The organism is Hyphomicrobium sp. 802 (assembly GCF_000526135.1).
GTDB lineage: Bacteria > Pseudomonadota > Alphaproteobacteria > Rhizobiales > Hyphomicrobiaceae > Hyphomicrobium_B.
Window position 1 is genome coordinate 2,844,251 of record NZ_JAFM01000001.1, and the last position, 55,455, is coordinate 2,899,705.

General features: G+C 60.3%; 57 protein-coding genes and 1 tRNA gene (1 of these 58 running past the window's edge). 25 read left to right on the forward strand and 33 right to left on the reverse strand.

The genetic code is table 11. The annotated features are described in order from the left end of the window. The 4 genes from HYP802_RS0114520 to HYP802_RS0114535 all read left to right on the forward strand — a co-directional run. Positions 1-90 carry the 3' end of a hypothetical protein gene (locus HYP802_RS0114520; RefSeq protein ID WP_013948099.1) on the forward strand. It extends 168 nt beyond the left edge of the window, so only the last 90 of its 258 coding nucleotides appear in the window; the start codon falls outside the window, past its left edge; it ends in the stop codon at positions 88-90. A 149-nt stretch (positions 91-239) separates the two neighbouring features. Next, positions 240-455, forward strand: coding sequence for a hypothetical protein (locus tag HYP802_RS0114525; protein ID WP_245261500.1), 216 nt, complete (start codon positions 240-242; stop codon positions 453-455). Between the two features lie 15 nt (positions 456-470). Continuing rightward, positions 471-950 carry a hypothetical protein gene (locus tag HYP802_RS0114530; protein ID WP_013948101.1) on the forward strand — a complete coding sequence of 160 codons (480 nt, stop codon included), beginning with the start codon at positions 471-473 and terminating at the stop codon, positions 948-950. 28 nt (positions 951-978) lie between these two features. Then, positions 979-1,311, forward strand: a complete 333-nt coding sequence (locus HYP802_RS0114535; protein ID WP_013948102.1) for a hypothetical protein — start codon at positions 979-981, stop codon at positions 1,309-1,311. Positions 1,312-1,325: 14 nt separating this feature from the next. On the opposite strand, the gene HYP802_RS22420 is transcribed toward HYP802_RS0114535, so the two are convergent. From HYP802_RS22420 to HYP802_RS0114560, 5 genes are all read right to left on the reverse strand, one after another. After that, entirely contained in the window at positions 1,326-2,105 is a 780-nt protein-coding gene (locus tag HYP802_RS22420) for an alpha-ketoglutarate-dependent dioxygenase AlkB (RefSeq protein WP_013948103.1), read from the reverse strand. Between the two features lie 299 nt (positions 2,106-2,404). Beyond that, on the reverse strand, positions 2,405-2,689 hold the full coding sequence (locus tag HYP802_RS0114545; protein ID WP_013948105.1) for a hypothetical protein: 285 nt from the start codon (positions 2,687-2,689) through the stop codon (positions 2,405-2,407). 72 nt (positions 2,690-2,761) lie between these two features. Next, complete coding sequence (locus HYP802_RS22425; protein ID WP_013948106.1) at positions 2,762-2,980, reverse strand: hypothetical protein; 219 nt, start codon at positions 2,978-2,980, stop codon at positions 2,762-2,764. 153 nt (positions 2,981-3,133) lie between these two features. After that, entirely contained in the window at positions 3,134-4,378 is a 1,245-nt protein-coding gene (locus HYP802_RS0114555) for a nucleoside transporter C-terminal domain-containing protein (RefSeq protein ID WP_013948107.1), read from the reverse strand. A gap of 164 nt (positions 4,379-4,542) precedes the next feature. Then, a complete protein-coding gene (locus HYP802_RS0114560; protein ID WP_024276040.1) occupies positions 4,543-5,316 on the reverse strand; it encodes a class I SAM-dependent methyltransferase in 774 nt (257 codons plus the stop codon). An 86-nt stretch (positions 5,317-5,402) separates the two neighbouring features. On the opposite strand from HYP802_RS0114560, the gene HYP802_RS0114565 reads away from it, so the two are divergent. The 3 genes from HYP802_RS0114565 (at position 5,403) to HYP802_RS0114575 (ending at position 7,041) form a co-directional block, all read left to right on the forward strand. Continuing rightward, the gene (locus tag HYP802_RS0114565) at positions 5,403-6,212 is read left to right on the forward strand and encodes a helix-turn-helix domain-containing protein (RefSeq protein ID WP_024276041.1); all 810 of its coding nucleotides are present in this window, start codon (positions 5,403-5,405) and stop codon (positions 6,210-6,212) included. 228 nt (positions 6,213-6,440) lie between these two features. Continuing rightward, a complete protein-coding gene (locus HYP802_RS0114570) occupies positions 6,441-6,746 on the forward strand; it encodes a hypothetical protein (RefSeq protein ID WP_013948111.1) in 306 nt (101 codons plus the stop codon). Positions 6,747-6,852: 106 nt separating this feature from the next. After that, positions 6,853-7,041: a hypothetical protein gene (locus HYP802_RS0114575; protein WP_024276042.1), complete on the forward strand. Its 189-nt coding sequence runs from the start codon at positions 6,853-6,855 to the stop codon at positions 7,039-7,041. A 40-nt stretch (positions 7,042-7,081) separates the two neighbouring features. Here the strand turns inward: HYP802_RS0114575 and HYP802_RS0114580 are convergent, their stop codons facing one another. The 6 genes from HYP802_RS0114580 to HYP802_RS0114605 form a co-directional block, all read right to left on the reverse strand. Continuing rightward, the gene (locus HYP802_RS0114580; RefSeq protein ID WP_024276043.1) at positions 7,082-8,275 is read right to left on the reverse strand and encodes an MFS transporter; all 1,194 of its coding nucleotides are present in this window, start codon (positions 8,273-8,275) and stop codon (positions 7,082-7,084) included. Between the two features lie 332 nt (positions 8,276-8,607). Next, a tRNA-Glu gene (locus HYP802_RS0114585) sits at positions 8,608-8,682 on the reverse strand. Between the two features lie 112 nt (positions 8,683-8,794). After that, positions 8,795-10,627: a single-stranded-DNA-specific exonuclease RecJ gene (gene recJ, locus HYP802_RS0114590; RefSeq protein ID WP_024276044.1), complete on the reverse strand. Its 1,833-nt coding sequence runs from the start codon at positions 10,625-10,627 to the stop codon at positions 8,795-8,797. A 132-nt stretch (positions 10,628-10,759) separates the two neighbouring features. Beyond that, complete coding sequence (gene glpX / locus HYP802_RS0114595; protein ID WP_013948115.1) at positions 10,760-11,761, reverse strand: class II fructose-bisphosphatase; 1,002 nt, start codon at positions 11,759-11,761, stop codon at positions 10,760-10,762. A gap of 34 nt (positions 11,762-11,795) precedes the next feature. After that, positions 11,796-13,121: a homoserine dehydrogenase gene (locus tag HYP802_RS0114600; protein WP_024276045.1), complete on the reverse strand. Its 1,326-nt coding sequence runs from the start codon at positions 13,119-13,121 to the stop codon at positions 11,796-11,798. An 8-nt stretch (positions 13,122-13,129) separates the two neighbouring features. Further along, positions 13,130-14,356, reverse strand: a complete 1,227-nt coding sequence (locus tag HYP802_RS0114605; RefSeq protein ID WP_024276046.1) for an LL-diaminopimelate aminotransferase — start codon at positions 14,354-14,356, stop codon at positions 13,130-13,132. Positions 14,357-14,747: 391 nt separating this feature from the next. Here HYP802_RS0114605 and phaC point away from each other — a divergent pair, with 391 nt between their 5' ends. After that, positions 14,748-16,556, forward strand: coding sequence for a class I poly(R)-hydroxyalkanoic acid synthase (gene phaC, locus HYP802_RS0114610; protein ID WP_013948118.1), 1,809 nt, complete (start codon positions 14,748-14,750; stop codon positions 16,554-16,556). A 37-nt stretch (positions 16,557-16,593) separates the two neighbouring features. On the opposite strand, the gene HYP802_RS0114615 is transcribed toward phaC, so the two are convergent. The 3 genes from HYP802_RS0114615 to HYP802_RS0114625 all read right to left on the reverse strand — a co-directional run bounded on the left by HYP802_RS0114615 (position 16,594) and on the right by HYP802_RS0114625 (position 18,516). Then, positions 16,594-16,914, reverse strand: coding sequence for a hypothetical protein (locus HYP802_RS0114615; RefSeq protein WP_013948119.1), 321 nt, complete (start codon positions 16,912-16,914; stop codon positions 16,594-16,596). 20 nt (positions 16,915-16,934) lie between these two features. Continuing rightward, positions 16,935-18,224 carry an O-acetylhomoserine aminocarboxypropyltransferase gene (locus HYP802_RS0114620; protein ID WP_013948120.1) on the reverse strand — a complete coding sequence of 430 codons (1,290 nt, stop codon included), beginning with the start codon at positions 18,222-18,224 and terminating at the stop codon, positions 16,935-16,937. Positions 18,225-18,309: 85 nt separating this feature from the next. Next, positions 18,310-18,516, reverse strand: a complete 207-nt coding sequence (locus HYP802_RS0114625; protein WP_013948122.1) for a hypothetical protein — start codon at positions 18,514-18,516, stop codon at positions 18,310-18,312. Positions 18,517-18,923: 407 nt separating this feature from the next. Between HYP802_RS0114625 and HYP802_RS22430 the strand changes: the two genes are divergently transcribed. Both HYP802_RS22430 and HYP802_RS0114640 read left to right on the forward strand, forming a co-directional pair. Beyond that, the gene (locus HYP802_RS22430) at positions 18,924-19,145 is read left to right on the forward strand and encodes a hypothetical protein (RefSeq protein ID WP_013948123.1); all 222 of its coding nucleotides are present in this window, start codon (positions 18,924-18,926) and stop codon (positions 19,143-19,145) included. Between the two features lie 396 nt (positions 19,146-19,541). After that, positions 19,542-20,309 (forward strand): arginyltransferase, encoded by a 768-nt coding sequence (locus HYP802_RS0114640; RefSeq protein ID WP_013948124.1) that lies wholly within the window; start codon positions 19,542-19,544, stop codon positions 20,307-20,309. A gap of 81 nt (positions 20,310-20,390) precedes the next feature. On the opposite strand, the gene HYP802_RS0114645 is transcribed toward HYP802_RS0114640, so the two are convergent. Next, positions 20,391-20,777, reverse strand: coding sequence for a hypothetical protein (locus HYP802_RS0114645; protein WP_244421022.1), 387 nt, complete (start codon positions 20,775-20,777; stop codon positions 20,391-20,393). A gap of 144 nt (positions 20,778-20,921) precedes the next feature. Beyond that, positions 20,922-23,171: a DNA topoisomerase IV subunit A gene (parC, locus tag HYP802_RS0114650; RefSeq protein ID WP_013948127.1), complete on the reverse strand. Its 2,250-nt coding sequence runs from the start codon at positions 23,169-23,171 to the stop codon at positions 20,922-20,924. 235 nt (positions 23,172-23,406) lie between these two features. Between parC and HYP802_RS0114655 the strand changes: the two genes are divergently transcribed. Then, a complete protein-coding gene (locus HYP802_RS0114655; protein ID WP_013948128.1) occupies positions 23,407-24,114 on the forward strand; it encodes a CAP domain-containing protein in 708 nt (235 codons plus the stop codon). A 91-nt stretch (positions 24,115-24,205) separates the two neighbouring features. After that, positions 24,206-24,466 (forward strand): hypothetical protein, encoded by a 261-nt coding sequence (locus HYP802_RS0114660; protein ID WP_013948129.1) that lies wholly within the window; start codon positions 24,206-24,208, stop codon positions 24,464-24,466. A gap of 110 nt (positions 24,467-24,576) precedes the next feature. Here the strand turns inward: HYP802_RS0114660 and HYP802_RS0114665 are convergent, their stop codons facing one another. Then, positions 24,577-25,371 (reverse strand): SDR family oxidoreductase, encoded by a 795-nt coding sequence (locus tag HYP802_RS0114665; protein WP_013948130.1) that lies wholly within the window; start codon positions 25,369-25,371, stop codon positions 24,577-24,579. A gap of 322 nt (positions 25,372-25,693) precedes the next feature. Here HYP802_RS0114665 and HYP802_RS0114670 point away from each other — a divergent pair, with 322 nt between their 5' ends. Further along, entirely contained in the window at positions 25,694-26,203 is a 510-nt protein-coding gene (locus HYP802_RS0114670; protein ID WP_013948131.1) for a CYTH domain-containing protein, read from the forward strand. Between the two features lie 39 nt (positions 26,204-26,242). Here HYP802_RS0114670 and HYP802_RS0114675 read toward each other — a convergent pair whose 3' ends face one another. Together HYP802_RS0114675 and HYP802_RS0114685 are read right to left on the reverse strand one after the other, a co-directional pair. Then, a complete protein-coding gene (locus HYP802_RS0114675) occupies positions 26,243-27,292 on the reverse strand; it encodes a L,D-transpeptidase (protein ID WP_013948132.1) in 1,050 nt (349 codons plus the stop codon). 212 nt (positions 27,293-27,504) lie between these two features. After that, the gene (locus HYP802_RS0114685; protein WP_013948133.1) at positions 27,505-27,780 is read right to left on the reverse strand and encodes a metal-sensitive transcriptional regulator; all 276 of its coding nucleotides are present in this window, start codon (positions 27,778-27,780) and stop codon (positions 27,505-27,507) included. An 82-nt stretch (positions 27,781-27,862) separates the two neighbouring features. Here HYP802_RS0114685 and HYP802_RS0114690 point away from each other — a divergent pair, with 82 nt between their 5' ends. Continuing rightward, positions 27,863-30,313 carry a heavy metal translocating P-type ATPase gene (locus HYP802_RS0114690; protein ID WP_029671016.1) on the forward strand — a complete coding sequence of 817 codons (2,451 nt, stop codon included), beginning with the start codon at positions 27,863-27,865 and terminating at the stop codon, positions 30,311-30,313. A gap of 114 nt (positions 30,314-30,427) precedes the next feature. Here the strand turns inward: HYP802_RS0114690 and HYP802_RS0114695 are convergent, their stop codons facing one another. Further along, positions 30,428-31,732: an MFS transporter gene (locus HYP802_RS0114695; protein ID WP_024276047.1), complete on the reverse strand. Its 1,305-nt coding sequence runs from the start codon at positions 31,730-31,732 to the stop codon at positions 30,428-30,430. Between the two features lie 263 nt (positions 31,733-31,995). Here HYP802_RS0114695 and HYP802_RS0114700 point away from each other — a divergent pair, with 263 nt between their 5' ends. The 4 genes from HYP802_RS0114700 (at position 31,996) to HYP802_RS0114715 (ending at position 37,393) form a co-directional block, all read left to right on the forward strand. Then, on the forward strand, positions 31,996-33,783 hold the full coding sequence (locus tag HYP802_RS0114700) for a hypothetical protein (RefSeq protein WP_013948139.1): 1,788 nt from the start codon (positions 31,996-31,998) through the stop codon (positions 33,781-33,783). Between the two features lie 153 nt (positions 33,784-33,936). Beyond that, positions 33,937-34,950: an aldo/keto reductase gene (locus HYP802_RS0114705; RefSeq protein ID WP_013948140.1), complete on the forward strand. Its 1,014-nt coding sequence runs from the start codon at positions 33,937-33,939 to the stop codon at positions 34,948-34,950. A 51-nt stretch (positions 34,951-35,001) separates the two neighbouring features. Further along, positions 35,002-35,880, forward strand: a complete 879-nt coding sequence (locus tag HYP802_RS0114710; RefSeq protein ID WP_013948141.1) for an NAD(P)-dependent oxidoreductase — start codon at positions 35,002-35,004, stop codon at positions 35,878-35,880. Positions 35,881-36,028: 148 nt separating this feature from the next. Further along, the gene (locus tag HYP802_RS0114715) at positions 36,029-37,393 is read left to right on the forward strand and encodes a cytochrome P450 (RefSeq protein WP_013948142.1); all 1,365 of its coding nucleotides are present in this window, start codon (positions 36,029-36,031) and stop codon (positions 37,391-37,393) included. A gap of 10 nt (positions 37,394-37,403) precedes the next feature. Here HYP802_RS0114715 and HYP802_RS0114720 read toward each other — a convergent pair whose 3' ends face one another. Next, on the reverse strand, positions 37,404-38,399 hold the full coding sequence (locus HYP802_RS0114720; protein WP_013948143.1) for a hypothetical protein: 996 nt from the start codon (positions 38,397-38,399) through the stop codon (positions 37,404-37,406). A 158-nt stretch (positions 38,400-38,557) separates the two neighbouring features. On the opposite strand from HYP802_RS0114720, the gene HYP802_RS0114725 reads away from it, so the two are divergent. Both HYP802_RS0114725 and HYP802_RS0114730 read left to right on the forward strand, forming a co-directional pair. Further along, entirely contained in the window at positions 38,558-39,319 is a 762-nt protein-coding gene (locus tag HYP802_RS0114725; RefSeq protein ID WP_013948144.1) for a glucose 1-dehydrogenase, read from the forward strand. Positions 39,320-39,391: 72 nt separating this feature from the next. Further along, a complete protein-coding gene (locus HYP802_RS0114730) occupies positions 39,392-40,252 on the forward strand; it encodes an SAM-dependent methyltransferase (protein ID WP_024276049.1) in 861 nt (286 codons plus the stop codon). Positions 40,253-40,309: 57 nt separating this feature from the next. Here the strand turns inward: HYP802_RS0114730 and HYP802_RS0114735 are convergent, their stop codons facing one another. Beyond that, positions 40,310-40,489, reverse strand: coding sequence for a DUF1328 domain-containing protein (locus HYP802_RS0114735; RefSeq protein ID WP_013948146.1), 180 nt, complete (start codon positions 40,487-40,489; stop codon positions 40,310-40,312). Between the two features lie 343 nt (positions 40,490-40,832). On the opposite strand from HYP802_RS0114735, the gene HYP802_RS0114745 reads away from it, so the two are divergent. The 3 genes from HYP802_RS0114745 (at position 40,833) to HYP802_RS0114755 (ending at position 42,671) form a co-directional block, all read left to right on the forward strand. Then, positions 40,833-41,528 (forward strand): ParA family protein, encoded by a 696-nt coding sequence (locus HYP802_RS0114745; protein ID WP_081740978.1) that lies wholly within the window; start codon positions 40,833-40,835, stop codon positions 41,526-41,528. A 26-nt stretch (positions 41,529-41,554) separates the two neighbouring features. Continuing rightward, on the forward strand, positions 41,555-42,271 hold the full coding sequence (locus HYP802_RS0114750; protein WP_024276052.1) for a glutathione S-transferase family protein: 717 nt from the start codon (positions 41,555-41,557) through the stop codon (positions 42,269-42,271). A 148-nt stretch (positions 42,272-42,419) separates the two neighbouring features. Further along, positions 42,420-42,671 carry a hypothetical protein gene (locus HYP802_RS0114755; RefSeq protein ID WP_013948149.1) on the forward strand — a complete coding sequence of 84 codons (252 nt, stop codon included), beginning with the start codon at positions 42,420-42,422 and terminating at the stop codon, positions 42,669-42,671. 176 nt (positions 42,672-42,847) lie between these two features. Here the strand turns inward: HYP802_RS0114755 and HYP802_RS0114765 are convergent, their stop codons facing one another. The 3 genes from HYP802_RS0114765 to HYP802_RS0114775 form a co-directional block, all read right to left on the reverse strand. Next, positions 42,848-44,380 (reverse strand): acyl-CoA carboxylase subunit beta, encoded by a 1,533-nt coding sequence (locus HYP802_RS0114765; protein ID WP_013948150.1) that lies wholly within the window; start codon positions 44,378-44,380, stop codon positions 42,848-42,850. A gap of 127 nt (positions 44,381-44,507) precedes the next feature. Further along, positions 44,508-45,215: a DUF2750 domain-containing protein gene (locus tag HYP802_RS0114770; protein ID WP_013948151.1), complete on the reverse strand. Its 708-nt coding sequence runs from the start codon at positions 45,213-45,215 to the stop codon at positions 44,508-44,510. A 133-nt stretch (positions 45,216-45,348) separates the two neighbouring features. Beyond that, positions 45,349-45,729, reverse strand: a complete 381-nt coding sequence (locus HYP802_RS0114775) for a MarR family transcriptional regulator (protein ID WP_244420883.1) — start codon at positions 45,727-45,729, stop codon at positions 45,349-45,351. 121 nt (positions 45,730-45,850) lie between these two features. On the opposite strand from HYP802_RS0114775, the gene HYP802_RS0114780 reads away from it, so the two are divergent. Together HYP802_RS0114780 and HYP802_RS0114785 are read left to right on the forward strand one after the other, a co-directional pair. Continuing rightward, positions 45,851-46,984, forward strand: coding sequence for an NAD(P)/FAD-dependent oxidoreductase (locus tag HYP802_RS0114780; RefSeq protein WP_013948153.1), 1,134 nt, complete (start codon positions 45,851-45,853; stop codon positions 46,982-46,984). Positions 46,985-47,128: 144 nt separating this feature from the next. Continuing rightward, positions 47,129-48,430: a hemolysin family protein gene (locus HYP802_RS0114785; RefSeq protein ID WP_024276053.1), complete on the forward strand. Its 1,302-nt coding sequence runs from the start codon at positions 47,129-47,131 to the stop codon at positions 48,428-48,430. On the opposite strand, the gene HYP802_RS0114790 is transcribed toward HYP802_RS0114785, so the two are convergent. The 8 genes from HYP802_RS0114790 to HYP802_RS0114825 form a co-directional block, all read right to left on the reverse strand. Further along, the gene (locus tag HYP802_RS0114790; protein ID WP_013948155.1) at positions 48,423-49,226 is read right to left on the reverse strand and encodes an ATP12 family protein; all 804 of its coding nucleotides are present in this window, start codon (positions 49,224-49,226) and stop codon (positions 48,423-48,425) included. The genes HYP802_RS0114785 and HYP802_RS0114790 overlap by 8 nt on opposite strands. Further along, entirely contained in the window at positions 49,223-49,903 is a 681-nt protein-coding gene (locus tag HYP802_RS0114795) for an HAD-IA family hydrolase (protein ID WP_024276054.1), read from the reverse strand. The genes HYP802_RS0114790 and HYP802_RS0114795 overlap by 4 nt, the downstream gene beginning before the upstream one ends. Positions 49,904-50,056: 153 nt before the next feature. Continuing rightward, complete coding sequence (locus HYP802_RS0114800) at positions 50,057-50,566, reverse strand: DUF6790 family protein (protein WP_013948157.1); 510 nt, start codon at positions 50,564-50,566, stop codon at positions 50,057-50,059. A gap of 15 nt (positions 50,567-50,581) precedes the next feature. After that, positions 50,582-51,577, reverse strand: coding sequence for an RluA family pseudouridine synthase (locus HYP802_RS0114805; protein WP_013948158.1), 996 nt, complete (start codon positions 51,575-51,577; stop codon positions 50,582-50,584). A 135-nt stretch (positions 51,578-51,712) separates the two neighbouring features. Further along, entirely contained in the window at positions 51,713-52,402 is a 690-nt protein-coding gene (locus HYP802_RS0114810) for a VIT family protein (protein ID WP_013948159.1), read from the reverse strand. A gap of 20 nt (positions 52,403-52,422) precedes the next feature. Then, on the reverse strand, positions 52,423-53,070 hold the full coding sequence (locus HYP802_RS0114815) for a ParB-like protein (RefSeq protein WP_013948160.1): 648 nt from the start codon (positions 53,068-53,070) through the stop codon (positions 52,423-52,425). Between the two features lie 111 nt (positions 53,071-53,181). After that, positions 53,182-54,498, reverse strand: coding sequence for a replication-associated recombination protein A (locus tag HYP802_RS0114820; protein ID WP_024276057.1), 1,317 nt, complete (start codon positions 54,496-54,498; stop codon positions 53,182-53,184). Between the two features lie 271 nt (positions 54,499-54,769). Beyond that, the gene (locus tag HYP802_RS0114825; protein WP_013948162.1) at positions 54,770-55,423 is read right to left on the reverse strand and encodes a polymer-forming cytoskeletal protein; all 654 of its coding nucleotides are present in this window, start codon (positions 55,421-55,423) and stop codon (positions 54,770-54,772) included. Between the last annotated feature and the right edge of the window lie 32 nt (positions 55,424-55,455).

Below are 55,455 nucleotides of genomic sequence, written 5' to 3' on the forward strand. Positions count from 1 at the left end.
TTGAACCGCCTTTATGAGATCGAGGAAGCGCGCCGCCGTCACGACGATCCCCACGATGATCGGCATGCGCCCTATCGCCTAGCGTCCTGAAGGTATTGCCCCGGAACAAACGATCGCCGGGAGGCGTTGGCGTTCCAAATCGTTTTGGTTTCGGGAGGAACGGCATGGCCAGTTCAGAGACTTCGGAAAACGTAAGATCAGCTTCCCACGATTTAACCGATAAAGCGGTGGACGCCGGTATGCGCGCCATGGATTCGCTCGAACGGACCGCGGCCAATCTACAGGATACGGGCGAACGGCTCGCGTCGAAGGGCGTCGAGCTTGGCGATGGTATGCAGAAAGTCGCGAAAAATTTTTCGAACGCAGTCGATAAATCCGTCGCGGAGCAACCATTGACGACGCTCGGCATGGCTGTCGCCGCAGGTTTCATTCTTGGCGCCATTTGGAAAGCCTAAGCTCGGAGCGCGTCTATGTTTGCAAGCCTGTTCGAGAGAGCTGAGGCCAGCGTTGACAATGCGATTGCCGATCTTGGCAATCGGATTTTGATTACCATTCCGTTCATCGTCGCGCTTGGCTTTGGCGCGGCGAGCTTGTCGATCTACGTCAACCGGACGTACGGCGCGGAGATTGGCAATCTCATCGTTGCCGCAGCTTTCGTTGTTCTCGGCGGCATCATTGCGATTGTCGTCAAACTCCGCAGCTCGTCGCCGCTTATGGACGAGGAGCCGGAGGCGGCAGCAAGCGAAGAACCGGTCGACGCCACCAAATCGTTTTTCGATAACGAACAGCTGATGGGCATTGTCTCTACGGCCGCACCTATCCTGCTGCCCGCGTTGCTCAGGACCGCAACAAAGAATTGGCCGCTGGTTCTGGCGGTCGCCGCTGGACTTTATGTTTTCAGCTTTTCCGACGGCGGTGACCGATCTCAGCAGCAGCCGCAATCCTCGTGATCTTTTAACCAGAGAGAGTGATTTCAAGATGACGTATGCACACGATACGCCGGATGAAAATGCAAACGACGAAACTGCAAACACGGAAGACGGCGGTCTGAACAAACCGGCTGTTGCGCTTATCGCGGCCGGCGCGATCGGCTTCGCTGTCGGCGCAGTAATCTGGCAATACCGGCGCACGCATCCCCAGAAGTTTGCGTCTTTCGATCGGGCCGTGGATATGGCTCGCTCGGGCGCTGTCGATACCGTCCAGAAATTACGCGCTCGTCTGCGTGAGGAAGGCTATTCGCCGGCGCAGATCGAGGGGCGCGCGAAGAGATATATTTCGGATCTCATCGATGCCGCGCAGCGGCGCTTCTAAACAATCATAAGGAGTTACTCAGGCCGGGAGCTTTTTGCCCGGCCTTTTTCCGATAGCGTCCGAAAGGTAATCGACCATCGCGCCTCAGGCAGCGCGTCGATGCTGTGCTCCCACTCGTACCGTGCTTCGCCGGACAGCAGATAGATCGAACGAGGCGCGAGCGGTACGGTATTTCGCCGAAAGCCTTTTTCGAGCCGCTGCCGAAAACGCATCGGCGCAGGCGATCCAAGCGAAATCCCGATGACCTCCTCGAAGACCGGGCGATCGCGGTGCCAACCGATCTCCGCGCCGGCGTCGTAACGGATCAGAAGCGCCTGTTCCAGACGGCTGGCGGCCAGCCCGGCGAACTGCGCGGCGCGTTCGCGTACCGGCGTGAGAAATTCTGGCAGTGGCCGCGTGGGGCCGAACCTGCCCGTTTCAAAATCGTAGCTCCAGCCGAAGGTCGCCGTGAGGCGCTTGCCGGTCCACTGCTGAAAGCGAAATGGCGCGAGGTCCTCGGCATCGATGTGGCGAATGAGATTGCTCTCTTCTTCCTCGGACAGAAAGTCGTCGCGATAGCGAAGTCCCGGCAAGGTGTGCGGGCCAAACAAATCAGGCTGAGAAATGCAATCGGAAGGCATGATGGGCAAATTGGGTGCTCGCGCGTAGAGATGCAATGCACCGCTGCTCATCCCGCTCGTTTGGGAGAAAATCGCGCCAGACGTAGAGAGGGAACACCCCGGCGCGGGGGAAGCCGGGGTGTTCGGGTCGGCCACGATTTGGGGGACGGCGCGGGGGAACGCCAACCGTGGCATGAGCAACGACGCTCTCAGGGCTCCCGGGTTCCGAGAGCCAAGCAAATTTTTTGGACTATTTCCCGGTGGTGACGCGCCAGCGGAGCGCGGCAATTCCAAAAAGGACACCCCGGACGAGCGAGGGCTGCTGCCGGGGTGTAGATCTCACCAAAATTTGCCAATGATGGGAGACGGTACGGAACGTCCGCTTGTGAGCGATTCGAGGCAAGCCGGAGGCGGAATTTATCAACAGCATACAGAATGTGCGCATCAAGACGATGGCTGGAAAACATCGTCCCCAGCTCCGACTTTGCTTGGCGTCAGGGGCGCCAACTCAGCTGCCGCTTCGATTCGATGATGTCCGTCAGCCGATCAACGACGTCCCGATGATAACTGGCGCAGGCGGTAATGTCGTCGATCGCCGCCTTTTTCGCGGTCTCGTTCTGGTCGCTCATTCTGACGATCATCGCCTCGATCGCGAGAAGATCGACGAGTTCGCTGTGATAACGAACCGCGCTTTCAACAGTGTATGCATCAATCGCACGCTGATAGGTTATGCGAATGGCCCGCTGCGTCAGCTCGTACCCCATTGGATGTAATGCCATGAATGACCCCCATCATCGAAACAGATACGCGCGAGCGGCGAATTTGTTTCGCAACGCGGAACAATTTTTTGATTATGCAGCGGACGCACAACTAACCGTTACCGCATCCCCAAATATGGCTGCAATGAGCCTATCGGCTTCGCGTTCGCCGTGGTCTGCGGCAAAGAACAGGCGCTGCACCATGGTGGGAATGGAGAGTTCGATTTCGCGCTCTGCGGCTTCGCGCACGGCGCGATCCAAGACGGCATAAAAACGCGACAACTCTTCGGCCGAATATCCGTGTGTCCTCATCGGGAACATCCCTCGAAGCAGGCAGCCCCCTGCCCACGCCGACAGAGAACGTAGTGACCGAAACGGCGGTTCCCAGTACCCGTGCTGCTATATTTTTCGAATACGCCGCATGAAATGCATGTTTTCTTAAGAAAATACGAGGCCAGCGGCGCGTCAGTTGATCATTCCGACGACGGCTGCGCTCATCATGGTCGCGAGCGTGCCGGAAAGGATGGAGCGCGCACCGAGCGAAATGATGTCGTTTTTCCGCTCGGGCGCCATCGTCGTCATGCCGCCAACAAGAATTCCAAGACTGCCAAAATTGGCGAAGCCGCAAAGCGCATAGGTCATCATCAGGCGCGTGCGCGGGCTCAGAGCGTCTGGCGGCAACTTCGAGAGGTTGAGATAGGCGACGAATTCGTTCAGCACGGTCTTCGTGCCCATCAGTAGAGATGCCGTCGAAAGGTCCGCGACGGGGATGCCGATCAGCCAGAGCAGCGGCCAGAACGCATAGGCAAACAACTGCTGCAACGTAAGTGGCGTGCCGGAATACGGCAGTAGGCCAAGCGCAAGGTTCACAAGGCTGACGAGAGCGACGAGCACGATCAGCATGGCGATGATCGTCGCGACGATGCCGATACCGTCGATCGTTCCGCGGACGATCGCTTCCATCGTGCTGTGCGGCGGATCCGACAGCGAAAGCTCGCTCGCTTCCTTTGGATCCGGAACGAAGGGAACCATCAATGCCGCGATGGCGAGAGCAGCCGGCGTGCTGATAATCGAGGCAATCAGAATCTGACCGAGCGAGTCCGGGATGACGGAGCCCAGCAACGCCGCGTAGATGACCATCATGGTCCCGGCAATGCCAGCCATGCCGCAACTCATCAGCGCGAAAAGCTCACCGCGCGACATCGTCTTGAGGTAGGGCCGCACGAGCAGCGGGGCTTCCACCATTCCGACGAAAATATGCACCGCGCCGCCAAGCGCGAGTGCGCCACCGATCCCAAGGGTTCGGCGCAACGCGAATGCGAGCGCGCCGACGATACGCTGCAGAATGCCCCAATACAGCAGCACCGAAGCGATGGCGCTGATCACCAGAACAAGCGGAAAGGCGCGAAACGCCAGTACAAAGCTCGCTTCCGGATGCGTTTCAACGAAAGGCGTGGCGCCGCCGCCGAGATAGCCGAAAACCAATGCCGTTCCCGTGTCGGTCGCTTGCTGAAGCGCCGTGACGCCGTCATTCAGCAGCAGGAATGCTTTCGTTGCCGGCGGGAATTTGGTGAAAAGAAACGCCAAAGCGATCTGCAAGGCGACCCCGGCGATGACGACACGCAGCGGCACCCGCCAACGGTTCTCGCTGAAAATCCATGCGATCAGCAACAGGCCCGCAAGCCCGCAAACGCCGTGCAGCACGTTCATTTCGGCACTTCCCCCTCATGCCCATCCTGCCAAGCAATTTAGCGGGGCGCGGGAGCGGCGTCCCGCGTTGCTTTGGCGCTGCGATGGTGTTGCCTGCCGGCTGACGGACTATGGAGAATTGCCCTAGATCGAGCGGGCGACGCGCCGACGGAACTGCCTACGGCTCATTCGCCCACGCTCCGCGGCTCCCATGCAATGATCGAAATGGGGAAGTGGAACCGTATGCCGGTCGGGCTGTGCCAGGCTGCAACGCCAATATGATCCTTGCCCGACGCGATGTCTGCATCGAACATCGTGGTAAGTGCAGGCATATCGGATGCTTCAGTCAGTGTGTCGAGCTGAGCTTCGAGACGATAGGCATCGATGACAACTTCGCCAAGCCCAGCCTCCCTGCCGATTTCACGGAGTTGATCCAAGGTCAATGCACTTGCGTGAGAGGGATCACGCAGCCGCTCCATTTCGTCGTAGGCAAACTGCGTTTCTGGTGAAGGTGTCGCGTCGATGACAATGATGCGTCCGTTGGGACGGCATACGCGCTTCATTTCCGCGAGCGCGGCAGCAGGTTCGGGCATGTGATGAAAGCTGTAACGCGTCGTCACTCGATCAAAGCTGCCTGTCTCGAAGGGCAGTGCAGCCGCATCACCGATATGCCATTCGAGATTTTGCAGCCCGGCCTTCATCTGCCGCGCCCGCGCCTGCTCGATCATGGCGGCCGTTATGTCGATGCCGGTTACGGTGCGCACATGGGGTGCCAAGGCGCAGGCAAGAATGCCCGGGCCGCAAGCGACGTCGAGAACGTCCAATTCCGACTTCAAGGCACAAGCCTCAAGCGTACGCGTCATCGCTCCGCTCTCGGCGTGAATGGGAAGCTCAGAAAACGGCTTCGCCCAGCGGGTGAACTGGTCGACGATACGTTGGTTATGGCTGGCGGTGCTCATATCATCCTCTCTGTTCGAACAGGATGATAGCCACGAGCGATCGGACCGGCTAACGATCACCGGCCAGATAAGAGCGAAAATCGGCCATGCAGACTCTCAATGCCCTTGAAACCCGAAACGCCCTTCACGCCTATGGTCTCGACAGGCCGTCCGGCGTCGGCTTTGCTTTCGTCGATGCGGCGCGCGACGTTCTCTACGATTGGCACGCACACGACTATCATCAATTAATCTACGCGGCGGGCGGTCCTGCGCAGATTGAGACGGGACGCGGGCGTCATATCCTTCCGCAAGGCCGCGCGGCATGGATTCCCGCAGAAACCCTGCATCGCTCCATGGTTACGGGTGGCGTTGCCTCCCTGTATTTTTCGCCGGATGCCATCGAAGACGAGACGCGGCATGTGCGAATTTTGATCGGGAGCCGCTTGATGCAGGGAATGATCTTGCATGCGGTTCGTTGGCCGCTCGGCGCCAGCGAGAGCGATCCGCTGGCTGACAGCTTCTTACGCACATTAGCGCTGCTGTGCGGTGAATGGCTGGAAAGCGAACTTCCGCTGTTCTTGCCCAGCGCTCAACATCCATCTATCCGCCGCGCTATGGACTATGCCTTGGCTGATCTCAGCACTGTTTCGCTATCGAAGGCCGTAGCAATCGCCGCGCAGTCGGAACGCACTTTTCGTCGATCGTTCGCGCGAGAAACCAGCATGACTTGGCAAGCTTGGCTTGCGCAGGCGCGAATTCAGATGGCCATGGGGCTTTTGATTCGCGGACGACGGGTGAGCGATGTCGCGATCGAAGTCGGTTATTCGTCGCTGAGCGCTTTTGCAAAGGCGTTTGGGCAAATTGCTGGCGAAGGGCCTGCTCAGTTTCGCCAACGTTACCTTGAGAAGGCCGATTAAGTTCCCGGATGCAGAAGAAGGAACCCCTGCAACGGCTCATATGAGACTTTATTCCGGATGATTACGGATTGTTCGCGCTGAGCACTCCAAGCCGCAGGATGGGTGGCAAATGCGGCACGCTTTCCAATTTTCTTTCCGTATAACCCGGCATGCGTCAGCCCGGTTCTGTCGCCGAGAGCAAAGCTCATCTAGTTTCGTGAACGGGATAAACTAATTTTGGAGGGGCAAATGCGTTCTTTGAAACTCGGCTTGGCCGCCGCGGTGGCCTTCAGCGCACTTTCGGCAACAGCCCAGGCTGGTAATTGCGTCAAGGTCGGAGCGGTCGGCGAAGCTATGACTCACGATATCGCCTACCTCTTCTCGACGCACGGGCTTGCAAATGTCATCTATGGGCAAGGCCGCGTGGGCAAGGGCCCGGTCCACACGAAATGCGATGATGGCTCTGGCATGACGACATGTCATTCCTCGCAGATCGCATGCAAAGTGACGACGCCCAAGGCCTGCTTAGGCGCTTGGCTGTGCTCCCCGCTGTGACGCCGCTGCTTAGCGCAAACGAAGAATAGCGTGGCATTGGAAGACGGAGTCGATCCGTTTTAGGGATGCTTCGTCGACTGGGTCGAAAGATGGTTGCAGGCCAGCGATGACATTCATCGCGTTGGGCCTCGCTGTTTTCGACCCAGAGCGACGCCAACAGATTTTGCCGGGCAGGATTGCTCATTCGTTATCGGACGTGCTGCTGGGCGATTTCGAGGAATTGACGATCAGCGAGATAGCCGGACAGCTGAGCGAGCCACCGGCAATCACCAAAAAGCTGCCTGTAACCGGTTGAATTGCTGTTTGGCAGGAGCTGAGACGCGGACGATGTGCGTTTAGCTTTTTGTCGCCCGAGCCGCAACCAAAAGCCCTGCAAGCGCCACGATCGCAAAGAATGCTCCCGCCAGGAACGTCGCTTGTGGCCCGACGCCCTCCCATAGCCCTCCGGCAAGCACGCTGGCAGCGAGAAGGGCGATGCCGGTCGTGAGGTTGAACATCCCGTAAGCCGTACCACGCAGTTCTGGTGGCGCGGTGTCGGCGACCAACGTCGCCAGCAATCCCTGAGTCACACCCATATGCAAGCCCCACAGCACAATCCCAAGCGCTGCCGTAGCGATCGTAGAGGAAAACGCCAGCACTCCGTCGGCCAGAATGAGCAGACCCAGCCCCGCGATGAGGATGGTCTCGCGATCAAACCGGTCTGACAGCACGCCAGCCGGATAGGCGGCAAGCGCGTAGACGACATTCATCAGCACAAGCACGCCAGGAACCAGCGCAATGGGCAGGCCCACGGCCTGGGCTTTGAGAATGAGAAACGCCTCGCTGAATCGGGCGAGAGTGAAAGCCGTCGCAATCGCTACAACTCGCCAAAAAGCAGGTCCGAGGCGTGCGATTTCCGCACGGCTTAAAGGGGATTTGACGACACGCACATCGGCCGGGCGCTTAGGCTCATGTACGGCGAAGAGAATGAGTCCCAGAGCGAGAAATGCCGGAAGGACAGCCACCCAGAACACGGTCGTGAATCTGTCGGCGGTGAGCCACATCAAGGCAATAGCAATAGCCGGACCGACAAATGCCCCGACCGTATCGAGCGATTGGCGCAAACCGAAGCTCGCGCCACGCAACTCCGGCGGCGCAAGATCGGCGACGAGCGCATCACGCGGCGCACCCCGGATGCCTTTGCCGACGCGGTCGATGAAGCGCGCGACAACGAGCCATCCGACGTCTGGCGCCAGAGGAAAGATCGGCTTGGTCAAGGCGGCCAGGCCGTAACCCAGTGCGGCCAATTCCTTGCGTCGGCCGAGCCAGTCGGACAGAGCGCCCGAGAAGATCTTGGTGATCGCAGCTGTCGCTTCAGCGATACCCTCGATTACGCCGACCGTCAGCGTGGAAGCGCCGAGCACGGTAACCAGATAGATCGGCAGCAATGCGTGGATCATCTCCGACGAGATGTCCATCAGCATGGAGACAAAGCCTAGAGCCCAAATGCTGGCTGGAATCTCTTTGAGGCGCGAGGCTATGGCTGCCATTTCAGATGTGTCGGCTTTCATTGTGCGCGAAGTCGCGCTGGCAATTTACCCTGAGGGTTGGCTACGAAACGAGCGCTGCATTCTCGAAGCTGTTCCATCGGCTCTAAGGCTTGTCGCCCCGCCGCTATCGCGCAATGCGGCGTAAGACCGACAGCTAAAGCTAAATGGGTGCAACGGCGGTATGAGGTCCGCAACTGTACGAAAGCGGTCGTCGGCGCGGGCTGAAATGCATCCGCTTCGTCGGATAAAGAAGGTTGAATGACATTCCCGCTTTTCTCGGCGGGACAAAAGCCGAATAAAATTCAGTGAATTCAATGCGCTTTTTTCCGCACTGGCGCTCCCTACGGGAGTCGAACCCGTCTTTTCAGATTGAAAATCTGACGTCCTAACCGATAGACGAAGGGAGCGTCCGTCGGCAACAAGGGGCACCGTATAAGCGGCTTTGGGCGCCTTTGGCAAGCCGCCGCCGCCCCTATTTCCTGCGACAGGATGGGCCACATCGAAAAGCGCCGCGATTTCCTACTGGCGGCGGGGATCGGCGGCGTCTTCGATCTGCATTTCAATGCGTTCGCGGCCGCCCCAGGTGTCCTTGCGCAGGTGGCCTGCGACATGGAGGGGCATACCGCCCGCCGACAGCAGAAGGTCGCCCAGCGGCTGGCCTACGGCGCGGAATGCGACGCCGTCGACGCGCGAGCCGTCGCCGCCTTCGAGTATGACGCGGACGTGGGCGTCGGCAATGATCTTGCCGAACTTCACGCGGTGGGCGGGAAGCGCGAAACGTGCTTCGGCATTGCCTTGGCCGAAGGGGCTGACACGCTCGATCAGGTCCATAAGGTCGGACGTGGCGCCGGAGGCAACGAGCGAGGCGTCGATATCGAGATGCGCGATGTCGCCCACACCTTGTGCTGCCGCGCCAAGGTGGCTTTGCAGAAAGGCTTCGAGCAACGCAAGGCTGTCGCGGCTGACCGTCAGACCGGCCGCCATGGCGTGTCCACCGCCCTTCGCCAGATGGCCTGCGGTCACAGCGGCACGCACGGCTGCACCAAGATCGATGCCGGGAACGGAGCGCAGCGAGCCGGTACCCATCGCCGTGGCATCCCAGGCTATGACGCAGGCCGGACGACGAAAGCGTTCGACCAGACGGCTCGCGACAAGTCCGACCACGCCCTTGTGCCAAGCATCAGAACCGACAACAAGGATCGCGCGATCGGGGTTATCCGTCACCTGCCGGTCGGCGATCGCCATCGCCTCTTCGAGCACGGCCGTCTCGATATCCTTGCGTTCCTTGTTGAGCCGATGAAGCGTTTCGGCGATGCGTTGCGCTTCCGTTGGATCGGACGACGAGAGCAGCGTCGCGCCAAGTGCGGCATTACCGATGCGTCCGCCGGCGTTGATGCGCGGTCCGAGGATGAATCCCAAGTGGTAGGGCGTCGGCGCGACGGAGAGACCGGCGGCGTCGGAAAGCGCGGTCAAGCCGACGTTCTCGCGCGCCCGCATGACCGCGAGGCCCTTTTTCACATACGCGCGATTGAGGCCGACGAGCGGCACCACGTCGGCGACGGTCGCCAGCGCGACCATATCGAGAAGCGCCAGCAGATCGGGCTCGCGTGCCCCGCTGTAATGGCCGCGGCGGCGGAGTTCGCGCGTTGTCGCGACGAGAACGAGAAAGACGACACCCGCGGCGCAGAGCATCCCCTGCCCTGAAATGTCGTCCTGACGGTTTGGATTGACCAGCGCCGTCACGTCCGGCAGGCGCTCGTCAGCCTGGTGGTGGTCGATGACGACGACATCGGCGCCGAGTTTGCGCGCGGCAGCCAGCGGCTCATAGCTGGTCGTGCCGCAGTCGACCGTGACGATGAGCTTGGCGCCCTCGTTGACGAGACCTTCGATGGCGGCGACGTTCGGACCGTAGCCTTCGAACAATCGGTCCGGGATATAAATGCGCGCAGGCGTGTCGTGGAATTCGAGAAAGCGTTTCACCAGCGCCGAAGAGCAAGCGCCATCGACGTCGTAGTCACCGAAGATCGCGACGTTCTGTTTGGCCTGCACGGCGTCGGCAAGGCGCGCGGCGGCCCTGTCCATATCCCGCAGCGTACTCGGATCGGGCATCAGAGCTTTCAGCGTCGGATCAAGGAATGTCGGCACTGCATCCAAGCCGACGCCGCGCGCGGCGAGCACGCGTCCGATCAGATCGGGCAAGCCGTGGCGCTGGCTGATCGCGGTCGCGATTTGCTTCTGATGCTCAGGAAGACGCTCACGCCACGCAAAACCGCGGGCGCTTTTGGTCACTCCGAGAAACGAACGCTCGGCCGTGCCGGCGTCCTGTTCAACTGTCGCGAGATTTGGGCGCAATCGTTTCCCCGCCGTTTCGTGTGATCGGCCTCAATCGCTTCAGGTTGTAGGTCGATTCGGGCCGTGAGGCGGCATCCGCTCGCGTTGTCTCCACAAGGAGATATGAGTCCGGCGAGCGGATGGCCTGCGAGATCAGACGAAACGCGAGCCGACGTTGCGCACCCGCGACTTGATGCGGCGGACGGTGCCCGTCTTCGAGCGCATGACGACGGTTTCCGTTTCCGCGAAGTCGCCGCGAATGTGCACGCCCTTCAGCAACGAACCGTCAGTGACGCCGGTTGCGGAAAAGACGACGTCGGCGGAAGCCATATCTTCGAGACAGAACTTCCGCTTGATGTCGGAAATGCCCATCTTCTCGGCACGGATGCGCTCTTCGTCTTTCATCGGCATCAGACGGCCCTGGATCTGGCCACCGATGCAGCGGAGCGCTGCCGCCGCGAGGACGCCTTCCGGCGCGCCACCCGACCCCATGTAAATGTCGATGCCGGTTTCCTTCGGGTCCGTCGTCCAGATGACGCCCGCGATGTCGCCGTCCGGAATGAGCTGCACGCCTGCACCGGCTTCGCGCACGGCGCGGATCAGGTCGGCGTGGCGCGGACGGTCGAGAATGCAAGCCATGATCTCGTGGATCGGCACGCCTTTCGCCTTGGCAAGGGCGTTGAGATTGTCAGCAGGCGTTGCATCGAGATCGACGACGCCATTCGGGTAACCCGGACCAACTGCAATCTTGTTCATGTACATGTCAGGGGCATGCAGCAGGCCGCCCTTCTCCGAGATCGCGAGAACAGCGAGCGCGTTCGGCATGGCCTTAGCGCAGATCGTCGTGCCTTCGAGCGGATCGACGGCGATATCGACTTCGGGCCCTTCACCGGTGCCGACTTTCTCGCCGATGTACAGCATCGGCGCTTCGTCCATCTCGCCTTCGCCGATGACGACCGTGCCGCGGATTTCGACGCGGCCGAGTTCACGGCGCATGGCGTCAACCGCAGCCTTGTCGGCAGCTTTCTCGTTGCCGCGTCCGACCAGATGAGCGGCGGCAATGGCGGCAGCTTCCGTCACGCGCGCCAGTTCGAGCACCAAAATTCGATCGAGACCCGGCCCGTGCGTGCCGTTTGCTTGTTCAGCCCTGCTCATGATCCATGTCCTTCCGCGGTGCCCAAGGTTTCGTTCAAAGCTCTTCGATGCGTATCATTTGCGGGCGCTCGGTGACGATGCCATCTTTCTCGATGGTTTCGAGCGCCTTACGCACGGCCTGTTCGGTGGTTTCGTGCGTGATGATGATAACCGGCTGATCCTTGTTCGTCGGCGCGCGACCGCCGATGCGGGGCGCATGCAGCGTCTGCGGCCGGTGCTGGACGATGCTTTCCAGCGAAATCTGCTGATCGCCCATGCTTTTCGCGACAGCGGCCATGGCGCCGGGCTTATCGTAAAGCGCCAGGCGCACGTAATAAGAGCCGTAATGCTGATCGAGCTTGGCGCGCTTGTGCGCTTTGAGCTTGGCGGTCGGCGTCACGAACGGCGGAACGATCAGGCCGCGCGCAATATCGAGAATATCGCCGGCGACGGCCGACGCGGTCGGCTTGGCACCGGCGCCCGGTCCGACGAGCAGAATGTTGCCGGAGAAATCGCCATCGATCGCGACGGCGTTCGTCACACCGGAAACTTCGGCGATGGCGGAATCCTTGTAGACCAGCGCGGGCGAAACACGTGCCTCGATGCCGGTCTCCGTTTCCGTCGCAACGCCCAGCAGCTTGATGCGATAGCCGAGGCTGTCGCTGGCCTCGATGTCAGCCTGGGTGATCGATTGAATGCCTTCGACGTGGATCTGCTCGAAGGCGACGCGGGTGCCGAAGGCGAGGCTCGTCAGCAGCGCAAGCTTATGCGCGGCATCGAAGCCACCAATGTCGAATGTCGGATCGGCTTCGGCGTAGCCCAGTTCCTGCGCTTCCTTCAGCACGTCGTCGAAGGCGCGGTTCTCCGACTGCATCTTGGAGAGGATGTAATTGCAGGTGCCGTTCAGAATGCCGTAAACGCGCTTGACGCGGTTGGCGCCCAAAGCTTCGCGCAGCGTCTTGATGACGGGAATGCCGCCCGCGACGGCAGCCTCGAAGTTCAGCGCGACGCCGTTCTTCTCGGCCAAGCGGGCCAATTCGACACCGTGCTTTGCGAGCAGCGCCTTGTTGGCAGTGACGACGTGCTTCTTGGCATTGAGCGCTGCCTCAACGGCAGCCTTGGCAATACCGTCCTCGCCGCCGATCAACTCGACGAACACGGCGTTCGACGGGTGCACAGCAAGCGCGACCGGATCATCGAACCATTCGACATTATCGACGGCGATGCCGCGTTCTTTCTTGCGGTTGCGGGCTGAAATGCCGGTGACGCGGATCTCGCGACCGACGATGTTTGCGAAATGCGGACCGTTCGCCTGCAGCAGGCCAAGCAAACCGCCGCCAACCGTGCCTAGTCCGGCAATACCAAGGGTGAGAGGTTCCATGCTGTCGATTATCGGATTGCGGACTGCTGTGGGCGGGAAATATCCGCCGGCGTTTCTGCCGGCTCGGAGAAAAGCTTCTTGATCGAACGGGCGGCCTGGCGAATGCGCTGCTCGTTTTCGACCAGTGCGATGCGAATGAAGCCTTCGCCGTATTCGCCGAAGCCGACACCGGGAGAGACGGCGACATCCGCCTTCTCGATCAGCATCTTGGCGAACTCGACGGAGCCCATGTGGCGATACCGCTCCGGTACAGGCGCCCAGGCAAACATCGTTGCGGGCGGCGGCGGCACGGGAAACCCTGCTTTTGCGAAGCTATCAACGAGTACGTCGCGGCGACTCTTATACATGGCGCGGATTTCGTCGACGCAATCCTGCGGGCCGTTGAGTGCTGCTGCGGCGGCGACCTGGATCGGCGTGAAGGCACCATAGTCGAGATAGGATTTCACGCGCGCAAGCGCACCAATCAACCTTTCGTTGCCGACAGCAAAGCCCATGCGCCAGCCCGGCATGTTGTAGGTCTTCGACAGCGACGTGAACTCAACAGTGATGTCCTTCGCGCCGGGAACCTGCAGCACGGAGGGCGGCGGGTTGTCATCGTAATAAAGCTCGGCATAGGCGATGTCGGACAGAATGATGATGTCGAGCTTCTTCGCCAGCGCCACGGCTTCCTTGTAGAAGTCGAGGCTGACCGTCATGGCCGTCGGGTTCGACGGATACGACATGACGACGGCGAGCGGCTTCGGAATCGAGTGCTTTACTGCGTGCTCCATCGCGCGCAGGAAATCCTCGCCGTTCGATGCCGGCAGATGGCGGATAGCGGCGCCCGCGATGATGAAACCGAACGAGTGGATCGGATAGGTCGGGTTCGGCACGAGCACGATGTCGCCCGGTGCAGCAATCGCCTGGGCAATGTTGGCGAAGCCTTCCTTCGAGCCGAGCGTTGCAACGATCTCGGTCTCGGGGTCGAGCTTCACGCCGAAGCGGCGCTCGTAATAAGCAGCTTGAGCCTTGCGCAGCCCCGGAATGCCCTTCGAGGCCGAATAGCGATGCGTCCGTGGCTTGTTGATCGTCTCAATGAGCTTATCGACGATATGCTTCGGCGTCGGCATATCGGGATTGCCCATGCCGAGGTCGATAATATCCGCGCCGCGCGCTCGGGCAGCCGCCTTCAAACGGTTGACTTCCGCGAAAACGTACGGTGGCAGGCGCTTGATGCGGTGAAACTCTTCGCTCAAAGATCTTTATCCCTCGGCACCGCAGCAAATCGCGGCGAAATTCTTATGGCGGCTGCGAAGCTGATCAACGGTCGTTTAACCAAAGCCCAGGCTCGCGATAATGCTTGGCCGCACGCCTCTTTACGCTCGCGGCCCATGGTCCGTCCAGTACCGCGGCGCGAGGTAGCACCGAACGGGGCGAAAGGGCACGGTTTCGCATTATTTTCGCACTGCGGGAGCAAACGTGACGCGGTCATGATGGCGCCATCACCACCTACCTACTGCGAAGGGCCAACATGACCGATTCGCACTTGCTTCGACTCCCCTCTTAACGGCACTGTCGTCGAGGGTTTTGGCGAACTCGCGTACCGTGCCAACGGATAAAAAACCTTAGAAAGCTTCTTAAGCCGCCATGCCGCAAGATAGCCACGAATTGCCGCCGCTTTTCTCGGCCTACCGCATCCCGGATCCCGAGGCGTTTGCTACAAACCTGTTGAAAGCGTTCGAGCAGGGCAGCACGGCGCTTGCTCAGCTTGCGGAGCGTCCCGACGCCAAGATGGGTCCCTATTCGCCCGCGAGCGAGTTTTCGGCCGCGACCGAGACATTGACCGCGTTGGTCCGGAAATGGCTGTCCGACCCAGTTAAGCTGTCCGAGGCACAGGCCGAGTTCTTCCGGCAGTTCGCGGCTCTCTGGAACAACGTCCTGACCCGTATGCTGAACAAGGACGTGCCGCCGCTCATTGCACCGGCTGCCGGGGATCACAGGTTCAAGGACCCGGAGTGGGATCACAACCCGTTCTTCGATTTCTGCAAACAGGCTTATCTTCTGGCGTGCAAATGGGCCGAGGATCAGTTGGCCTCGACGCCAGACCTCGACGCGGTCGAACGGCATCGCGCCGAGTTCTATCTGAAACAGCTCACCAGCGCCTATTCGCCGACGAACTTCCCAGTGACGAACCCGGAGGTCTTGCGCGAGACGCTGGCGTCAAACGCCGAGAACCTGCTGAAGGGCGCCAATCTGCTGGCGGAGGATATGAAGCGTTCCGGCGATCTGATGAAGATCAGTCAGACCGACGCGAACGCCTTCGAGCTTGGCCGCAATCTAGCGACGACGGGCGGCAAGGTCGTTTTCCAGAACGAATTGCTGCAGCTCATTCAATACAGTCCGACGACGGAGAAAGTCCGCGAGCGGCCGCTGATCATGATCCCGCCGTGGATCAACAAATACTACATCCTCGACCTGACGGCTTCGAAGAGCCTGATCAAGTATGTCGTCGACCAGGGTTTCACCGTTTTCATCGTCTCGTGGGTCAATCCGGACGAAAAGCTCGCCGACAAGACCTTCGAGGACTACGTGCTGGAAGGCATCCTCGAAGCGGTGCGGGCCGTACAGAAGGAAACGGGGCTCGATAAGATCAACGTGCTCGGCTACTGCGTCGGCGGAACGGCGCTCGCGACCGGCCTCGCCTATCTCGCCCAGCGCGGCGAAGAGCCGTTCCAATGCTGCACGTTGCTGACGACACAAGTCGACTTTTCGCTCGCCGGCGATCTGTTGCTGTTCACCGACAACATGCAGCTCGAAAGTCTCGACGCGCTGATGTCGGAGCGCGGCTTCCTCGACGGGTCGCGCATGGCGAACGTCTTCAATATGATGCGGCCGCGCGACCTCATCTGGCCGTATGTCGTCAACAATTACCTGCTCGGAAAGAAGCCGTTCCCGTTCGACCTGCTCTACTGGAACCAGGATTCGACGCGCATGGCGGCGGCCAATCACAAGTTCTATCTGCGCGAGTTCTATAACGAGAACCGGCTGGCACGAGGCGACATGACGCTCGGTGGCGTTCATCTCGACCTGAAGAAAATTACGCTGCCGATCTTCTCGGTGGCGACGCGTGAGGATCACATCGCGCCAGCGCCGTCGGTATTCCGCGGTATTCAGATGTTCGGCGGCCCGGTCGAGTTCGTGCTTGCCGGATCAGGACACATCGCGGGCGTGGTCAATCCGCCGAACAAGGTCAAGTATCAGTATTGGACCGACGGCACGGCAATGACGAACATCGCCGATTGGCAGGCGTCCGCCGTCGAGCATCCAGGCTCGTGGTGGCCGTACTGGATCGAATGGCTGTCGCAGCAGTCGGGCGGTTGGGTGCCGGCGCGCGTTCCCGGCAGCACGCTCGGCGTGATCGAGGACGCCCCCGGCGCTTACGTCAAAGCGCATTGAAGAACGTCTGCGCCGCGCTGAGACGCGGCGCATGACTTCATGCCAATTCGAATTCGCCCTCGTAATCGACCGGCCAGAGAACCGTGAAATCCTCGCCATCGAGCGAGCGGAACGCGACGGCGTTGATATCGAGCTCGTCAGAAGCGTCTTCCACGATCGGCTCGATCTTCTCCCAGACCTTCGTTGCGTTCTTTGCCAGCAACACGAGATTGATCACGCCGTCACCGGGCTCGTGCCCGTCTACTTCGGCCGACGTCGAGTTACCGAGGGCTTCGATCAGGCGATCTTCCAGCGCGATGACCTTGTCGAGCGTATCGTCGTCGTCGCCCTGAAATTGAAGAACAAGCTGGTGGTTCATGGTCCCTTTCCCGTTGACGTCTAGACAGCAGCGAGCGCCTGTTCGAGATCGCCGATGATGTCCTCTATGTCTTCGATGCCGATCGATAATCTGACGACATCCGGCCCCGCCCCCGCAGCCCGTCTCTCATCGTCCCGGAGCTGCCGGTGCGTCGTCGATGCGGGATGGATGACAAGGCTTCGCGTGTCGCCAATGTTGGCGAGAAGGCTGAAGAGCTTCAAGCCCGAAACGAGCTTCACGCCCGCTTCATATCCGCCTTTGAGCCCGAACGTGAAGACGGCACCTGCACCTTTTGGACAAATCTTTTTCTGCAGCGCGTGGCAGGGGCTCGACGGCAGCCCGGCATAGCTAACCCAGGCGATTTTCGGCTGCCTTTCGAGCCATTCGGCGACAGCAAGCGCGTTGTCGGTCTGCCGTTGCATGCGGAGCGGCAGGGTCTCGGCACCCGTCAACAGCAGGAAGGCGTTAAACGGCGAGATTGCGGGCCCGAGGTCGCGCAACCCCAGAACGCGCGCCGCGATGGCAAACGCCATCGGCCCAAAGGCCTCGGCAATCTTCAGGCCGTTGTAGGAGGGGTTCGGATTGACCAGAGATTTGTAATGGTGGCGGCTTCCGAGCCAGTCGAAGGTGCCGCAATCGACGATGGCGCCGCCGATCGAGTTGCCGTGGCCGCCAATAAATTTAGTCAGGCTGTGTACGACGATGTCGGCGCCGAAATCCTTCGGGCGGCAGAGGTAGGGCGTCGCCAGCGTATTATCGACGATAAACGGTACGCCTGCGTCTTTCGCGACGGCTGCAATGGCCGGGAGGTCCACGACAACGCCGCCGGGGTTGGCGATGCTTTCGCAGAATATCGCACGCGTCTTCGGCGTGACGGCGCGGGCAAACGATTGCGGGTCTGTTGCATCCGCCCAGACGACGTTCCAATCGAACTTCTTGAACGAATGGTTGAACTGGTTGACCGAACCGCCGTAGAGCTGCCGCCCGGCAATGAACTCATCGCCCGGCTCAAGCAGCGTATGGAACGCCAGAAACTGCGCGGCATGACCGGAGGCAAGCGCCAGCGCGGCTGAGCCATCCTCCAGCGCCGCGAGGCGCCCTTCTAGCACCGCCTGAGTCGGGTTCGTTATGCGCGTATAGATGTTGCCGAACGCCTCCAGCCCGAAAAGGGCGGCGGCATGGTCGACGTCATTAAAGACGTAAGACGTCGTCTGATAAATCGGCGTGGCACGCGCGCCGGTCGTGGGATCGGGCGCTGCTCCGGCGTGCACGGCTGCCGTCGCGAACTTGACGTTCGATGATGTCGACATTGTTGGCGTTCCCCTGAAGCTTTTTGAGCCACAGGGAGCCGACGCGGAACCGGCCTGTCAACTGGCCGGCTCGTTATAAGTTTTCCTAGAGGTCGGCGGAGCGTCCGGCCATACCGCAGTGCCACTTCTGGATAACCCAGTTGGGGTGGTCACCAATCCACTTCGCCATCTCGATCTGACCGTTGGTCATGCACTGGCTGGCGCTGACGCTCTGACCTTCGAAATTCAGCGTGACGTCTTTGCAACGGCTCGGCTGGTCGATCAGGCAGACGGCGACGACGAGTTCGATCATGGGGCCTCCAGGTTTGAAGCGTTAATCGCTCGCGGGAGCGATTGCGGTGTGCCCTGGACGGTTCCTCTGATCGTTTTTTATTCGTTTTTGGACTGATCGAGCCAAGTATGCGGGAAATTTTCCCGTGCACAAGAACAAGGCTGTCGCACTTTCTGCCTAATCTGTGGTCAGGAATATTTGCCGCGGCTCCTGTTGCGGATTGGCCCTCATGTCGCCTTCAAAGCGTATCGAATTTGCCACGGTTTGGCCTTGCCACTCTCTTCCTCGCGGCAGATAAGCAGCGCGGATGCCACATCCGATTCGATTTTCACCAAAAGCGCGCATGGTCGTCTTGTGCGGATGGGGGTGTCGGGGCGATGTGATCGGGCGAGTCGCAGAGGCAAGTTTCTAAGGCGGCAGATCAGCATATGACTACTCAAAGTGTCGAGCGGGCCGAAGGCGCGGCGTGGGATGATGCGCGCGCATCCGGAACTCTTACCGTCGGTTGGTTTGTGCGCCGTTCGGCGCTCTGGATGGGCATCATGTTCGTTGCCCTTGTCCTGGCGTGCACCCTTTACGGCGTGGCGAGCCAAGTCGGCGCGGACGGCGCCCGCATCCCGAGAGCGCCCTCGCCGGAATTCAAGGTTTAGATTTCCGGTCATTACGGATAATCCGGATTTGGACTATCGGTGCAGCGCATTCGCCCCGGCGCCGAGGGAGGCCTGTCTGGAGCCGGCTGGTTCCTCCGCAATGGACCTTTGCTGCGCGATTGCGATGCGCCGCGGTATGCGAATTCCCGGCATGCAGGCACAGGGGCGTCCCATCTCGGGGCACCCACTTCAGGTTAAGTTGCCTACAAAACGCAGCGCCTTGCGCGCATGACTGGCACCCGCATTGTCGAAAAAGGCGTATTTTGCTCAGCTATGCTTCTACAATTTTGCCTGACATTCACTATTGATGCTGCGTAGTGATCTCCAGCACCTTGAATTTGGAGTCTTCATCCTCCTATCATCAGTAATCGCTGGAGCCCTGAGGGACGCGTCTGAATGACGGAGCAGCAAAAGAAGTTTCCAGAATTCTACGTGACGGCGCCGCAGCCGTGCCCCTACTTACCAGGCAAGCTCGAACGCAAGCTTTTCACGCACCTGACGCACGACAAGCCGCCTGAGCTTGTCGATCGCCTTTTGACCACCGGCTTCCGACGCAGCCAGAACATCGCCTACGTGCCTTATTGCGAAGGCTGCCAAGCCTGCGTCTCCGTTCGCGTGCTCGCCGACCAGTTCGAGCCCGACCGCTCGATGCGACGGGCATGGAAAAGGAATTCGCGTCTCGTCGCCCAGCGTACGGCACCGACGCCGACCATGGAGCAGTTCCGGCTGTTTCGCGCCTACATCGACGCGCGCCATAGCGACGGCGGCATGGCCGACATGACGATGCTCGACTATCGCATGATGGTCGAAGATACGGTCATCGAGACGTTCCTTACCGAATATCGCGAAAAGCCCGAGGGGGCCGAAGATCTCGACTTCGATACCTGGCCGCTCAAAGCAGTTGCGCTGTGCGACCGGCTGAGCGACGGCATTTCGATGGTCTACAGCTTCTATGATCCTGACGATGTCGATGCGGGCCTTGGAACGTACATGATCCTCGAACACCTTGCCTTTGCGCGCCGGATCGGACTGCCCTACGTCTATCTCGGCTATTGGATCGAGGGTTCGCGGAAGATGGCGTACAAGACACGCTTCAAGCCGCAGGAACGTCTTGGCCCCGACCGCTGGGAACGCGCGCCTGACGACGAAGACATTCCGCGGTAATTGCGCCTGCCACACCTCGGATGCCGATGGAGCGTGTCCTGAGCTTTATGCCGAGGGATGACAGATAAGTACCGAACTCGATCAATTCGCGAGTTCGGCATCGAGCTTCTGGAACATGTAGGCCCACTTCGCCGATAGCGTATCGATGAGCTTTTTCATGTGCTCGCGCAAATCCTGCATGCGTGCGCAATCGGGCGTGTCGGCCTCGGCCCCCTGCTGGCCCATCATGGCGATCTCGGACAGCAATTCGTTGGTCGTCTGGTCATAGATGACGGTTTTATCGTCTCTTACGAACGGCTTTGCCTTTTCCATGAACTCGTCATGGCTCCAGTGCCGCTTGTCTTTCAGCGCGCGCAGTTTTTCCTGGAAGGGCGGGCGGTTCTTCAAATTAAGGTCGCGCAGGCTTCCGGCCGCCTCTTCGACGACCGCTTCAAAGTCTTCCTTCGAGCAACCCGTCGTCGCCTCCACGGCGCATGCGGCCGACCCGGCACACGCTATCGCCAGCAACGAGACCCCGGCCCTGGAAGCCGTCCGTTTCAGATACCCACCCATAGCCGGCAGTCGTAGCTTCGCGCAGCGAATGCCACAAGGTCCGGCAGTCAACAGGTGTGACTAAAATCGGGGACCGAACGAATTTGACCGCGGGAAGCCCTTGGGCGCCACCTTGCCTGCTTGGGCGCGCTCCCCGACCCATTCCTTCAGTTCGCTCCACGACAGCGAAAATTCGCGGCCGGCGCTGTCGAGCCAGGTCAGGCCGTTGGACTTTTTGAACACGCGCGCATCCGACAGCGCGCCGTCCTTGATCCGCTGCAGGATGACGCCCTTGCCGCGGGTCATTTCGTTGACCTCGTCGAGCTTGAAAACGAGCATCTTGCGGTTCTCGCCGATGGTCGCGACGTAGTCGCCATCAACCGGCACGCAAACTCGGGCTTCCTCGGGTTCGCTGACGTTCAGGACCTGCTTGCCCTTGCGCGTCGCGGCGATGACTTCGGCTTCCGGCACGATGAAGCCGTAAGCGCCGGTCGAGGCGACGAGCAGCTTGCGCGACGGATCGTGGACGAACAGCTCGGCGATATCGTGGTTTTCTTCAAGATCGATCATAAGGCGGAGTGGCTCGCCGTGACCGCGCCCGCCCGGCAGCGAACCCGCTTCGAGCGTGAAGAATTTACCGTTCGTTGCGAAGAGCACGAGCTTGTCGGTCGTGAACGCCTTCAAGGCGCGTTTCAGGCCGTCGCCCTGCTTGAATTCGAGCTTCGACAGGTCGTCCTGGTGGCCCTTCAGCGCGCGCACCCAGCCCTTCTCAGACATGATGACGGTGATCGGCTCTTTCTCGACGAGCGCCGCATCGAGATCGATGTCGATGTCGGGCATGTCGGCGAATGACGAGCGGCGGCGGCCGAGCGGCGTCTTCTTGGAATACTTTTCGCGCGTTTCCTTGACCTCTTCGGAGACGCGCTCCCATTGCAGTTCTTCCGACTTCAGAAGCTGCTTCAATTCGCGGCGTTCTTTCGAAAGCTTGTCGTGCTCAGCCTTGATCTCGACTTCTTCGAGCCTCGACAGCGAGCGCAAGCGCAGGTTCAGGATCGCTTCGGCTTGGACGTCGCTCAAGTTGAATTTCGACATCAACTTGGCTTTGGGATCGTCCTCGCGGCGGATGATCCGGATCACCTCGTCGATGTTGAGGTAGGCGATCAGGTAGCCGTCGAGCACTTCAAGACGATGCTCGATCTTTTTCAGGCGGTACGTCGAACGGCGAACCAGAACCTCGATGCGATGCTCCAGCCACTGCCAGAGCACGTCGCGCAGATCGAGCACATTCGGGATCTGGCCACCCGACAGCACGTTCATGTTGAGGCTGACGCGCACTTCAAGCTCGGTCGCGCGGAACAGGCTTTCCATCAGCAGGATGGGATCGACCGTGCGGCTCTTGGGTTCGAGCACTAGGCGGATCTCTTCGGCGCTTTCGTCACGGACATCGCCTAAGAGCTGAAGCTTTTTCTCGCTCATCAGGTCGGCGATCTTTTCGATCAGCTTCGCCTTCTGCACGCCGTAGGGAATTTCGGTGACGACGATCTGATAGCCGCCGCGCCCAGTCTCTTCCTTGTCCCAGCGCGCGCGCAAGCGAAAGCCGCCGCGGCCAGTCTTATAGGCTTCGAGGATCTGGGCGCGCGGCTCGACGATCACGCCGCCGGTCGGAAAGTCAGGACCGGGAACCAACTCGACAAGTTTCTCGATCGTGGCGTTCGGATGCTTGATGAGATGCAGAAGCGCGGCACACAATTCGTCGACATTGTGCGGCGGGATGTTCGTCGCCATGCCGACCGCGATGCCGGACGATCCGTTCGCCAACAAATTGGGAAAAGCAGCCGGCAGCACGACCGGCTCTTCGACGCGGCCGTCGTAGTTGGGACGGAAGTCGACCGTCTCCTCGTCGATGCCTTCGAGGATCAACGCCGCAGTGTCGGTCATGCGCGCTTCGGTGTAACGCTCAGCAGCCGGATTATCGCCGTCGATATTGCCGAAGTTGCCCTGGCCATCGACCAGCGGATAGCGCACCGCGAAATCCTGCGCCAAACGCGCAAGAGCGTCGTAGATCGCCTGGTTGCCGTGCGGGTGATAGTCGCCCATCACCTCGCCCACGATCTTGGCGCATTTGATGAAGCCGCCCTCGGGATTGAGCCTAAGCTCGCGCATAGCATAAAGTATGCGCCGATGAACGGGCTTCAGGCCGTCGCGCACGTCGGGCAGCGCACGGTGCATGATGGTCGAAAGGGCGTAGGCCAGATAGCGCTCTTCGAGAGCAGTTCTGAGCTCGACGGGCTCAATGGGGCCATCGCCCGGAAGAATCGGTTTGTCACTCATGGCGCATCCCTCTACAGCGCTGCCGAGGCGCGCTCAAGCCTAGGGCAGCGCTGCGGACGGCAAGAGTTGCAGGGACGCGCCATTTGGGCGCAATGCGGCACAAGTCCCCGAGCCGAGCGGCGCGACACAAAATCCACAGTCCGTTGGGCTCCTTGATCGGACGGGATAGCATCCGCATGTGAGGGCCGCTATTCCTCTTAGAACCAGGGGATCAGATGGCCAGAATGGATGAACGATGGCGGCGCTCGTGCCAGACCTGCCTCAGGTTGAAAAACACATCGTCGAAATGACGAACGAAGTGCGTCGGGAAAAAAATCTGCCGGCGCTGAAGGTCAATGCCATGCTGGCCAAGGCCGCGCGCGCATTTGCGCAGAAGGTGGCAACGAGCGGCAAGTTTTCACACACCGCAGACGGCCGGACACCGGCCCAGCGCGCCGAGAGCGTCGGTTACAAACATTGCGATATCGCCGAAAACCTCGCGATGGACCAGAACATCGGCGGCTTCGATACTGGCGAGCTTGCGTTGCAAGCCATTGCTGGCTGGATGAACTCACCGCCGCATCGCGCCAACATTCTTCGCGCCAGCGTGTCCGAAATCGGCGTCGGCGTTGCGCGCGCTCCAGGCGCCAAGCCGAAGTTCATATCGGTCGAATTGTTCGGCCAGCCTGCTTCGAAAATCTTGACATTCCAGATCAAGAATTTCGCAATGGTGGAACTCAGCTATTCCTATGGAAGCAAGACCTATGACCTGAAGCCTGGAGTTTCTGTCGTTCACTCATCGTGCTCGCAACAGCAGCTCCTTATTACCAAGCCTGGCGGCGTCTTCTCGTCGGCAACGGAAATCGCGAAGGTAACGGCGGAAAACAAAAAACTTTACACACTCAAGCCGGATGCCTCGGGCGAGCCGAAGCTGGAAATTGTCGCCCGTTCAGCGGAACCATGAGCGGTCTGAAAATTAATCCGTGAAGAAACTTTTCCGGCCGCATCGCGTTACAACAAGATTCTGCTAAAAAACGAAAAAGGGAGGGATGCCTGTGCAAACCCGCCAACTTCTCATCTTCATTGCGCTTAGCCTGATCGCTGCGGGCGTCGTCATCGGCGCCGTGACGGCCTATCGGCATTCACACACGGAAGTGCTTGTCGATACGCCGGCTGCGAAAGTCGAAACCAATAAGCCGGGCGGCGAGACAACGATCGATGCGCCTTATACGCATATCGAAAAGGGCAATGAAGGCACGAAGATCGAAGCTCCCGGCGTAAAGATCGAAGTGCCACCTAAGCAGCCGCAGAATTGATCTCCAGATCGAGCTGTGGTGCTCCGGGCAGTCACGCGTAACTGTCCCGAGCATCCGCTTTTCATCTGCGCAATGGCTCCTCGGCATGACGCCGAGGAGGCCGGCTGCGATCAGCCAATGGTTCTAAGAATGCCACCTTCAACGCGGAGCGCTGCACCATTGGTGGCGGAGGCTTCTTTGGACGCCGCGTACACAACCATGTTGGCGACTTCTTCGACGCTCGCGAACCGCTGAACAAGCGATGTTGGGCGGTGTTCTTTCACGAACGTTGCAGCCATCTCGTCCGTGCTCTTGCCTGCAGCTTCGGCCATCGACTTCAAGAAGTCATCGACACCTTCGGAGAGCGTCGGCCCCGGAAGGACGGAATTGACGGTGACGTTGGTTCCGGCCGTCAGTTGAGCGACGCCTTGGGCAATCGAGAGCTGCGCGGTCTTGGTAAACCCATAATGGATCATCTCGACGGGAATGTTCACCGCCGACTCCGACGAGATGAAGATCACGCGGCCCCAGTTACGCTCAAGCATACCCTTCAGGTAGCCGCGCGTCAGGCGCACGCCGGACATCACGTTCGTCTCGAAGAAGCGCATCCAATCTGCGTCAGGAATTTCGAAGAAGGGCTTCGGCTCGAAGATGCCGGCATTGTTGATCAGGATATCGACTGACGGCACCGCCTTGATCAAGGCATCGCAGCCCGCTGCGGTTGCGACGTCGGCAGCGACACCCGTAACAGCCGCGGCGTTGCATGCCTTGTGCACGGCGGCGATGCCCTTATCGACCGTCTCCTGCTTGCGGCCATTGATCACCACTTTGGCGCCGGCCTGAGCTAAGCTTTTCGCGATGGCCAGTCCGATACCGGCCGTCGAGCCAGTTACGAGGGCGGTCTTATCGGTCAAATCGATTTTCATGGGCCGGTTCCGGTTTGGAGGGTTTATGTACCTTAGATCGGATTTTCCGAACAATATGCAAGAGCAATGTTTTCGTCGCGTTCTCTTGGCCTGGATCAATGGCAAACGGAGCGCGCGGACCTAACTGCTACGTTGCGACGGCGGGAGAGTTCCGCTTGGTCGCAAACTCCCGCCGGCTCGGCTCCAACAGGTCGTCGCATGCGGTTCCAACAATTCGTACTGCTCCGGAAACCAAGCAGCAACATTCCGGCCGTCAGAACGAGCTACAGTCTGTGCGACGCGTCGCAGTTCTTCGTTTGCGGCACGGACGACGGGAGACCGCATGGCACTCGAAATCGAACGAAAATTTCTGATCCATGACGCCTCCTGGAGAGAGGCGGTGACGGGTTCTGAACGCATTCTGCAGGGCTATTTCGCGCGCACGCCGCTGCTCCGAGCCCGCATTCGCATCTACGGTGACAAGGGCTACATCACGCTCAAAAGCGAACCGGGCATGCTGGTCCGGCATGAATACGAATATGAGATTCCGAAAGCCGACGCTGTCGAGATGATCAAGCAGTTCAGCGTCGAGCCGATCATCAGCAAGATGCGCTACGATGTGCCCTATGGCGGCGTCGTATGGAGTGTCGACGTCTTCGAAGGCGCGAATAAAGGTCTGGTGCTCGCCGAAGCCGAACTCAAAAGTCCGGATCAGGCGCTGGCGTTGCCGCAGTGGGCCGGGCGCGAAGTGACCAACGACCGCCGCTACGGCAATTCCAACCTCGCGCGCTATCCGTTCATCACTTGGGACAAGAACGGCAATCCGCCGCCGGAGAAAGACGACGATGCATAGGCGCTACGATGCCTTTGGCCCCGCACACGTGGCATTGCGTCAATGCCAGCCATTATAAGGGTCCCAGCCATCGTCCTCGGCTTGCCGTTCTGACTGACGATTGATGATGTGCGGCGATTGCGGGTCCGCTTTCTGCGCAGCCGCGGAGGTCTTCACCGACGGCCGCTCAGCCGGCTTCGACCGCGACTTCTCTGAGGAAGCCACGCGACCGCTCAGCGAGCGCACGATCGTCACCTCGGTTCCCACATGCACAAGAGACGCCAGATGCAGAACGTTCGCGTTCATCATACGGAAGCAACCTGACGACATCGCCTTGCCGATCGACTTCGGCTCGTTGGTGCCGTGGATGCGATACAGCGTGTTACCGAGATAGATTGCCTTGGCGCCGAGCGGATTGCCGATGCCGCCGAGCATGCGTACAGGAAGTCCCGGCTGGCGCCGGCGCATTTCTGCGGGCGGATACCAATCCGGCCAATCGGCAATGCGGGACACTTTTTCCTTACCGGTCCAGGCAAAACCCTGACGGCCGACGCCGATCGAATAGGCGTAAGCCGTGCGCGTGTTGAGCACGTAGTAGAGTTTGCGCGCGCTGGTATCGATGACGATGGAGCCCGGCGCATAAGGCGCGTTGAAGGCCACCTTCGGCGGCGCCACAGGACGGATGTAAGGCCGCGATCCGCCGCTGACGCCCTGCGACCTGCTTAACCGCTCTTCTTCTTCGCGAGAGGGCGCTGCGTCCCACGCGCCATCATCGTCGCGATCGTATCCATATTTATCGTAGCCGTCGCTGCCGTAGACCCGCCGCCCCGGATAGGGCGCGTAATAGCCGCCGTCGCGGTTGCCGTTGTAGCGGGGATCGTAGCGGCGCGGGTCGCTGTCGGGATCGCCGTAGCGATTATCGGCGCGCGGGCCGTCTTGCTGATCGAAGTAGCGATCGTCATCCTGCGGTTCGTCGTAGCCATACTGGGAATAGCCCTGCACGGGTGCGCCGCGTGGGTCATTCCATTGTTGCCACTGCTGGGCTGAGGCCAGGGTCGACGAACCGGCTAACGCCGACACGCCGACGATCGACAGAATGATTGCTTTCATTGAATCCCGCGCATTCTTTGATTTACCCGTAGGGCAGTCATGGCTGAACAGATCGGAACGCCATTTCCGCCGTTCAACATGTGATGTCTGAAGTCGTCATCGGCGTGGCAAATCAATGGCATCGACGCATGGGCGGTATTTCAAATTGTAACGAAGAAACGCTCAATGTTGATAAAAGCCGATTTTCCTTGTCTGACGAAAGTTGATCCAGGTCAGCGCGAAGAGCGGGCCAACACATCCATTAATTCCGCCACCTTACGGCGCTGCTCAGCCGAGTTGCCGCTGGCGATCGCGTGCTCGACACAATGTGCAACGTGATCTTTCAGAACTTCCTCTTCGAGACGGCGAAGGGCGGCGCGAACGGCCGAGATCTGCGTGACGACGTCGATGCAATACCGGTCATCCTCGACCATCTTGGCGATGCCACGCACCTGACCTTCGATCCGGCTCAGGCGTTTCAAGCAAGCGGCTTTTGTCTGTTTCTGCATGCCTTGACGTATACCCTATGGGGGTATATCTGTCAAATGATACCCTAGGCGGGTATGAGGAATGGATCAAGGATGCGGAACGATGGCGGCAGGTAAACCGACCGACGGACACGATCACAGTGGCCAAAACGGGCATAGCTGCTGCTCGCATCAGGGCGCGAAAGACGACGCGGCTGCTCAGACGCACGATCACGCCCATCACGATCATTCGGGTCATAGTCACGGCGTGGCCGCGCACATGGCGAAGGATCCCGTGTGCGGCATGAGCGTCGATCCCGCTACGGCGAAGCACCGCGCTGAGCATGGGGGACAGACTTATTATTTCTGTTCCGCCGGATGCCGGACGAAGTTTCTCGCCGAGCCTGCGAAATATCTGAAACCCGCCGAAGCGCGCACTGAGAACGTCCCCGCCGGCACGATCTACACCTGCCCGATGCATCCGCAGATCCGCCAGGTCGGGCCGGGCTCATGTCCGATTTGCGGCATGGCGCTCGAACCCGAGATCGTATCGGCCGAGGCCAAGCCGAACCCCGAGCTTGAGGATATGACGCGACGACTGAAGATTGGCTTCGCGCTAGCGCTTCCGGTGTTCGTGCTCGAAATGGGCGGACACATCGTCGATCTGCACCACCTCATCAGCCCAACGGTTTCGAATTGGATACAGCTCGTGCTCGCCACGCCTGTCGTGCTGTGGGCGGGTTTTCCGTTCTTTGAGCGCGGCTGGAAATCGCTTCAGACGCGCAATCTCAATATGTTCACGCTGATCGCACTCGGTACCGGCGTGGCATGGCTCTATAGCATCGTTGCGACGCTGGCGCCGAGCTTGTTTCCGGAAAGCCTGCGCACCATGGATGGCGCGGCGCCGGTTTATTTCGAAGCGGCTGCGGTCATTACGGTGCTGGTTCTCGTCGGCCAAGTTCTTGAGCTTCGAGCGCGCGACCAGACGAGCAGCGCCATCCGATCGCTGCTCAATCTTGCTCCCAAGACGGCGCGGCGCATCAAGGCCGATAATTCCGAAGAAGAAGTGCAAGTCGAGACCATCGTCGTCGGCGATAAACTGCGCGTGCGTCCCGGTGAAAGCATACCGGTCGACAGCGAAGTCATCGATGGCAAAAGCAACGTCGATGAATCGATGGTGACCGGCGAATCCATGCCCGTCAGCAAAACGGCCGGTGCGAAGGTGATCGGCGGCACGATCAACGGCTCGGGCGCGCTCGTCATTCGCGCCGAAAAGGTCGGCCGCGATACGATGCTGGCGCGCATCGTCCAAATGGTGGCGGATGCACAGCGCAGCCGCGCGCCGATCCAGCGATTGGCCGATCAGGTTGCAAGCTGGTTCGTGCCGCTGGTCTTAGGCGTCGCAGTATTGGCGTTCATCGCGTGGATGGCGTTTGGTCCGGAGCCGCGGTTTTCATATGCTCTCATCGCAGCGGTCTCAGTGCTGATCATCGCGTGCCCCTGCGCGCTTGGTCTTGCAACGCCAATGTCGATCATGGTCGGCGTCGGACGCGGTGCACGCGCGGGCGTTCTGATCAAGAACGCCGAAGCTCTGGAGCGGATGGAAAAGATCGACACGCTCGTCGTCGACAAGACCGGCACGCTGACTGAAGGCAAGCCGAAGGTCACTGCGATCCGCACCACGTCCCGTGTTGACGAAGCCGAGCTTTTGAAGCTCGCGGCAAGTCTTGAACAGGCGAGTGAGCATCCGCTCGGCGCGGCCGTCGTCGCTGCCGCGCGCGAACGCAATATCGCGCTTTCGCCGGTCAGCGACTTTGCAGCACCGTCGGGCAAAGGCGTCAGCGGCACCATCGACGGCCGCGCAGTCGTTATCGGCAACAGGAAGATCATCGACGAAGCCGGCATCTCTACGTCGTCACTCGATGCAGATGCGGAAAAGCTGCGCGCCGACGGCGCGACGGCGGTCTACGTCGCGATCGATGGGCAGGCAGCGGGTATCATTGCGGTCGCCGATCCCATCAAGGCGACGACGGCATCGGCGCTCAAAAAACTCAAAGCCAGCGGTATTCATGTCGTCATGCTGACGGGCGACAATACCACGACGGCGAAGGCTGTCGCCGGCAAGCTCGGCATCGACGACGTCAAGGCGGATGTGCTGCCGGAAGACAAGGCGCGCATCGTCAACGAATACAAAGGTCGCGGCCACGCCGTTGCGATGGCGGGCGACGGCGTCAATGACGCCCCTGCTCTCGCCGCCGCCGACGTCGGCATCGCGATGGGAACGGGCACCGACGTCGCGATCGAAAGCGCGGGCGTTACGCTGCTCAAAGGCGATCTCGAAGGCATCGCGAAAGCGCGTCGGCTGTCCGAAGCCACGATGTCGAACATCCGGCAAAACCTGTTCTTCGCTTTCATCTATAACGCCGCGGGCGTACCGATTGCGGCAGGCGTGCTCTATCCGGTCTTTGGTTTGCTGCTATCGCCCGTCATCGCGGCTGCAGCGATGGCGATGTCGTCCGTCAGCGTGATCGGAAATGCGCTGCGTTTGCGGGCCGTGGATATAGATCAGGGATAGCAACTGACGGGTCGGGGGGATCGCGATGACGCTCAGTCTCGATGCGTTTCTGTTAGTGCTCGGGCGCGTCGGCTTATTGATCGCCGCGGCTTACGCTGTCTGATTATTCACACCTTACGTTGTTGCTTTGGCATCGAGCATCGCGGGCGCACTCTCGGGTTTCTTCAGTGACAAAATGAGCAGCGACGCGGCGAGGCACGCAATTCCCGCGGCAAAGAACGCCGGCAGATAGGTTGCGAACTCAGTGCGCGTCAACCCTGCGCCATATGCCGCCGTCGCTGCGCCGATCTGATGACCAGCGAAGATCCAGCCGAAGATGACATTGGTTTTTTCAGGCCCGAAATAGCGCGTCGTCAGCTTGACCGTGGGCGGCACGGTCGCGATCCAATCGAGGCCGTAGAACATCGCGAAAAGCGACAGACCGTAAAATGTGAAGTCGGTGTACGGCAGATAAAGCAGCGATAGCCCGCGCAGGCCGTAATACCAGAAGAGCAGCCAGCGGTTGTCGAAACGATCCGATAGCCAGCCCGAGCCGATGGTGCCGAAGAAATCGAAGACGCCCATCATCGCGAGCACGCTCGCCGCCGCGACGGATGCGAGGCCGTAATCGCCGCACAGCGCGATGAAATGCGTCTGGATCAGGCCGGTCGTGCTTACGCCACAGATGAAGAACGTGCCGAACAGCACCCAGAATGCTCCGCTTGTGGAGACCTCCTTCAGGACCAACAACGGCGTCAGCAACAGCGCAGCAAAATTCTCAGTGTGCGGCGGCGTGGGAACGATGTCCTTCGCGCCGTAAGGTGGCAGGCCGATATCGGCGGGGCGGTCGCGCATCAAGAGCCAGACGACGATGGCAGCAACGGCGATCACCGCACAGATGAACCCGACGGAGAGACGCCATCCGTAAAGCGCCGTAAGCTTGGCGAGCAGCGGTAGAAAGACCAGCTGGCCGGTTGCCGTGCTGGCAGACAGCATGCCCATCACCAGGCCGCGCCGCTCGGAGAACCAGCGTGTCGCGACCGTGGCGCCGAGCACCATCGCCGTCAGTCCCGTTCCAAATCCGACGCCGACGCCCCACAGCAGAACGAGTTGCCAGAGGCTGGTCATCTCCAACGACGCGGCGAGCACGGCGGCGACGATGACGAGCGCCGTCAGCACCATGCGGCGAATGCCGAAGCGGTTCATGAACGCGGCCGCGAATGGCCCCATCAACCCAAAAAGGATGAAACGGATGGCCAACGCCGATGAGATCTCCGACGTCTTCCAGCCGAATTCTTTTTCGAGCGGGACGATAAAAACGCCCGGCGCACCCACAGCGCCTGCCGTCACGAGCATGGTGAGGAATGCCGCGGCGGCAACGGCCCAGCCGTAGTGGATGTTTTTTCGCGCCATCGTTGCGGCGAGCGCCGAAGAGATCATGAAGGCCCCAAACCCGTATTCGCGTTTAACACATGCCGAGGTTTTTATATTATGTTCATAATAAAAATCCAGCGCGACGCCGCCGCGTGCCATAGCGGGCAACCCGGGAACAGGATTTCATTAAGGAAATCATTAACTTCAAACTGCGCAAATGCGCCTCCTTGCGGCCTCATGTATTGGCATTCTACCACTGCCAGGGACTGCGGGGATAAGTTGGCCGTCACCAGATTTGCATGACGGTCCTGAGGCGAAAGCAATCGACGATGACACGCCAGCGGCTTCTGTTTCTCGGACTGCTGATCTGGGCGCTCGCGATGATCCTGCCGGATTTCGCGCGCGTGGTTCGCCCGCTCGGATCGTTCGGTTTTTATGCCGACAGCGATGGACTGATCTATGACGTTGCCGGTCCGTTCAATGCCTTAGAGAACTCGCCCGCCTGGAAAGCCGGTGTGCGCGAGGGCGACCGGCTCGATTTTTCGAAAATGCGATGTATTCCATACGACCGCGACGTGTGTGCCGCGACGATCTCGGCAGTCGGCGGCAACGAATATGTCCTTCCTGGCGTACAGGCGACGTTCGAACTGCTGCCCAATGGCGCGGAACCGGCGCGTCAGGTGCACTTGACGGCGCTGCCCCGGCCCTCAAACTGGCTCGTGCGCTTCGTGCTGATGCTCGAGCAAATCGCCGGCATCGCGGTCATCCTCGGCGCCGGGTGGCTGGTGTGGACGAAGCCCGGCCCTATGAGCTGGGGCTTTTTCCTGTACGCCATCTGGTTCAATCCCGGCCAAGCCTACGAATTCTATGCCCACTTGCAGCGCTGGCCGATCGTGCTGATGGCGCAGAACGCTCTGGGTTGTATTGCTCAAGCTGCGGGATACGTCGGCCTGCTGATCTTCGTGATGCGAGCGCCAAACGATACGCTACAGCCGCCATGGGCGCGCGTTGATCGCGTGATGCCGTGGCTTGGCGCCGTCATCGCCGTGGCGCTCATGGCATCGTTCGGCAGCTCGTTCGGATTCCATACTGAATTGCTCAGCCGGATCACAATCTTGTTCGGCATCCTCGTCAGTGCGGCGGCCGTTGCGATCCTGCTGATGCGGCGGCAGACGCTGTCGCCCAAGGACAACCAGCGCCTGCGGTGGGTGATGTGGGGATGCCTGATCGGGCTTCCGGCGTTTGTCATCGCCGATCTCAACGAATACACGACGCTACTGACCGATTGGGACGGACTGTTTCTGCCGGAAGACGTTGCCGGGCTGCTTTATCTGACTAACGGCGTGCTTTGCCTGTTCGTAGTCGAAGCCGTGCGGCGGCAGCGCGTCGTCAACGTTGCGATACCGCTCAGGCGCGTGACCGTGCTTGCGCTCATTACGAGTTTGCCGGCTCTCCTCTTGCACGAGCAGGCCGAGCATCTGCATGAGCTTGTCGAGCTTCCGAGCTGGACGTGGCTTCTCGTCGGCGCGATCATTCTGTTTGTCATCGGACGGCTGCACGAATGGGCCGTCGAGCTCGCCGACGATTTTTTCAATCGCTCGCTCGATCGGGCTGGGGAGATTCTCGACGAAGCCATATTGGGGGCCAAGACCGGAGACGAGATCGACCGAATTTTATCCAACCGCGCCAGCAATATTCTCAGGCTGTCATCAGCGGTGACGTTCCGCCGGACCGAAAGCGGTTTTCGCCGCTACGAAAACGGCACAGGCTGGACCGGCGATATCTCGGATCTTCGCCTCAACGATGACAATCTCGGCGCGCTGCTGAAGGGCGAGCCGTGCGTCATCAACGAGGCGGTGGCAAAGGACGCGTCATTTCCTGGCGATCTCGATATGCCGATCCTGGCGATTCCGGCGACGAGCCGCGTGCATTGTTACGCCATCACGTTCTATGGCCCGCACGAGTCCGGCACGGCGATCGACGGCAACGAGCGACGGATGCTGCAGAACCTCGGGCGACACGCGGCCGACGCCTACGCCCGCATCGAGAACGACGAACTACGCAAAACCATCACGGATCTTAGATATCAAGTCGAGATGCGCGGCGCCCTGGCCTAGGGAGGGGCGCGCCTTCGCGCGCTCTTGTAACGTTGCGACAGGCTGCCTGCCATCTCAACGAGCGCTTAATGCCATCGGAAGTTTGTATTGGAAGCTTCTTCGTCGCGTCGCCATGTTTAAGCGCAGTGTAGCCGGCCAAATGAGGAGCATGTCATGGAACAGATCGCTATCGGCAAGTCCGGCATCACAACGTCTCGGGTGGGTCTTGGAACCTGGGCCATCGGCGGATGGATGTGGGGCGGCAGCGAAGAACGCGAGTCCATCGCAACTATCCAATCGGCCGTCGAGCGCGGCATTACGCTGATCGACACAGCGCCGGTCTATGGTTTCGGCCGGTCCGAAGAGATCGTCGGTAAAGCGCTCGCAGAAGGCGGACTGCGCGACAAAGTACAGATCGCAACGAAAGTCGGGCTCGCGTGGAAGGACGGCAAGGTCTATCGGGACTCCTCGCCGTCACGCATTCGTCAGGAAATCGAGGACTCGCTGCGCCGTCTACGAACGGACGTCATCGACCTTTATCAAGTCCACTGGCCCGATCTCGACACGCCATTCGAAGAGACGGCGCGCACGCTGGAGGATTTGCGGCGTGCTGGCAAAATACGCGCGATCGGGGTCAGCAATTATTCTCCAGGACAGATGGAGCAGTTTCGCCGTGCTGCGGCGCTCGATGCGGTGCAGCCGCCCTACAATCTGTTCGAGCGCGAGATCGAGGCCGACGTTCTTCCCTATGCCAAGAAAGTCGGTCTTACGGTGCTCAGCTATGGCGCCTTATGCCGAGGGCTGCTCAGCGGGCGCATGACCACCGCGACGACGTTTAGCGGCGATGATCTGCGTAAAGCCGATCCGAAGTTCCAGGCCCCGCGCTTCGCACAATACCTTGCTGCAATCGAAAAGCTGCAAGCTCTGGCGCAGAACCGCTTCGGCAAATCCGTGCTCGCGCTTGCTGTCCGCTGGGTCCTCGACCAGGGGCCAACGATTGCGCTGTGGGGCGCGCGCCATCCCGGCCAGCTCGATCCGGTAGCCGAAGTCGATGGCTGGCATATCGACGACGGCAGCAAGCGTGAAATAAATGCGATTTTGGAAGCCTGCATCAGCGATCCAGTTTCTCCTGAGTTCATGGCGCCGCCGGAAAAGCGGCCACAATTCGCGCAGGCCCGGTCAAGCTGAGATGGCGGCGTGCCGCAACTTTCACTCTGTCGACGAGATATGTGAGGAAGTATGAAAGTCGGATTCATCGGGCTCGGTCATATGGGCTCGGCCCTCGCCGCAAACCTGCTCAAGGCAGGATACGACGTCACCGTCTACAATCGCACGCGGGCGAAAGCCGAAGCACTTGCGTCTCAGGGCGCCAAGGTCGCAAGCGCGCCGGGCGAAGCAGCGACGGGTGATGCCGTCTTCACGATGCTGGCGGACGACACCGCCGTTGCGAGCGTTGTTTTCGACGACGGCGGCATTCTCGCCAGCATGAACCCCAAGGCCGTTCATATCTCGCTCAGCACCATCAGCACGGCCCTTTCGAAGCGGCTGGCGAAGGCGCATGCGAAGGCCGGGCAGCGCTACGTCGCAGCGCCCGTGCTCGGCCGTCCTGATGCGGCAGCGGCGGCGAAGCTCTTTATCGTTGCGGCGGGTGCGGATGACGCGGTGAAAGCCGTAACGCCTTTGTTTGATGTTATCGGACAACGAACATTCGCCGTCTCGGAGCAGGCCGACGCCGCCAACGTCGTCAAGCTCAGCTGTAATTTTCTTATCGCGACCGTGATTGAATCGCTCGGCGAAACGATGGCGCTCACAAGCAAGGCCGGCATCGACAAACACAACTTTCTCGACATCCTCACCTCGACGCTGTTCGGCGCGCCGATCTACAAGACTTACGGCAATCTAATTGCGGACGAAAAATTCAAGCCTGCTGGGTTTGCAGCGCCCCTCGGGCTGAAAGATGTTCGGCTGGCGCTGGCCGCCGGCGAGGAACTGCGCGTACCGTTGCCCATCGCCAGCCTGCTGCGCGACCGCTTTCTAACGCTGCTTGCCAATGGCGGCGATGATCTCGACTGGTCGGCCGTCGGCAGCCTCGCGGCGAAAGATGCAGGCGTCGCCTGAGTTCCCTACCTTCGCGCATGTCTCCCACGCCGTTTCGAGCTTACACTGACGGTCGTAAAACGATAGCATCGTCAGCATGGACTGGAACCAAACAGTATCCATGCCTATTTCGAAATTTCGAATGCGTTATCGAATTTCGGAGCCGGACATGAGCACGTCGATCGCAACGTCGCACACGGCCAAGTTACACAAGGGTCTGCCGCCTGGTCCGAAAGGTACCCTGATCGGCGGCAATCTCTCGCAGATCGGACCGCGACGCGTCGATTTCTTTCTAAAGTTGGCGCAGACGTATGGTCCTATTGCGAGCTTCCGCGCCGGACGATGGCGACTTTTTCTCGTTAGCGATCCGGAGCTCATCCAGCAGGTACTGGTCACGGACGCGCGTTCCTACATCAAGCATTTCGGCGCGCGGACGTTCAAGCCAGTCCTGGGCAACGGCCTCGTTACAAGCGAGGGTGATTTCTGGCTGACGCAACGCCGCCTATTGCAACCTGCTTTCCTCAAAACACAGGTGCTGTCCTATGCTCCGGTCATGGCGGAATTGACAGAAGCGATGCTCGCGAAGTGGGTGCCAGGAACATCTGTTGACATCGCATTCGAGTTCAGCGCACTGACGAGCGCCATCGCACTGAAGACGCTGTTCGGCCTCGACGATCACGGCGATCGCGTGCGCGTTGATGAAAGTCTGCGGCTGACGTTCGAGCTTCTGACGCATCGTCTCGACTCGTTGTTTCAAGTGCCGCTCGTTTTTCCGACGCCAGCCAATTTGCGCCTCAAGCGAGCGATCGCAGACGTCAACGCCGTGATTGACGGTTTCATTGCGCAGAAGCAAGCGGCGTCTCCCGGCAACGATCTGCTGTCCACGATGATTGCAGCACAGCGCGAAGACGGCACGCAAATGACGGCGCAACAGCTGCGCGACGAAGCGATGACGCTCTATCTCGCGGGCCATGAAACGACGGCACTCACCTTGACGTGGAGCTGGTATCTGCTGTCGCAACATCCCGACGTCGAACAGAAGCTCGTTGCCGAATGGCAGCGTGTTCTTGGCGGACGCGCGGCGCGTGCGAGCGACCTCTCGGCGCTGACGTATACGGCGGCCGTCATCAACGAGGCGATGCGGCTTTATCCCCCCGTCTATGTCATCGGGCGCGAGGCGACGACCGACCTCGAACTCGGCGGTTATCGCGTCAAGAAAGGCTATACGATTTTGATGAGCCAGTGGGTCAACCATCGCGACCCGAAGTATTTTCCTGAGCCCGAGCGCTTTCTTCCCGAGCGATGGCTCGATGGCCTGGCATCGCGTCTGCCGAAGTTCGCTTACTATCCGTTCGGCGGCGGCCAGCGGCTTTGCATCGGCGTGCACTTCGCATTGATGGAAGCGGCCATTGTGCTCGCGACCGTGGGGCAACAATTCAAGTTCACGCTCGCCCCCGACGCGGTGATCGACATCATGCCCCAAATCACGATGCCACCGAAGTACGGCATGCCCGCCACGCTGATGCGTCGTTGATTTTTGGCTCCTACGAGGCTGTCGCGAGGTCCTCTTCCGGTCGTCGCCAGAATGCAAATCTGCGCTTGCGTACGGGCTCGCCAGCGGTTGCGAGCGAGCTAATCAGATCGGCAGCGCCGCGAACCACACGGCGGTTGTTCCAGTATCCGGTGTGAGCATGATAGGCGACCATCGGTTGCGACAGATAACCGAGCCCGCGAAGAAGCATGCCTTCCGATGCAACCTCAATATCGTCAAGCAGCGGCTCGTTCGCGTAAGCTTCGTTGAGCGGCTTCAGCGGATAGCCGAGCAGATCGTTGCGGCTATAGAAGTTGAGCCATCGCGTGCGCGCTCGTATATCGGCATCGAGATCCCTACCAGGAAAAGCTGGCGGCGTGTTCGGATCGCGGGACGTCGTGATTGGTAGAATGCGGCTCGGTCCAAACGTGAAAGTAAAGAGCGGCATGTTCGAACCCATCATCACTAGGCCTGCCAGCGTATCGAGGCGGCGGAAGGGCGAGCCGTTCTTCAAGTAATCGGCGAATTCTCGGATATCATCGCCCTCTTGTGCGAGGCGCGCATCGTCCCAGTTCTTGATGGTATTTACGTCCCAGATGAACGAAGAGACGATATGGCAGCCGAGCGAATGGCCGATGAAAATCAGCGGCCGGTTCGGCTGGCCGTCACCGTCGAGTGTTTCGAGAACGGCGCGAATGTCGGACTGAATTTCGTAGTAGCAGGAATTGCGGAAGCTCTTTGTCTTCTGATAAGCCGCCGCGTCACCCAGCCCCTGCACGACGAGACTGCGATAGGGTGTTACGGGGAAAAGGCGGCTCTTTGCAACCTCATCGAGATATTCTTTCTGGCGTTGGCGCACGCGCTCCGCCCAGAAGACCGACCGAAACGTCGCGACGTCGCGGACGCGCTTGGGCAGGCAGGCCTCGATTGCGGACTGCATGCCTGCGTGATAACCCGGCGCAAACGTATGGATACCGTGCACGAACACGATCGCGACTGGCTGCGCCATGCTCCTCCCCCGCATTCTTCAATGTATAAATAGACTTCGTTCCAACTGCTATCGTTCGGGCTTGCGGCGTTTGCATGGCGTGCGTGCAACGCTGCGCCGTTTCGCACGTTGGCCGTTCTATAATGCTTTCATCCGAAGTCACATCAGGATCGCATGACATGGATGCAAAAATCGTCGCGATTACGGGAGGCGGACAAGGCATCGGACGCGGCATCGCGTATGCTTTCGCGGCGGCGGGCTATGCGGTTTCCATCGCCGATCCGGCCGCGGACGCAGGCGAAGAAGCCGTCGAATACATCAGCAAGCTCGGCGGGCGCGCGCTGTACGAGCGCGCAGACACGTCGCGCGAGGAAGACGTGAGCCGCTGGATCGCGCGGACCATCGAAACGTTCGGCTGTCCGGAGGTGCTCGTTAACAACGCCGGGATCAATGCCAATCAGCCGTTCCTCGAATTGCGGATCGAGGATTTCGATCGCGTGCAGGCGGTCAACGTTCGCGGTGCGGTGCTCTGCACGCAAGCCGTCGCGCGTGAACTCGTCAAGGCAAAGCGGGGCGGTGCAATCATCAATATCGCCTCGACGCGCGCCTTCATGTCGGAGGCCAACACCGAAGCCTACACGGCATCAAAAGGCGCGATCATCGCGCTGACGCACGGCCTGGCGATCAGCCTCGGCGGCTATGGCATTCGCGTCAACGCGATCAGCCCCGGCTGGATCGAGACCGGAGACTGGCAATACTCGGCACGCGCAAAAATCCCGCATCATTCGGACGCCGACAACGCGCAGCATCCTGTCGGCCGCGTCGGCGTACCGGACGACATTGCCAAGGCATGTCTGTTTCTCGCGAACGATGCAGGCTTCATGACTGGGCAAAACATCATCATCGACGGCGGCATGAGCGTGAAGATGATTTATGTCTAGTTCGCGGTCGTCGCGCTGACGCAATCGCGGCTTATGCCGCTCGGCGCTCAATAGGCTCAAGGATATATCCCCGTGACAACCGCAATCATCGAGAACGTCTCGGATACCGCATTCTGGGTCGCTCATTATCGCGGCATCGAAGGTAAGCGCGCGGATGCTCTCTTTCATGATCCCCTCGCGGCAGTGCTGGCGGGAGATCGCGGACGGACCATCGCCGAAGCCATGCCGCGGCCGTTCCTGACGGAGTGGGTCATTGCCGTCCGCACTCGCATCATCGATGATTTCATTCAAGGTGCGGTCGCCAACGGTGTCGATACTGTTTTGAACCTCGGAGCGGGCCTCGATACCCGGCCCTATCGAATGGATTTGCCTCCGGCGCTGCATTGGATCGAAGCCGATTACCCGGCAATGATCGACTACAAGAAAAGCTTGCTCGCGCAAGAAAAGCCGCGCTTCGGTCTGTCACGCGTGAAATGCGATCTCGCGAACGATGCGGAACGCAAATCCGTGCTCTCAGAGGTTAATGCGAAATCGCGGAAATTTCTGGTCCTGACCGAGGGCGTCGTTCCGTATCTGACAACAGATGCTGCCGGGGCTCTGGCCGATGATCTCCATGCGCTCGATCATGCGGCCTACTGGATCGTCGATTATCTTTCGCCTCAGCTTCTCAAGTTCCGGGAGGGCATGATGTCGGGCAAAATGCAGAACGCGCCGTTTTTATTCCGCCCCACTGACTGGTTTGGCTTCTTCGATCAACATGGTTGGCACCGCGAGGAAATTCGCTATTTCGGCGAGGAAGGCGATCGGCTGGGTCGCAAAATACGGATGCCCTTCCTAGCAATCGTCGCCACCGTCGCGCGTGCGCTGTTGTCATCTACCGAACGACAGAACTTCAAGAACGCGGCTGGCTACGCTCTGATGGTGCCGAAGTGAATTGGAACCAGCCCCAGCGCTTCGAGCGCCGGGGGCTGCTCAACGGCGACAGAAAACCTACACACCGCGTCGCAACACACCGGCCACGAGGCCGATGATCACGAACACGACGGCCACCATCAGCAAGAGATGCGCGCCAGACATCGCCGTTCCAGCTACGCCACCAAAGCCGAGAAACGCCGCAATAAGCGCGACGACCAAGAAGACGATCGCGTAATAAATCAGGCTGCCACCCATTGTGGTCCTCCATGCTCAAATGTCTGGAAAGCGAACGCACGCCGGCGTTTTTAAGTTCCTTTTTGCTTGTGCCCGGCTTTTTATTGCGCCCGGCGACACGCTTTCCGCGAGCCGGCCGCCCTCGTTTGTCATCCCGGTCGACGGAGAGCCCGGCCCCAGTGTGGCCATGCTCCCAGGTCTCGCCGCCAATGCGGGGCCGAAATAACAGCGCGGTGCACGGCTCGCCCCTGGCGATGTCGTTCGACATTTTTGCCCCGTTCGTTAAAGATTAACGCCGGGGACGCGGCCGGGCGGCAAAGATGGCTTGGCCAGCCTAACACTCGGAGCTAGCCTAAGAGTTGTCGTGAACGTCTTAATTGGCCCGTCGATTGCCATGCCTGTCGTTCTATCCATCATCGGCCAAAAAGGCGGCGTGGGAAAAAGCACGCTGGCGCGAGCCATTGCGGTCGTCGCGGCGCAAGGAAACCTACGGGTCAAGCTGCTCGATCTCGATATCGGGCAACAGACATCCGTGCGCTGGTCGACGACGCGCGCAACGAGCCGTGCGCTTCGAACCATCGACGCGGAGGCTTTTTCATCGGTCGCCGATGCGCTGAAGGATACGTCGGACGCCGATCTTGTCGTCATCGATACACCCGGCCATCTCTCGCCCGAAACATTCGAAATTGCGCGTGCATCGGATCTCATCGTTCTGCCGACTGGCACGAGTTCGGACGATCTCCATCCAACGACGCTGCTGCTCTATGAACTGGAGCAGAGGGGGCTATCGAAAGATCGGCTGTGTGTTGCCCTTTGCCGGATCCTGGACGCAAAAGAAGAACGCTGGGCGCGGCACTACCTTGAAACGACCGGCTATAAGCCGCTCACTGGCTCGCTGCCGGAGCGGCTCGGTTATCGGCGTGCGCACAATCGCGGCCGGGCGATCACTGAAACCTCGGAAGCCTCGCTCAACGAACGCGCCAATGAATTGATGGCCAGTGTGCTGAGGAAAATTCTTCAGCACGTTCGTTCCGCCAACGGCGTTTATTCGGCGCATTGAATCTTCCGCACGCTGCAGGGGTTATCATGATCACTGTTTATGGGTACGTGCCGGCGTGGGGGCTTCCCGATATCAGTCCTTATGTCACCAAAGTCATTGCATACATGACTTTCGTTGGAATTCCGTTTCAACATCGATCTCAGGACCTCGCGCGGATCGACATCGATGCGCCGCACGGCAAACTTCCTTATATCATCGACAGTGACGGCACAAAGGTCGCCGACTCCAACGCAATCATCGCGTACCTCAAGGAAAAGTTCGGCGATCCGCTCGATGCGGATCTTTCGCCATCGGAGAGAGCAAACTCTCTCGCATGGAACCGGCTTATCGAAGAACACCTCTATTGGAGCGGTGTCATTGAACCGCGCTGGCGATCGGATGCCGGCTGGGAAACATATATCCCCTTCATCGTTCAAGGCGCCGAGGTGACTCCAGAACTCAGAGCGGCGTTGGATGCCTTCCGTCTTCGGATCTTGTCCGGCTTTTGTGGGCAAGGAATGGGGCGGCGATCCTCGTCAACCGTGCTTGACTGTTTCAAGACGGATATCGACGCGCTGTCCGCATATCTCGGCGACAAGCCCTATTTCCTTGGCGACAGACTACATTCCCTAGATGCCTCGGCCTACGCGATGCTTCGTCATCTTCACGATCAGCCGCATGAATGGCCCGGCGCGCATTATGTGGCGAATAAGCAAAATCTCGTCAGTTACATAGATCGGGTTCGCAGTGAGCAATACATTTGAGGGAACTCTGTTCCTATAATGCAGCGCTTCCGGTCGGATAGCTGCGGTTCATGTTCTTTACAAATCTACAAGCTGCGTCTGCGCGGGAAACCATTACCTCTCGATCCCGTTTGAAGACCGTCCTATCGACAAACGAGAGGTAAGTTTCATGAAATTCGTCACAACCGCTGCACTGCTTGGCGCGGGCATGCTTGCTCTGACCGCGACCACGGCTTCGGCGGCAATTGTCTGCAACAGAGAAGGCGATTGCTGGCACGTGCGCGGGCACTACAAATACGAACCGGGCCTGCATCTGCGCGTGTTTCCAGACTCTTGGAAGTGGGGCGATCACGATCACTATCGCTGGCGCGAGCATGAAGGCCGCGGTTACTGGCGCGGCGGCGTGTGGATTAATCTCTAATTAGTTTGTGCCCGGCGACACGCGTTCCGCGGGCTGGCCGCCGGGCACATTACTTGACGCATCGTTCTTGGCAGAATTTCTGAAAACGCCCGGCGACGCGCGTTCGGCGCGCCGGGCATTTTCGTTTTGCCGCTTCCGACTGCGCTGGTCGCAGACAGCCGGAAGCGGCGGAACCATCACAACGGAATGTTGTCGTGCTTCTTCCAGGGATTTTCGAGCGTCTTGTTGCGCAGCATGTTGAGCGCGCGGCAAAGGCGCTTGCGCGTCGCTGAGGGCGTGATGACCTCATCGATGTAGCCACGCTCGGCGGCAACAAACGGATTGGCGAAGCGCTTCTTGTATTCGTCGATGCGGGCCTGGATCTTCGCCGGGTCAGACAATTCAGAGCGGTAAAGAATTTCGGCTGCACCCTTCGCGCCCATGACGGCGATTTCGGCGGTCGGCCACGCATAGTTGACGTCACCGCGGATGTGCTTCGAACTCATGACGTCGTAAGCGCCGCCGTAGGCCTTGCGCGTGATGACCGTGACTTTCGGCACCGTGGCTTCCGCATAGGCAAACAGCAGTTTCGCGCCGTGCTTGATGAGCCCGCCGTATTCCTGCGCGGTGCCCGGCAGGAAGCCCGGAACGTCAACGAACGTCACCAACGGAATGTCGAAACAATCGCAGAAGCGAACGAAGCGCGCGGCTTTGCGCGACGCATCGCTATCGAGCACGCCCGCGAGCACCATCGGCTGGTTGGCGATGATGCCGACGGTCGAGCCTTCCATGCGTGCGAAGCCCGTCACGATGTTCTTTGCGAAAGCTTCCTGGATTTCGAAGAAGTCCGCCTCGTCCACGACCTTCAGAATGAGTTCCTTGATGTCGTAGGGCTTGTTCGGATTGTCGGGGATCAGCGTATCGAGCGAATGGTCGATGCGATCGGGGCTGTCGTGCGTCGGGATGAGCGGCACGCCCGCCTGGTTGCTCGACGGCAGGAAGTCCATCAGGCGACGCATCTGCAGCAGTGCCTCGAGATCGTTCTCGTAGGCCTTGTCGGCGATCGAGGACTTCGTGGTGTGGACCTTGGCACCACCCAACTCTTCTGCGGTCACGGTTTCGTTCGTCACGGTCTTCACGACGTCGGGGCCGGTCACGAACATGTAGCTCGTGTCCTTCACCATGAAGATGAAGTCGGTCATGGCAGGCGAGTAGACATCGCCGCCCGCGCAGGGTCCCATGATCACGGAAATCTGCGGGATAACGCCGGACGCCAGCACGTTGCGCTGGAATACTTCGCCATAGCCGCCGAGCGCGTCGACGCCTTCCTGAATGCGCGCGCCACCTGCGTCGAACACGCCGATGATCGGGGCGCGGTTTTTCAGCGCCATATCCTGGATCTTGGTGATCTTCTTGGCGTGTGTCTCGGACAGCGAACCGCCCATCACCGTGAAGTCTTTCGCGAAGACGTAGACGACGCGGCCGTTGATCGTGCCCCAGCCGGTGACGACACCGTCGCCCGGCACCTTCGTCTTTTCCATACCGAAGTCGGTGCAGCGGTGCTCGACGTACATGTCGAATTCTTCAAACGAGCCGTCATCCATCAGAAGTTCGATGCGCTCGCGGGCGGTCAGCTTGCCCTTGGCATGCTGCGCGTCAATGCGGGCGCGGCCGCCGCCGAGACGGGCATTGTCGCGGCGCTTCTCAAGCTCATCGATAATGTCTTTCATGGAACCCCTTGCCTGGCTCGGGCCGAATGTGCCGAAAGGGCTCTCTAGCATGGCTCCGATGCAGCGCAAACGGTGAGTTGTCGCGATGCCGGAGCCAAGCCCGGTACGTCGGCAAAGGCCCGGAAACTCAGGCGCTTTTTGCGGCGGGCTCGGCTGCCGGAGCGGCCAGCCGGGCGGACAAATCAGCCGCCTTGACCTCGACAAAGCCGGCGCCGCGAACTGGCTCAATCAGAACGGGATGATTTTGGGCTTCGGCCCAGGCCAGCGTCGTTGCGATGAAATTCGCGATCGGCTCGACGATGACGCGCTTGCCCGCGATCTTTTTCATGTGGGCTTCGGCGTCAGGCCGGTGCGAAAAAACGTGCAGCTTGTCGGCCGAGCGCGGCTTCTGCGTGCCGGGCGTCAGCATCGGGCCCTCGGCATTGCCGACAAGGTAAATTTCGCGCTTCTCACGGGCGGCGGCCACATAAAGCGGGATCGCCTCGGTCTTGAGCCGGATCAGAAGATCGCGCGGGTCGATCTCGGCTTCGATCGGATCGGAAACCCAGTCGGTGCCGACGAAACCCTTGGCGGTCGCGATGCCAGGCAGAATATCAGTTGCAAATACTTCCAGAGAGATATCCTGCAACTCGCGGTTTCCGGCCAACGCTTCAGCCCAGCGCCCGGCCTCGATCGGGCTTGACCAGAAAAGCTGAACCGTTCGCCCAGCGACCTTCTGCGAGGGCACGGAAGCGTTTTCCTCGTCGGCAAGCGTGAGCACACGCCCTTCGGCCACCGCCCGGCGCACGAAGCGGTCGCGTTGCGCTAGCTCTGGAATGCGCGGCGCGTTGAGCATTGGTCACCGACCCCGAATCATTCCTGCAAGTGTTCTTGAAACGCGACGCGAGGACAAGGAGGTCCCGGGTAAAGATAATCCTTCGTGTTAAATTCGGTTCTTTCCTCTGTGTTTCCGATGCGACGTCTGCGCCTCAATTGTCCATGGCTTCGACATTTGCCAGCACCCGACGCAACAGGCCCATCAGCGTCTCGACCTCTTGCGCGGTTAGCCCCTCCATCGCTTCCTTGTTGCCTTGAAGGAGGATCTCACGCCCCTGAGGCAGCTTCGCCAAAGCTTTTTCGGTAAGCGAAATCATGCTGCTGCGGCGATCGGTTAGATCCGGTTCCCGGCGCACCAGGCCGTCGCGCTCCATGCGATTGATAAGCTGCGCCATGCTCGGCTGCTCAACTTTTACCAAACGCGCCAGCTCGATTTGCGACATTCGATTACCGTCTTTGAGAGCGCTAAGCACGGGCAGATGCGCGGAGGCAAAGCCCAGCGCACGAAGGCGCGTGTCGCCGACCCGCGCCAAACCGCGCGCAATTCGACTGAAATAATGACCGGGCGTCTCCATCGGCTTCCACTTCCCGCTTGCCATTACATAGGGTCCTATGTTTATAACATAGGACCCTATGTAAACGGAGGCGGCGGAAATGGCAATCGGTTCACAGATCGCAATTATTGGCGGCGGCCCCGGCGGATTGATGCTCGCCCGGCTACTGGAACTCCGCGGGGTGATCGCGACAGTGTTCGAGCGTGATGCTCACGCCGGCGAGCGTCCGCAAGGCGGTTCTCTCGACCTTCACGCCGAGTCCGGCCAGCGCGCCATGCGTTGCGCCGGGTTAGAGGCGGAATTTCGTGCTGCTGCTCGACCGGAAGACCAGGGCGATCGTTTGTACGACGAACACGGAACGCTCCTGTTCGACTACGACGGCCTTGGCGACGACCGGCCCGAAATCGACCGCACAGAACTTCGCCGCATCCTGCTCGGCTCCCTTTCCACAACGGAGATGCGTTGGGGCTACAGGATCACGGGTGTCCGCCACGCGGAGAATGGCGGTTACGATGTGATGAGCGACGGCATCAGCGAACATTTCGACATTGTCGTCGGCGCCGATGGCGCTTGGTCTCGCGTCCGTCCCTTGCTCTCCGACGCCACGCCTTTTTACGAGGGCGTCACCTTTGTCGAACTCGGCTTCGATGCGAGCCGCCACCCCTCTGTCGATACCCTTGTTGGGAGGGGCAAAATGTTTGCGGTCGGCAACAACCGCGCGCTGATCGCCCAGCGCAACGGTCACGGGCACATCCGCGGCTACGCCGGTATTCGCATCGCGGAGGCTGAGGCCCAGGACTTGTCAAAAAGATCTACCGGCCGGGTACGTGCAACCGTACGGGAGGCGTTCGACGGTTGGGCTCCGACGTTGACCCAGTTGATCGAGGAAGGCGACATTATTGGCGTTCGCCAGTTGTATGCACTGCCGGTTGGCCACCATTGGATCAGCAGACCTGGGCTCACAATGCTAGGCGATGCTGCGCACTTGATGTCGCCTTTCGCGGGCGAAGGCGTCAATCTCGCGCTCGCCGATGCCGTCGATCTTGCGGATGCGCTGACAGCTGAAAACGGCTGGTCGGCCGTTGAGCATTATGAAGCGGAGATGGTCGCGCGGGCGACGCCGGCTGCGGAAGAAGCGTCAACCGGCTTGAACGGTGTTTTTTCCTCGACCGGCATTTCGGATGTCCTGGCGCATTTTAAGGAACGCGTTGAGGCGCGTATCCCAGCGCAATAGGCCCAGTGCATTGGCCGGGACGATGCAGAAATCTGGGGGCGGCCACCTAAAAGGCGACCTTGATTTGCCCCGTCCGTGCCCATAGCATAACGCTTCCCAACAACTTGGAGTGGCTTGGACGCACATCCGTCGGCCGCGAACATCGTGACCGAAGCCCTCATCGTTCTGGCCCTTGTTCTTCTCAACGGCCTTTTTGCGCTTTCCGAACTTGCGATTGTTTCGGCACGCCGGCCGCGATTGAAAGCCATGGCGGCATCGGGCCGTTCCGGCGCGAACAGCGCGCTGGCACTCTCGGCGCAGCCCGGCCGCTTCCTGTCGGCCGTCCAGATCGGCATCACACTGATCGGCACGATCAACGGCGCCTATTCGGGCGAGACGTTCGGCGAGGACGCTTCCCTCTATCTGCAAAACCTCGGCTTCAGCCGACAGATTGCCGACCCGGCCGGCTTCGGTATCGTCGTCGCGGTCATCACGTATCTTTCGGTCATTATCGGCGAATTGGTGCCGAAGACGCTGGCGCTGCGCAACGCCGAGGCGATCGCCTGTTTCGTTGCGCCGATCATGACGGGTTTCGCGAAGATCGCGGCGCCCATCGTCTGGCTTCTCGATACCTCGACGAACCTCGTGTTCCGTCTTCTCGGACTGTCGCAGGAAAGCGAGAGCAAGGTCACGGATGAAGAGATCAAGACGCTCATCGCGGAAGCCGAAACGGCGGGTGTGCTGGAGACGGGCGAAGGCGAATTGATTTCGGGCGTCATGCGTCTGGCAGATCGCGCCGTCGTCGGCATCATGACGCCGCGCACCGATGTCGTCTGGATCGACATCACCGCGTCGGACGAAGCGATCAAGGAACGGCTGATCTCGACGCCGCATTCGCGTCTACCTGTCGGTGAAGGCTCGACCGACAAGCTGATCGGCGTGGTGCAGACGCGCGAGCTGCTGTCGAACCTCCTCTCCGGCAACAACTTCGATCTGAAGTCCTTCGTTCGCAAGGCGCCGATGATCCCCGAGACAGCGGCGGCACTCGACGTGCTCTCGGTGCTGCGAGACGCGGAAGTGCCGATGGCGCTGATCCACGACGAATACGGCGACTTCGAAGGCCTCGTCACGCCCGCCGATATTCTCGAAGCGATTGCGGGCGTTTTCAAATCCGATGCCGAGGGCCTTGAGCCCTATGCGGTCGAGCGCGACGACGGGTCGTGGCTGTTTTCCGGCGGTATGCCGGTCGATGAAATGGCCGACAAGATCGGCATCGTGCTGCCGGAGAACCGCTCCTACGAGACTGTCGCCGGGTTTGTTCTTGCCGGATTGCAGCATTTGCCGAAGACGGGCGAGCACGTCGATATCAGCGGCTGGCGGTTTGAGGTCGTCGATCTCGATGCGCGCCGTATCGACAAGGTGCTCGCAAGCCGTCTGGTGCCGTTGCGGCGCAGACTTCCTACGTAGCTTTTCTGCACAAAGTCAGAAACCGCACGGCGGCGTCGAACTCGGCCCGGCGGCCACGGCGGCGTGCAAGGGCTTCAGAATCCTCGCCCCAAAGCGAGATCTGATAATCTTCATCGACGTGCGCGGCTTTCCAGGCGGCGTCCGGGCTCAGCCATTCGCGGTCGATGGCGAGCGCGATCAGCGCCGAACCGGTCAGCGTCGTGATGACGTGCAGTCCCGATAGCCGCATGGCGTCGTGCGGCTCCAACGCTTGCTCATAAGCGACGATCGCAGCAGTTGGCTGAGCGACATGCACGATGCCGAACACGACCCGAAACTCGGCGTTGAGCGTCTCGTTCACCCACGCGACGATCGGATCCCAATGCTCGGCCTGTAGCTCGACGAGCTTTTCTGGTGTCTCTGCGCGATAGCAGATGAGATCGGTTCCGGCATAAGCGGCGATATCATCGGCAACGGCGTCAAGCGTATCGGCGACAGCATCGATGGCTGTGTTGGCGAAACGGGTCAACGGCATATGTGCGGGGTTGATATGCTCACCCTGGGCGCGCCATTCCTCGGCGATGGCTTCCGCGAGTTCGTGCGTCGGCAAGGCAAGCGCACGCTTCTTTGGCGTTTTGATCGGGCGGCCATCGAGCAGCACGCTGAAAGGTGCCGTGTCGCCGACGCTCACCTCTTTGTAGAAGCGGCGCGGAAGCGGTTTGGCCAGGCTGTCGTTCAGGACTTTGCCTGGACCGCCGGATGGCCGCGGCTCAGCAGGCCCAGAGCCGGATTTGCCTTTTCCGTTCTCGTCGTTCATGCGGCGCTGCTTTCAAGTGCGAGGACATCGTCGATGGCTTTGGGCAGATCTTCGAAACGTTCGACGATAATATGAGCGCCGGCGTTGTTTAGTTCCGCCACGGTGTGATAGCCCCAGGCGACGCCAATTGCCGCCACGCCAGCAGTCCGCGCCATCGCCATATCATACGTCGTGTCGCCGATCATGACCGTAACTTCGGGCGTTGCGTCGGTTTCGAGGATAGCGCGCTGAAGCATCGAGGGATGCGGCTTCGAGGGATGATCGTCGGCAGTCTGGATGGTTGCGAAACTTCCGTGCCAGCCTTCGCGGTCGAACAGCCGATCGATGCCGCGACGCGACTTGCCCGTCGCGATGCCGAGAAGGTGGTCGTCACGCGCGGCGAGATTGGCGATCGTTTCCTTGGCTTGCGGAAATAGGATCTCGGTTTCGGCCGGATCGTGCTTCAGCTCGCGGAACGCCATCTTGTAGCGTTCAGCGAGCGCAGCGCGCGTCGCCTTGTCAACATCGGGGGCCAGCACTGCAAACGCCTCAGGGAGCGAAAGCCCGACGACCGAGAGCGTTGCCTCCCGCGTCGGCGGGGTCATCTCGAGCGTGGTGAAGGCGTGCACCATCGACAGCACGATGCCCGCCTGGCTGTCGACGATCGTGCCGTCGCAATCAAAAACAACGAGTTTCATGGGGGGCGTTTTAGCATGGGGATTTTTAGTTTGCACCCGGCGCCCCCCCTTACGGGGAGCCGGCCGCCGGATGATTTTTGTAACTTTCTTCGCCCGTTAGGTGGCGCATGGCGGCCGGCGCGCGGAACGCGTGTCGCTGAGCACCATAAAAAGCTAGGGGCGGCCGAGGCGATGCTGGAGCCAGAGCAACAGGAAGCCGAAAAGCGGGATGAGGAAGTCCAGATAGAAAATCACGCCGGCGTTGCCGGGCGCAAAATTGTGCTGCGTCACGATCTGGTAAATGTGGCCGAAGCCCGCGCCCAGCGCGAATAATGCCGGTCCGACGATGGCCGCGAGACGAAGGTCGAAGCTTCGGAACGCCGCCAGAAACCCCACAACGGAAAAGCCGAGGCTCGCAGTTCCGACCTCGAACTGAAAAGGACTATCGGCCCAGCCGATGAACTGAGCCGCCATTTGTCCGAAGAAGGAATGCATCACGAAGTTGTAGAAGAAGCAGACGCCGATGGCCCAGAACACGTGCCACGAAATCAACTTCTCGACGACCACGGCGGCTGTCACGGGTTTGGAAGCACGCATGATCGCCGCGAGCGAAAACAGAAGTCCAATAACGAGAAACGTGAGCGTGAAATTCGAAAGAACGAACCTGATGATTTCCGAGATCATGGCGCTCGCCTTGTTCTATTCGAACTTTTCTTCGTCGAAACCCAGGAGTTCCCAAGTGCGCCGCATGTGATCGGGCAACGGCGCGGTAACGTCGATGGTCTTTCCGCCTTTCGGATGCGGAATAACGAGGCGGCGCGCGTGCAAGTGAAGCTTCTTATCGATATTCTCGGCGGGCATGTGAACGTCGCCCTCGTACTTGTTGTCGCCGACGATCGGATGGCCGATGAGATGCATGTGCGCGCGGAGCTGATGCTGGCGGCCGGTCACCGGCTTCAGTGATACCCACGCCGTTTTGTGCGCAGCGCGATCTATGACGGAATAGTGTGTGGTCGCGTGCATCGCGACGTCCTGCTCGCCGGGTTTTGCCTTGCGGACGCGATCGCCGTCAGGTCCTGAGGCTTTGACGAGTGCTGCCTCGACCTTGCCCTGCGGCGGCTTCGGAACGCCCTTCACGAGCGCCCAATAGGTTTTCGCAGCGGAGCGTGTCTGGAACGTCCGCCCGAGCTTCGCTGCCGCCTCGCGCGTTTTGGCAACGAGCAGCACGCCGGTCGTGTCGCGGTCAAGGCGATGTACCAGCCGCGGACGCTCGCCGCCGAAGCGGTCGGCCATGCCTTCGAGCATGCCGTCGATGTGCTTCTTCGTACCGGTGCCGCCCTGGACCGCGAGGCCGAACGGCTTATTCAGAACGAGAACGTAGTCATCCTCGAACAGGATCATCTTTTCGATGGTATCGCGGTCGCCCTTTGAGACGCCGGGAGGGGCCTGCAGTCCCGGCCCCGACTTTTTGGGCTGACGAACGATCGCAGGAACGCGGATTTCTGCGCCGACATTGAGACGGTCGTTCGCCTGCGCGCGCTTGGAATCGACGCGGACCTGCCCCGAACGCAGAAGCTTCTGGAGATAGGTGTAGCCGACCTCCGGGAAATGCACGCGAAACCAGCGGTCGAGGCGCATATCGGCCTCGCCGTGCGCGACGCGCAGCGTTTCGACTTTTGAAGGCGTGTCGGTCATCGGAGTGTCCAACGTCGTGCGGCCCCAGAAAATTCCGGTGGCAAGCGAAGTGCGAAGATCATAAGAGGAATCCTTAGCGGAATTCCGTATAGCGCCGATCCGGGCGGCTAGGAAGGGCGGTAAGATAAACGGCCGCTAAACGGCGGCCCCAGAAAGATGGCCGATGGCCGCGGTTATCGCCATCGCCAGCGCGCCCCAGAAGGTTACCCGCACGACGGCACGCCCAATATTCGCTCCGCCGGCCTGGGCTCCGATGGCGCCGAGAGCCGCGAGGCAGACAAGAGAGGCGACGGTGACTAACCAGGTCACGCGGCCTTCCGGCGAGAAAAGCGCCACCAGGACAGGAACTGCCGCCCCGACGGCGAAAGACACAGCCGATGCCAGCGCAGCCGTGATGGGGCGTGCCGTCGTCAACTCGGAAATGCCAAGTTCCTCTCGGGCATGGACCCCAAGCGCATCACGCGCCATCAGTTGCTGCGCGACTTGACGTGCGAGCGATGGCTCAACGCCGCGGGCGACGTAGATGTCGGTCAGTTCCTGAAGCTCAAAGTCCGGTTGATCGACGAGTTCTTTGCGCTCTCGGGCAAGGTCGGCATTTTCTGCGTCCCGTTGGGAGCTGACCGACACGTATTCACCGGCGGCCATGGAAAGCGCACCGGCGACGAGACCGGCGACGCCCGCGATGAGAATAGATTGCTGCGAGGAATCGGCCGAAGCGACACCCGCAATCAAGCTTGCGGTCGAGACAATGCCGTCGTTGGCGCCCAAGACCGCTGCGCGCAGCCAGCCGACGCGTTCTACAACGTGCTGCTCGGTCGTCGCCATGTTTCTCTTACCTGCTAACGTTATGAGCGAGCATGAGGCCCGCACCAACCGGGAAGATACGATGCTTCGGGGCTTTTAGCGAACTGAAGTGCCTGCGTCAGCGCAGATTCGGGGTCGCTTTTGGCGATCTTGGCATCGACACGGCGGCGGAGTGCGTCGGCCCAAAGAAATTCGCTGAATGGCGTTGCGTCCTTCGCGTAGCCACCCGCGAAGCGAAGTTCTCCCGCGAGGCTGCGATACGGATCGTCCACGAGTTCGGCTATCGACTTGGGAAGCTCCGTGCGCGTCTGGCGCTCGCCGCCGCTGTCGAACGGATGCATCCAGCCGCGATTGTCCATGAAGCGCCAGAACTCTTCTTTGTCGAGCGCACGAAGGTCGGCGACCGGCGAAATCAAAACCTGCTCGACGCCTTCGTCATGCAGTGCACGGCCTAGATGATGATGATCGATGACGTAGTAGCGGTTCTTCGGGCCGCGGACGACGGGGATCATATGGCGACCGAGGAATGTGCCCGTCTTTGTCGGCGCGAGTTTCTTCCATTCGGCGCGTTTGCGCTCGACCTCGCGCATGCCGACCGTCATCTGCGTCGGCCGTAGATCGGCAATGGCGATGGAATGCAGCAGCGGCTGCGGCGATCGCGGGTTTGGTTCTATCGATTGCTGGGCCATCTGACGATCCTCGGAGGTCGGCATTCTAACGTCGCAACAGTCGTAGCGGAATTCGAACCGTTCGCGGACTTACCAAACTGTAAATGGTGGGAAGACCCCTCGGCCGGCGGCCTATCTGCCACTCCGCTCGGCGCGGAGTTTGGCCCAGTAATCGAGGCGTTTCTTGATTTCGCGTTCGAAGCCGCGCTCGGGCGGGTCGTAGTATTGCGGGCGCTTCTTGAAAGCGTCGGGGAAATAATTCTGCCCTGAGAATGCGTCCGGCTGATCGTGATCGTAGAGGTAGTCGGAGCCGTAGCCCTCCTCCTCCATCAGTTTGGTGGGCGCGTTCAGGATCGTCTTCGGCGGCGACAGCGAGCCGTGCTCTTTCGCAGCGCGCATCGCGGCCTTGTAGGCGACGTAGTTGGCGTTCGATTTCGGCGCCGTCGCGACGTAAATAACGGCTTCGGCCAACGCAAGTTCGCCTTCCGGAGAGCCTAAGAAATCATAGGCGTCCTTGGCGGCATTCGCGACGACAAGCGCCTGCGGATCGGCGAGGCCGATGTCTTCCACCGCCATCCGTACGATGCGACGCGCAAGGAACAAACGGTCCTCGCCACCGTCGAGCATCCGGCAGAAATAATAGAGCGCGGCGTCGGGATCGGAACCGCGCACGGCCTTATGCAGCGCAGAGATCAGGTTGTAATGACCTTCGCGCGACTTGTCGTAAAGCGGCGCGCGACGCTGCACGAGCTTGACGAGGGCTTCGCGCGTCAACGGTTTGCCCTTCGCTGGAACAGCAGCAAACACATCTTCGACGAGGTTCAAGATCGATCGGCCGTCGCCGTCCGCCATGCCCTTCAGCGCGTCTCGGGCGTCATCATCGAGCGGTAGCGGCCGGCCGACCTCCTTCTCAGCGCGTTCCAAGATCGTTTCAAGGTTTTCGTCCGTCAGGCGATTGAGAACCAGCACGCTCGCGCGCGAAAGCACAGCGGCGTTGAGTTCGAACGACGGGTTCTCGGTCGTGGCGCCGACGAGCGTGATCGTGCCGTCTTCCATGTAGGGCAGGAAACTGTCCTGCTGCGAACGGTTGAAGCGATGTATCTCATCGATGAAGAGCAGCGTGCCCTTGCCCTGCTCGCGCATGATCTTGGCGCGGTCGAAGGCTTTGCGCAGCTCGGCGACGCCCGAGAAGATGGCCGAGAGTTGCTCGAACACAAGGTTCGTTTCGCCCGCGAGCAGGCGCGCAATCGTCGTTTTGCCGGAGCCGGGCGGTCCCCAGAAAATAAGGCTCGGCACGCGGCCACTCTTCAGCATCCGCGTCAGCGTGCCTTCGGGTCCGACGATATGTTCCTGGCCGACGACTTCCGACAGCGTCTTGGGGCGCAGCCTATCGGCGAGCGGCCGAGGTGCGCTCTTTTCCAGTCCGGCAGCTTCGAAGAGATTGGTCATACGCGCCTTATATAAGGCCGCGCGGCCGGCGTCCAAAGGCTCTTTTGCTGGCGCTTGGCAACACGCGTCCGCGCGCCGGCCGAGTGCTTTATTTGCGCCGAGCGACTCCGCTCCGCGGAGCCGGCCGCTAGGCGCGAACATTCGCTTCACCCACCGTCATGCCGACGAAGGTCGGCACCCAGACAAACCTCAACATAACGGCTGTCGCGGCTTGTCTGGATCCCGGCCTGCGCCGGGATGACGGCAGTTGGAGATGGGTCTCCGATTTTAGCTAATCGTTCCGTACAGCGACGTTGACCGTTTGTGGAGTGCCGGAGGTGGCGCCGGAGACGTCGCTGACTTCGACGTCGAAACGGGCCTGTGCCGCGTCCGAGCCATCGTGCGTGAAATAGACCATGCCGCGTTCGAGATCGGCCTGCGAGAACGTCGCCACGGCCTGCGCAGGATCGTTGGACAGGACGACGGAACCGCCCGACGCGTTCGAGATATGGAACGTCAGATTTTCGGGCCGGTCATCGGGATCGAGGGCGTTGAGGTCGGCCGTAGTGATGCGCACCGAACGGCCTTTCGTGACGGTCAGGTCGAGATCGCCGCCAAGGGTGGGCGGGATGTTACGGACATGTGCCGTGAGTTCGCCGCCCTCTTCCATCGACAAGCGGCCGTATTTGATCTTGCCAGCGGCGTGGCCGGTGCTCTTGATCTGAATGAGCTGCTGGACGCGGACGTCGCCCTGGATGGTGCCGCGGATTTCTGCGGTATCGGAATTGATGGTGCCGAAGAGCTTGCCACCTTCTTGCACGATGACCTCTGAGGCTGTGACGCCGCCTTCGACGTAGCCCCAGATTTCGACGCGCTGGCCGCTTTTGACCTCGCCTTTCAGGACGGCGTCCTCGCCGATGATCAACACGCCACGGTTCTCGGACATCGGCTCACTCCGTTACGCCTACTGGGCGCGAC

Coding starts and splice junctions, on each gene's coding strand:
- HYP802_RS0114755 (WP_013948149.1), top strand. CDS start 42,420: ATGAAATTCGTCACAACCGCTGCACTGCTTGGCGCGGGCATGCTTGCT.
- HYP802_RS0114570 (WP_013948111.1), top strand. CDS start 6,441: ATGCGTTCTTTGAAACTCGGCTTGGCCGCCGCGGTGGCCTTCAGCGCA.
- HYP802_RS0114715 (WP_013948142.1), top strand. CDS start 36,029: ATGAGCACGTCGATCGCAACGTCGCACACGGCCAAGTTACACAAGGGT.
- HYP802_RS0114705 (WP_013948140.1), top strand. CDS start 33,937: ATGGAACAGATCGCTATCGGCAAGTCCGGCATCACAACGTCTCGGGTG.
- HYP802_RS0114800 (WP_013948157.1), bottom strand. CDS start 50,566: ATGATCTCGGAAATCATCAGGTTCGTTCTTTCGAATTTCACGCTCACG.
- HYP802_RS22425 (WP_013948106.1), bottom strand. CDS start 2,980: ATGAGGACACACGGATATTCGGCCGAAGAGTTGTCGCGTTTTTATGCC.
- HYP802_RS0114685 (WP_013948133.1), bottom strand. CDS start 27,780: ATGCAGAAACAGACAAAAGCCGCTTGCTTGAAACGCCTGAGCCGGATC.
- HYP802_RS0114670 (WP_013948131.1), top strand. CDS start 25,694: ATGGCACTCGAAATCGAACGAAAATTTCTGATCCATGACGCCTCCTGG.
- HYP802_RS0114640 (WP_013948124.1), top strand. CDS start 19,542: ATGACGGAGCAGCAAAAGAAGTTTCCAGAATTCTACGTGACGGCGCCG.
- HYP802_RS0114655 (WP_013948128.1), top strand. CDS start 23,407: ATGGCGGCGCTCGTGCCAGACCTGCCTCAGGTTGAAAAACACATCGTC.
- HYP802_RS0114545 (WP_013948105.1), bottom strand. CDS start 2,689: ATGGCATTACATCCAATGGGGTACGAGCTGACGCAGCGGGCCATTCGC.
- HYP802_RS0114580 (WP_024276043.1), bottom strand. CDS start 8,275: ATGGCAGCCATAGCCTCGCGCCTCAAAGAGATTCCAGCCAGCATTTGG.
- HYP802_RS0114625 (WP_013948122.1), bottom strand. CDS start 18,516: ATGATCGAACTCGTCGTCGCCGTCTGCCTGATCGACCAGCCGAGCCGT.
- HYP802_RS0114565 (WP_024276041.1), top strand. CDS start 5,403: ATGCAGACTCTCAATGCCCTTGAAACCCGAAACGCCCTTCACGCCTAT.
- HYP802_RS0114535 (WP_013948102.1), top strand. CDS start 979: ATGACGTATGCACACGATACGCCGGATGAAAATGCAAACGACGAAACT.
- HYP802_RS0114665 (WP_013948130.1), bottom strand. CDS start 25,371: ATGAAAATCGATTTGACCGATAAGACCGCCCTCGTAACTGGCTCGACG.
- HYP802_RS0114615 (WP_013948119.1), bottom strand. CDS start 16,914: ATGAACCACCAGCTTGTTCTTCAATTTCAGGGCGACGACGACGATACG.
- HYP802_RS0114700 (WP_013948139.1), top strand. CDS start 31,996: ATGACACGCCAGCGGCTTCTGTTTCTCGGACTGCTGATCTGGGCGCTC.
- parC (WP_013948127.1), bottom strand. CDS start 23,171: ATGAGTGACAAACCGATTCTTCCGGGCGATGGCCCCATTGAGCCCGTC.
- HYP802_RS0114620 (WP_013948120.1), bottom strand. CDS start 18,224: ATGTCGACATCATCGAACGTCAAGTTCGCGACGGCAGCCGTGCACGCC.
- HYP802_RS0114805 (WP_013948158.1), bottom strand. CDS start 51,577: ATGACCGACACGCCTTCAAAAGTCGAAACGCTGCGCGTCGCGCACGGC.
- HYP802_RS0114780 (WP_013948153.1), top strand. CDS start 45,851: ATGGCAATCGGTTCACAGATCGCAATTATTGGCGGCGGCCCCGGCGGA.
- HYP802_RS0114770 (WP_013948151.1), bottom strand. CDS start 45,215: ATGCTCAACGCGCCGCGCATTCCAGAGCTAGCGCAACGCGACCGCTTC.
- HYP802_RS0114735 (WP_013948146.1), bottom strand. CDS start 40,489: ATGGGTGGCAGCCTGATTTATTACGCGATCGTCTTCTTGGTCGTCGCG.
- HYP802_RS0114815 (WP_013948160.1), bottom strand. CDS start 53,070: ATGGCCCAGCAATCGATAGAACCAAACCCGCGATCGCCGCAGCCGCTG.
- HYP802_RS0114675 (WP_013948132.1), bottom strand. CDS start 27,292: ATGAAAGCAATCATTCTGTCGATCGTCGGCGTGTCGGCGTTAGCCGGT.
- HYP802_RS0114690 (WP_029671016.1), top strand. CDS start 27,863: ATGGCGGCAGGTAAACCGACCGACGGACACGATCACAGTGGCCAAAAC.
- HYP802_RS0114820 (WP_024276057.1), bottom strand. CDS start 54,498: ATGACCAATCTCTTCGAAGCTGCCGGACTGGAAAAGAGCGCACCTCGG.
- HYP802_RS0114695 (WP_024276047.1), bottom strand. CDS start 31,732: ATGATCTCTTCGGCGCTCGCCGCAACGATGGCGCGAAAAAACATCCAC.
- HYP802_RS0114790 (WP_013948155.1), bottom strand. CDS start 49,226: ATGAACGACGAGAACGGAAAAGGCAAATCCGGCTCTGGGCCTGCTGAG.
- HYP802_RS0114720 (WP_013948143.1), bottom strand. CDS start 38,399: ATGGCGCAGCCAGTCGCGATCGTGTTCGTGCACGGTATCCATACGTTT.
- HYP802_RS0114810 (WP_013948159.1), bottom strand. CDS start 52,402: ATGGCGACGACCGAGCAGCACGTTGTAGAACGCGTCGGCTGGCTGCGC.
- HYP802_RS0114825 (WP_013948162.1), bottom strand. CDS start 55,423: ATGTCCGAGAACCGTGGCGTGTTGATCATCGGCGAGGACGCCGTCCTG.
- HYP802_RS0114525 (WP_245261500.1), top strand. CDS start 240: ATGCGCGCCATGGATTCGCTCGAACGGACCGCGGCCAATCTACAGGAT.
- HYP802_RS0114765 (WP_013948150.1), bottom strand. CDS start 44,380: ATGAAAGACATTATCGATGAGCTTGAGAAGCGCCGCGACAATGCCCGT.
- HYP802_RS0114555 (WP_013948107.1), bottom strand. CDS start 4,378: ATGAACGTGCTGCACGGCGTTTGCGGGCTTGCGGGCCTGTTGCTGATC.
- HYP802_RS0114710 (WP_013948141.1), top strand. CDS start 35,002: ATGAAAGTCGGATTCATCGGGCTCGGTCATATGGGCTCGGCCCTCGCC.
- glpX (WP_013948115.1), bottom strand. CDS start 11,761: ATGAGCAGGGCTGAACAAGCAAACGGCACGCACGGGCCGGGTCTCGAT.
- HYP802_RS0114750 (WP_024276052.1), top strand. CDS start 41,555: ATGATCACTGTTTATGGGTACGTGCCGGCGTGGGGGCTTCCCGATATC.
- HYP802_RS0114560 (WP_024276040.1), bottom strand. CDS start 5,316: ATGAGCACCGCCAGCCATAACCAACGTATCGTCGACCAGTTCACCCGC.
- HYP802_RS0114725 (WP_013948144.1), top strand. CDS start 38,558: ATGGATGCAAAAATCGTCGCGATTACGGGAGGCGGACAAGGCATCGGA.
- HYP802_RS22420 (WP_013948103.1), bottom strand. CDS start 2,105: ATGCCACGGTTGGCGTTCCCCCGCGCCGTCCCCCAAATCGTGGCCGAC.
- phaC (WP_013948118.1), top strand. CDS start 14,748: ATGCCGCAAGATAGCCACGAATTGCCGCCGCTTTTCTCGGCCTACCGC.
- HYP802_RS0114575 (WP_024276042.1), top strand. CDS start 6,853: ATGACATTCATCGCGTTGGGCCTCGCTGTTTTCGACCCAGAGCGACGC.
- HYP802_RS0114530 (WP_013948101.1), top strand. CDS start 471: ATGTTTGCAAGCCTGTTCGAGAGAGCTGAGGCCAGCGTTGACAATGCG.
- HYP802_RS0114795 (WP_024276054.1), bottom strand. CDS start 49,903: ATGAAACTCGTTGTTTTTGATTGCGACGGCACGATCGTCGACAGCCAG.
- HYP802_RS0114600 (WP_024276045.1), bottom strand. CDS start 13,121: ATGGAACCTCTCACCCTTGGTATTGCCGGACTAGGCACGGTTGGCGGC.
- HYP802_RS22430 (WP_013948123.1), top strand. CDS start 18,924: ATGACTACTCAAAGTGTCGAGCGGGCCGAAGGCGCGGCGTGGGATGAT.